Here is a 50,747-nt window from a genome sequence, read left to right on the forward strand (position 1 = left end):
GCGGAATCTGGGAAGAGCTGTTCAGTGACCACCTCCTGGGTTGCCGGTCGGTCTGCGGAATCTCGTCATCCCCTCCGGCGGTCCGGCCGACTGCACCGGGTTCTCTTCTCCGCCGGAGGGGATGGTCAATCTTGCTTCCGGTGCAGGTCACCTGCCCGGCCAACCAGACTTTCATCTCCAACGACAGCGACTGTATACCACGCCTCCGAGAATGTCTACATCCGTCGATGCAGATTTCTTCCTGCCCAGACCGGCCTCTTTCTCAGAGTCCGGTCGGCGACTCCCCGCATGTCACCACGGCACTACTCCTGCGTCATCGAAGAATCCGCCGGTCGGTCCGTCGTCGGGCAGGGTCGCGAGGCGCACCGCGATCGCCGCGCCCTGCGCCGGTGTGCGGACGCCTCGAAATCCGTTGAGGTCGGTTGCCGTGAAGCCGGGGCAGGCTGCGTTGATCAGGATGTTGGTGTCGCGGAGTTCCTTGACGTATTGGACGGTGACGGCGTTGAGGAAGGTCTTCGACGCCGAGTAGGCCGCGGAGATCGGACCGGTATCGGCACCGGGAGTGGTCTGCCGGGTGAGGGAGCCGACCGTGCTGGACATGTTCACGATTCGCGGGGATGCCGAGCGCCGCAGCAGCGGCAGCACCGCGTTGGTGACGCGGATGACGCCGATCACGTTGGTTTCCACGGCGTCCCGCACCGTCGATGGGGAGACGGCGGAGGGCGTCTGCGGCATGCCCCCGGTTATGGCCGCGTTGTTGACGAGCACATCGAGGCGTCCGATACGGTCCGCGATCAGGTCGGCGGCGGCGGCCACGCTCGCGTCGTCGGTCACGTCGAGCGGTACGCCGAACGCGTCGGCGCCGCCCGCCCGCAGCTTCGCCACGGCGGCTTCGCGGCGCTGTTCATCCCGGGCACCGACGCCGACACTCCAACCGAGGGCGCCCAAGCCGGCCGCGATCTCGTACCCGATGCCCTTGTTCGCGCCGGTCACCAACGCGATCGTCTGTTCACTACTCATACGGTCGATCCTGTTCCGAGCCTCGACGGAGCGTCCAACACCGAGTGGGTGGCAAGCGATACCGCTCGGGTATCGACGCTGGTGGGCGACGGATACCATGGGCGTCGTGGAGACGCGGGAGCTGCGATACTTTGTCGTCGTCGCTGAGGAGTTGCACTTCGGGCGGGCGGCGCAGCGGCTCGGGATCGCGCAGCCCCCGCTGTCCCGGGCGATCGGGCAGCTCGAACGACGGCTCGGGGTGGTACTGCTGCGACGAACCAGTCGCGCCGTCACCTTGACCGAGGCCGGGTCGGTGCTGCTCGGGGAGGCCCGAGCGGCGCTGGACGCGGTCGAGGCCGCCGAGCGACGCACCCGGCGCGCCGCCCTCGCCGCGACCGGCCGGGCGGGCGTTGTCTTGGCCACGAAGGCAGGAGCTTCCGTCGAACTGCTGGCCAAGCTCCTCGACGCCTACGCCGCCGAGCCCGGCGCGGTCACCATCGATGTGCTCCTGTGCGGGATCGGTGAGCAGGAGCGACTGCTCCGGGACGGCCGGGCCGACGTGGCTCTTTTGCACCGGCCGTTCGACGCGACGGCCGGGTTCGACACCGAGGATCTGTACACCGAGGAGCAGGTCGCGCTCCTGCCGGCCGGGCATCCCCTCGCCGATCGGTCCCACGTGCGGATGGCGGAGGTCGCCGCGCTGCCGGGCCTGCCGATGCCGCGCTGGCCCCGGCGAGACGGCACCTATCCCGACGGCCCCGGCCCACTGGCTCGCGACCATACCCAGCTGCTCCAGTTGATCGCCCTCGGACGGGCTTCGGCGATCCTGCCCGAGTCCGTGCGGGCCCATCTGCGCGGCGACCACGCCGCCGTGCCGGTATTGGACGCCCCGGCCGTCACGACAGTGATCGCGTGGCCACCGCACAGCCGATCGAAGGCCGTTGCCGATCTCGTTCGGACTGCTACCCGCCTCTAGCCGATTCCGCACGATCTGCGCATGCGGACCAAGCCGAAACGAATCAGTCGAGCGCGGCCGCCACCACGTTGGCGACTGGGCAGTTGCCCTCGCTACGGCCGCACGCGGCGAAGTCACAGAGGCGACACAGCCAAGGTTGCGGACGGTGGTCGGTGCGGGTGGAGCGCTCCTCGGCTCTGGCGAGGGTCACTGTGGTCAACATCGTGTCCAGCGCTGCCGCAAGATTGTCGATCTCGTTCGAGGACAACGCGGACAGTGTGCTCGCCAGCGACTGCTCGCGCGTTTGAAGTATCCGTTCGGCCGTGCGCCGGCCATGTTGGGTCAGGACAACGGAAACGGCCCGTCCGTCCTGTGCGCCGACGCGCTCGATGAGGCCTTCGGTGGCGAGGCGGTCGACGAGGCGGACGGTGCCGGAGTGGGTCAGGCCGAGTACGGAGCTCAGCTGCGTGACCGATCCGCCGTCGAGGAACTCGTGCATCGCGGCGAGGGCGGCCGGGGCCGACGGGCCGAGCATCGCGATCGCTTCGACGGCGGTGTTCATCCGGTCGGCGACTACGAGGCTCAAGGCACCCAGGACGTTGGCCGCGTGCTGGCGGCTTGACTTGGTTTGCGGCATAGCCCTAGTTTATATGTATGAGTCATACATATAAAGCGCGGGAGCGCGCGACGGCGGAACCTGTGAAAGCACGGATGAAGAGCGCGGCGAATCTCGACTTGATCACAGGGATCCAGCATCTCCAGACGGCGATTCACGCCGGTGGCGTCGACCCGCTCGTACTCGAGCTGGTCCATCTGCGGGCCAGCCAGATCAACGGCTGCAGCCCGTGTGTGTTCGCCGGCGTCCAGGAGGCGAAGAAGCATGGCGAGACCGAGGAGCGGCTGCACAGCGTGGTCACCTGGCGGGAGACCCCGTTCTTCACCGAGGAGGAGCGGGCAGCGCTCGCGCTGGCCGAGGCCGCTACCCGGATCCAGGACGGCTCGCCGGGCGTGACCGATGAGATCTGGGACGCTGCTGCCACCCACTTCGACGAGAAGCAGATCTTCGCGATCATCCTGAATATCGCACTCACCAATTTCTTCAACCGGATCAACCACACGATCCGGGAGCAGGCCGGCAAGACCTGGTGAAAGCGGGCGGGCGTTATCCGTCCCGGAGGCCGCGGTGATCGACGGGGGCGAAGGATGTGATCGGTCAGCTACATCGCCAGCTCGACGTCGCCGTGCTGCTCACCCTCGGTAGTCCCCTCGGGCTGGACGCGGTCCACGGCAAACTCCTGGTCCGAGGACCGCACCGGCCGGAGCGTGTCGGCGACTGGCTGAGTGCCTGGTCCGCGGTGGACCCGATCACCATCGGCTGCCCGCTGCGCCATATTTGGAAAGGGCAGTTGCGGGAGATTCCCGTCGACAATCCCAAGGAGCGGGCACACAGCATCGCCGAATACCTCGCCCATCCCGCTGTCGCGCAAGCCATCCACAACGGCGTTGCCCCGACGACGGGACCATGACGGAGAGTCCTGCCGCAGGATCACCACGACCAGATGTGCCGGATCGAAATGTGGTCGCCGCCGGACTGTCGGGATAGCCAACCCGCCGCGCGGGCGGTCAACGGGCCTGCGGATTCCTGTTGAGGGCGACCACGCCGAGGGTGGCGGCGACCAGCCCGACCGCCAGGGCCAGGAAGCCACCGACGATCCCGTATCCGGTGCCGGGACCGCCTTTGGCCGCGGCCACGACCAGCCCGCCGATCACCAGGCCGGTCACTCCCGCGGCCAGCGCGGTCATCGCGGCGCGACGTCCGGTGTGGTGGATGAGGACGCGGACGCCGGTGACGACCCCGGCAAGTCCCACCGCGACACCCACCAGGGACCAGAAACGCCCGGCGGTCAACCCTGAGGCGCTCGACTGGGCAAGGACTTCCGAGGCTGCGAGTACATGAGAAACGGACATGACATGCTCCTTCTCCAACGAATGGGACGAGGCCCATCCTCTCCGCCGCACCCGCTTCCGGTCGTCCCGCGCACGCAGGCACTTCACGCTGCCGCCGAGGGGGTAGGGAACCAGAGGAAGTACTGCCTGCGCAGTAGACGGTGATCATTCCCGTGCACGACGTCCCAACGCGGACATGGGGTTAGGGTGCACCCATGGAACGGCTTCGGGACTGGGCGATCGCCGCGGGCATCGCGGTGTTCCAGCTGTTGTCGGGGTTGTCCGGGCCCGCGGTCGGGTGGGTACTACTGGTCGCAGGCGGGCTGTCATCGGCCGCGAGCCGCCGAGCACCGGTCGTGGTACTGGCGGTGACGGGGCTGAGCGCGTTGGCGTACCAGGCGCTCGGGGTGGACGTGCCCGCGGTCGCATTCTTGTTCGCCGTGTACGCGGCGTTTCGTGCGGGGCACCGGGTGGCGGCCGTGGCGGGGTCGGTGATCATGGTGCTCGTCATGCCCTTCGCGTTGCTGATCTCGCCGCGCGGACTGCTCATGGGCGAGGCGTTCGCGCAGACCCGGGGCGTGCTGCAACTGGCGTGGCTGGTCGCCGCGGGCGCGGCGGGTGAAGCGCTGCGGCAGGCCGAGCGGCGGGCAGAGGAGGCCGAGCGCACCCGCGAGGAGACCGCACGGCGGCGGGCCGACGAGGAACGGCTGCACATCGCTCGCGAGTTGCACGACTCGCTGACCCACCAGATTTCGGTGATCAAGGTGCAGGCCGAGGTGGCCGTGCACCTGGCCCGCAAGCGCGGCGAGCACGTGCCGGAGGCGCTGCTGGCGATCCTGGCGGCCGGTCGCGAGGCATCCCGGGAACTCAGGGCCACCCTGGAGGCCCTGCGCGACGACCGCGCACCGTTGCACGGGCTCGATCATGTGCCGGAGCTGGTGGAAAGGGTCCGCGCGACCGGCTTGGACGCGACGTTGACGGTCGAAGGGCAGCGCGCGGCCCTGCCTGCGGCCGTGGACCGGACCGCCTACCGGATCGTCCAGGAGTCGCTGACCAACATCACCCGGCACGCCGCCGCCGACACCGCGTCGGTTCATATCGAACACCGCCCCGACGCCCTCGTGATTCGGGTGGACGACGACGGCCGGGCCACACCGGACACCATGCCGGTGCCGGGTGTGGGGCTGCTCGGAATGGGAGAGCGGGTCACCGCCCTGGGCGGCCGGTTACACACGGCGCCCCGCGGCGGGGGCGGTTTCGCCGTCTGTGCCGAGCTGCCCGTGGAGCGGGCGCCTTGATCCGCGTCCTGCTGGTCGACGACCAGCCGCTGATCCGCAGCGGTTTCCGTGCGCTGCTCGACGTGGAGGACGATATCGAAGTGGTGGCCGAGGCCACCGACGGCGCGCGGGGCGTCGAGCTGGCCCGCGAACACCTGCCCGACATCGCACTGATGGACATCCAAATGCCTGTCGTGGACGGCATCGAGGCGACCCGGCGCATCGCCGCCGACCCGGCCCTGAGCGGGGTGCACGTGGTGATACTGACCAACTACGGCCTGGACGAGCACATCTTCGACGCCCTGCGCGCCGGTGCGGCCGGGTTCCTGGTCAAGGACATCCATCCGGAGGACTTCCTGCACGCCGTCCGGGTCGCGGCCCGGGGTGACGCACTGCTCGCGCCGTCGATCACGCGCAAACTGATCAACCGGTATGTCAGCCGGCCACTGGACTCCGGTGAGGCTCCCGGTCTGGCCGGGCTGACCAACCGCGAGCGGGAGGTCGTCACGCTTGTTGGCCGGGGCCTGTCGAACGACGAGATCGCCGAGCACTTGGTGATCAGCCCGCTGACCGCCAAGACCCACGTCAACCGGGCCATGACCAAGCTCCACGCCCGCGACCGCGCTCAACTGGTCGTCCTGGCTTACGAATCCGGCTTGGTGACCCCGCGCCGAGCCTGACCTCCACCCCGCCTAGCTGGGCCGTCCGCTGAGGACTCGAAGCCGCTCGGGGCCGCATCCGGCCCGGCGTCGCGACCGCGGGCGTTCGATTCACCCGGCCGTCCATGGCTGCAGTTTCTCCGGATTCCGGATCGCCCAGATGCGGGTGATCCGGCCGTCGGCGATGTCGAAAGCGTAGACCGTGACAATGGCGTCGTCGAGCCGTGCCACCAGGCCGGGCTGGCCGTTCACCGTGCGCTCCAGCAGGGTCACCGCAGGGCCGTGGGTGGCGATTTCCATCCAGGCGCGGGCGATCTGCTCGCTGCCGTGGATCGGGTCGAGGAAGGCCAATGCCAGGCCGCCGCCGTCGGCCGTCGCGGTCGCCTGTGGATCGAGCAGCCCGATCAGGGCCTCGATGTCCCCTGTCTCCCATGCTCGTTTGAAATCCCGGACCACCTCGGCGCGTTCGGTGCTCGACGGACCCCGCGTGGTGTCGATGCGGCGCCGGGCGCTGGAGGCGAGCTGGCGACAGGCCGCGGGAGTGCGCCCGACGATCTCGGCGACCTCGGCGAAGGAGTAGCGGAAGACGTCGTGCAGAACGAACGCCACGCGCTCGGCCGGAGTCATTGAATCCAGCACGACGAGAAAGGCCATGCTGATCGACTCGTCGAGGGTGACCCGGTCGGCGGGATCGACCGAGTCGGGACCATCGAGCCATTCGGACCGGCCGGGTACCGGCTCCGGAATCCATTCGCCCACATAGCGTTCCCGCCTGGCGCGCGCCGAGCCGAGTAGATCGAGGCAGATCCGGCTGGCAACCGTCGTCAACCACGCGCCGGGCGCCTCCACCTTCCCGCGTTGCGCCTCCGACAGCGCGTACCAGCGCGCGTAGGTCTCCTGCACCACATCCTCGGCCTCGGCCAGGGAGCCGAGCAGACGGTAGGCGAGGTTGATCAGCTGTCGGCGTTCACTGATCACCGCGCGCAGGTGCGGGTCGGTCATGGTGGTCTCCTTCGGTATGTGCGTCCTCACCGAAACCGACGAATCAGCGAACCGATTTGTGAGGCGGCCTGACATTCCGGACGGCTGCGTCGTCGGAAGGTTGTGACACCTTCAGCAGAGCAGGAGCTCCGTAAATGACCAGGATCGGCATCATCCTCGGCAGTACTCGACCCAACCGCAACGGCTCGCAGGTCGCCCGGTGGGTCCTGGAAACGGCATCGCAGCGTGGCGACGCCGAGTTCGAACTGATCGATCTGCGCGACCATCCGCTACCGCATCTGGACGAGCCGGTGGCGCCGATGTTCGGCCCGTCGAGCAACGCCCATACCCGCGCCTGGGCCGAGCGGATCGCCCCGTTCGACGGCTTCGTGGTGGTGACCCCGGAGTACAACGGCGGGGTCCCCGGAGTGCTGAAGAACGCCTTGGACCACCTGTTCGCGGAGTGGACCGACAAGGCGGTCGGATTCGTCTCCTACGGCGCGGGCGGCGGCGCCCGCGCGGTGGTGCAGTTGCGGACGGTCTGCGGCACGCTGGGCATGGCCGACGTGGGCTATCAGGTCACCATCTCGGTGCTCACCGATTTCGAGAACTACACCACCTTCACACCGCGCGAGCACCATGCCGCCGCCCTCGACAAGACGCTGGATCAGCTCATCGCCTGGAGCACCGCATTGGCGCCGCTGCGGACCGGCACCGAAACCACTCTCATGAATTCCTGAGGAGCCGATTATGACCGCAATCGACGACTTTCAGTCAGCTGACCGCCCCGAGGCGGATGAAGTCGAGCTTCGCCGAACAATCGACAAGGTGGTCGCAGGACTGCGAGTCAAGGATCTCGAGGTCCTGAAGCAGCTGTACACGCCCGACGTCGTGTCCTTCGATGTCGAGCCGCCACTCCAGCATGCCGGGATAGCGGCGAAACTCGAGAACTGGGCGAAGGTGTTCCTGTTCTTCGAGAATGTGACCTATGAGGTCCGCGACCTGACGTTCACCGTGGGCGGGGATGTGGCATTCGGGCACGCCTTCGCCCGGCTCAGCGGCACGCTGAAGAACGGAGCGGCAACCAGCGGTATGTGGGTCCGGGTCACGTACGGCATGCGGAAGATCGACAACACCTGGCTGATCGCTCACGACCAGGTCTCGGTACCACTCGACATCTCCAGCGGCAAAGGCGTGGTCGACCTCGAGCCCTGACGGTCGCAGAAACGTTGTCGAGAACCTGACGCATCGCTCGAGACGTTGCGGTGCCGATATCCGGTCGCATCGAAGGCCCGGGGCCGCCCACCACAGCGGCCCCGGGCCTCGCCCGACGTCTTGCTTCTTCTGGTCGGCCCCGCAGTCGGCGGTGTCGATCCTCGAGTCTGCGCGCTGCGACCAGTGGCGTCGGCCGAACCGGCGGCCTCCACGGAGAGCCCGCGTGGTGGTTGCCGGATCGGACGGCAGGGTGACGGCGGTGATCGGATGACGTGGCCCCAGGTGATGTGCGGAGCGGACAGGCCGTCGAACGAGTGGCGCAACCTATTCGATCGCTTTGGAGACGATGTCGTCGGCGAGGGGAGCGACCGCCGCGATGATCTCGGCCGTAATAGCTGGTGGCGTGCCAGCCGCTTGGAGGGACTGCGTCAGATGTTCGGCGACGCGGTCGAAGTGGTGCCGGGTTATGCCTCGACCTTGGTGGACCTGCTTCATCCGCGGCCCGGTGTATGGCGTCGGTCCGCCCAGGGCGGCGGCGAAGAACTCGACCTGGCGGCCCTTCACTCGCGGCATGTTGACGCCGGTGAAGAATGGCGCCAGATCATCGTCGGCCAGGATGCGGGCGTAGAGGTCTTCTACGACGATTTCGAGGGCGGCATGGCCCCCGGCCCGGGCGTACAGGGTGCGGTCGTAGGGCGTGGCCGACGTTGTATCCACGGTGGGCTCCTCGGATTGCTGGCGATCAGATGTGCTTTCGGAGACGGCGACTCGGCATGTCGGCAATGACGACGGATTCGGAGCTGACGAACGGTGGGGGCCGGTCGGGGTGACATCTCGCTGAATCCGCTGAGAACTAGAAGATTCCGTAACACCTTCGGCTCTGACGTCGCCGCTCACGCCAACCTCCGTACTCGCTCGGCACCACGGGGTCGCACACCAGGGCGCCGCCCTGCTCGCTTCGCCGTGCTCGGTGGCGCCAAGCTATGTTAATGTATATTCCTTATTCTAGTCGAGGGTTACAGATACTGATCTCCCGGTTTGACACTCCATCGAGAGTCGTTGAAAGTGCAGTTAGAGCTGCATAATGTACATGGTTTGGCACGGCGCTCACATGTGGTGTGCGGTTCATGTAAGTTATCGACTGTAATTTTATAATGCCCGTGCTGCGAGCGACGAAATCACGATGCCTGACAGCAGGGTGATACCCGCTGCTGGTCGGGCGCGCCGGGGCCGCAGCGTAGGGTGCCGCGCCTTTCGGATTCCGATGTCCGGGATGTCGGGTCCGTGGCCGAGGCCGCGTCGGTGGGCAAGGCGCATCGAAGCGCGAAGTCCTCCACGCTCGGCACCCGTGGCTTGGCCACGGCGGCGCGAGGACTCGGACGGCGGTGTGGCGAACTGAACCGGCTCCGGGGCGGTGGTGACGGAGTTGCGGTCGCCGCGTGGACTGCGGAGGACCATAACGCCCCGGCATCGGGGCCGCGCGATCGGCCGTCCGCGTGGTGCTCGCTCGGTAGGCTCGCCCGTGATATCGGCAGACGATATCGGGAGGCGAGCGCCGATGGCGGGAACGGATCGCTGGTCGTGGCCGCGTGTCCTCGGTGCCGACGGCCCGGCGGCAGCGATCTGTATCCGGTTGGCGGTGGGGCTGGTGTTCCTCAGTGAAGGGATCCAGAAGTTCCTCTATCCGGACAAATTGGGCCCCGGCCGGTTCGAAAAGATCGGTATCCCGGCGGCGACCTTCTTCGCGAACCTCGACGGCGTCATCGAGATCACCTGCGGCCTCCTGATCGTCATCGGACTGCTGACCCGCTTTGCCGCGCTGCCGTTACTGGTCGATATCGTCCTGGCGATCGTGCTGACCAAGTTGCGTGAGCTGCGCCCGGGCGGGTTCCAAGGAGTAGAAGGCATCTGGGGGATGGCCCACGACGCGCGCACAGATGTCGCGATGCTGCTCGGGCTGATCTACCTGCTGTGGGCCGGGCCCGGCCGCTGGTCACTGGACGCCCTGCTCACACGGCCGGAACCACCAGGACGGGACGCCGACGATCCGACCGGTGACTCCGAGGCTCGTCCACCCCACGCCGATCACTGCATTGCGGCCCGCAACGCTTCGCGCGCGAGGATCGCGCGGGCAAAGTTACTCGCCAGGTCCCGCGACCTTGCCTCAACGAAGCAAGGTGATCATGACAGGCTCTCGATCATGCCGATTTCCACCAGTTCGTTCGACCATATTCGCTTGACAGTGACCGACATCGAGAAATCCCGGGCCTTCTATGACGCCGTCTTCGGATGGCCGATCGCGTGGGAGTGTCCTGCGGACGCGGACGAAGCCACCCGTGCGCGATTCGGGTTCCTCTTCGGCGGTGTGATCTACCAGATGGGTGATGCACTGCTCGGGCTTCGCCCTGTCGCCAGCGACGAGTTCGACGAAGATCGAGTAGGACTCGACCACCTCGCCTTCGCCCTCGCCACTCGGTCGGATCTCGATTCGGCGGCTGCCTTGCTCGACGAACTCGGCATCGCGCACGAAGGGGTGAAAGATCTCGGTGCCATGTACATCCTGGAATTCCGCGACCCGGACAACATCGCGCTGGAGTTGGTCGTACGCAAGCAGTGATCGCCCCTTTCCCGGAAAGCCTCGGCCTGCGCACGCGCGGTGGCACATACGGCGGATGGAAGCCGTCCTGGTCTGAGCCGTCTCAACAGGTGGCGGGGACCGTGTCGCCCGCGAGCCTGAACTCGAACCGGATCGCGCCCGGACTCTGCGCGGGCAGAACGATGGCCGCGCCGCGCCCGGGTGTCCAGGTCCGGGGAACCAGGATGTAGTGGTCACCGATGCGGCTCAGTGGCGCCAGACCGTCGTAGCGGAACCGGTAGGCGGATCCGGAGGCGGGATCGGTGCCGCAGGACGCCATGCGGACATCTGACCCGGAAAGGTGAAGCTCCTTTTCGCTGTAGATGACGACCTGCGAACTGGTGGGCAGTTGCGCGGCCCATTCCCGCGCCCTGGTCTGACCGACCGCGACCGAGTAATCGGTGGCGATCCAGAACAAGTTGATGCCGACCATGAGGAACAGGATCACCCACTCGGCGACCGCTGCCGCCTGTGACGGCGGTGGCGCTGTCGCGGGGAGGCTTTCACGCAGACGCTGACGACGCAGCACGACCAGCAGCCAGAAGATCAGCACTCCAGCGATGATCGACAGCGGTGCCACGCACAAGCCCTTGTTGAGCGGTGTGACGACATATATCCGGGAGACCCCGTTGAGGAGGACTGCCCCGGCGATCACCGCGAGCACGGAGGTCGCCCACCGCCCGGGGCGACGGGCACGGACCGACTCCGGAAGCGCGACGTATCCCCACAGCACCGCCATACCGATGAGACCGACGAGTGTCAACGGCACGAACAGCGCGTCGACGGTGCGCATCAGGTACTCGCGGATGCTCGGATTAAGCGTCGTCGAGTCGACACCGAAGTAGTTGAAGTACCAGTAGACATGCGCCCAGCCGAAGTAGAACAGCACAGCGGTCAGCAGCGTTGTCGGCGCGACCAGCTGCCCGATCGATCTTGCGACGTGAGCGAACCCGTCGAACGCCGAAGCCGCCGCGGGTGTGTGCGCCTGCTCATCTGGTGGTTGTGACATGTGGCTTGCTCGTCGCCGTCTCGGTGGGCGTTCGGGTCCGGGTGGTCGAGTCGGTTCCGGTGGGGGAGACGGTCCCGGTGGAAGAATCGGTCTGCGATGTCGTCTTCGGTTGGAATCCTTCTGTGTCGCAGGGCAATTTCTGCGAGGGCAGTGTCCCGGTGAGAAGCGTCAGTGTCGATCCGGACGTCAGGATCAGCGACCCGTTCGCCGACTGCTCGACCGGGGTCGAATCCTGCTTCGCGCCGAGGAATCCGGAGTATTGGCAAACGCTGCGCCCGGTGTCGGCCTGGTCCTGCGCAATGGCAACGCTCGCGCAGCCGCCGCAGGCGGCGGCTATGCGCTGCACCGCCAAGTCCTCGACCGCGACGATCGGTGCGCCCTGAAGTTCGGTGAATGCCGGAATCCGGAAGGGCGCCCCCGCCGCCTTACCGGCATCGGTTTTCCCTGGACGTACCGGCACTTCGTCGCCCCGCGGTCCAGCGGTTCCGGACGGCGACTGGGTCGCCGTCGCGGTACCCGCTTCCTGGTCGGGTATCGACGTGGCGCACGCCGCCACCGCGACCGCCACCGCACCTACGACCATCATTCGCCGAGCGAACATTTTCCCTCCCGCATTCCGGAGTGCGATCACGTCGAGCGTTTGGTCGATGCGCATCCAGCGCGTGTCGCACCACTGATCATCGCTCAAATAATCAGCGGCAGCGGTGATTTCTCCACAACCTTTCGCCCTCGGCCACCGCCAGTTCCGGAGCCGACTCCGGCCGCATAGTCCTCAACACCTCCGAATCCGACGAACACACAGGGTATTTCGGTGAAGAAACATGAGCCGGGTCAGGGATTGCGTGCTGTGGCGACGATCGTCGGCACGGCCAGTGCGAGGATGCCGCAGCCGATGGCCAGCGTGGGGTAATCGGCAGCGGCGACGACCAGTCCCGATGTCATGCCACCGGTGGCGCCGGCGATGGCGATGGTGACGTCGAGGATGCCTTGCGTTCTGGCGCGGGTCGCCAGCGGCACGGCGTCGGTGATGATCGCGGTGCCCGCGACGAGGCCGAAGTTCCAGCCGATCCCGAGCAGCGTGAGTGCGGCCGTCAACAGGGTGACGGAGTCGTTGGGGGCACAGGCGGCGACTGCTCCGGCGCCGAGCAGAGTCGGCCCTGAGGCCGCTGCGATGGTGAAGTGGCCGAAGCGATCTACGAGCCAGCCCGTCAGCGGCGACCCTGCTGAAATGGGATGATGCGAACGGTCCCTACCGCGCCGCGGTGTGTCCACCCAACGAGATCCTCGACCGCGCGCTCGCAACACTCGCCGCGGACGCCGCCGACCTGCTCACCGGTTCCGACGCCGATTTCCTGACCACTTGCGACTCCACCCCGTGCAACCGCTACCTGATCCGCCACGGCCGCCGTCACTGGTGCTCCACGCGCTGCGGCGACCGCGCTCGCGCAGCCCGCGCCTACGCCCGCGCCAAAGCGAACTGAGCGTGCCGCCGATCCCCCGTGGGCCGGGCAGTGTGGCCTCCCGTTTCCGGAGATCAGTCGCGAGACAACCGATCTCATCAAGAGTCAAGCGGGTTCGCATTCTGAAAGCGCTGTGCTCGTGCTGATTCGCCGGTAGCATCCTGGCTTGGAGGGGCGACTCCGAAGAGACCGTGTCCGGGGAGGAACGTGGATCTTATGACGACCAGCGAATTGATACCCACTCCGCGTCGCACGCTGCTGCGTATGGCAGTAGGCGTCGGAATAGCCGCTGCTGCCGGATGTCTGATCATCGAGAACGCTGCGCCTGCTTCGGCCACACAGCGCCTTTGGAAGAGATGTGCGCGTTGCAGTGGTCTCTGGTTCTCGGGCAACAATACCCGCGGCGGCTGCCCAGCCGGCGACATCTTCGACGGCGGCCACCACGACGATGGAACGGGCGACTTCATCTTGAAGGAAGACCCTGATGGTGGCCAGGGTCAGTCCGAATGGAGGTGGTGTCGGCAGTGCCAAGGGCTCTGGTTCGAAGGGAATTTCGGCTTTCGCGGAATATGCCCTTCGCCTCAGTTCAGCCAACAACCCGGGCACGTGGCTTTCGGATCCGGCAACTACCGACTGGAAGACGTGACCAATCGGGACGGGGTAGGGGGATCACCCAAGTGGCGCTGGTGCCGTAAGTGTTCGGGTTTGTTCTACGACGGCTATACCCCGGCAGCCTCGGGTGTTTGCCCGGCCGACCGTCAGCACCACGACATCATAGGGAGCGGTAATTACATTCTCCGCGCGGCGGAATCAACACGTCTACCGTCACCACCCTACTGATCTATCAGGCGAACGCATGCGACGATGATGCTTTCCCGCACGGCGGAATCGTCGGCGTCGAACAGGCCGAGGCAACGAGCGGACAACCCCGCGTAGGAGTCGCAGAGCGGTAACCCCCTTCGGCCAGAACAGTTCGCACCTCGGCATGCGCGTGCGTTCGGCATCCATGAGCGCCCCATAGGGTGGTAGCCGACGGTCCGGTCCGTCGAGAGGAGTTGCCGATGGATGCCGAACACTTCCTGCCGTTCCGCAAGAGCGCGGTGATCTCTTTGTGCGCCGACGAGCTTCCCGAGGCGGAACGCGAATCGTTCGCCGAGTTCGCGCGGCTGCTGGCGGCGGTGGTGCATCAGGAGTTCCAGCTGCGTGGTGAGACGGTGCTCGACGCCTATCACCTGGTCGACCCCGCGGAGGATGAACGGGCCATCCGTGCCGCTACTGCCGAGGACCGGGCGGCGGCGCGGGCGCGGGTAGAAGCCGAGCTGGTCGCGCTGGCCGAGGCGGCGGATTTCACGCGCATCGATGCCGCTGAGATCGAGCGCGCGTTCGCCGAGCACTCTCTGGTGAAAGTGCGGTTGGAACTCGACGAGGGGGACATCGATACCGCGATGTTCTTCCGGCGCGGGGTGTCGCAGCGCACCGAACAAGTCCGATGGCTGTTCGGGTTACGGCGGCGCAGCGTCGAATTCACCAGCTACGGCAAGGTTCTCGTGTACATCGCGTTCGCCGAGCGTCCGGAGGCGGTCGCGGATCGCCCCAACGGCGGTGTGCTGCTGAAGCTGTTCGGGAACGTCCCGAGAAACGACCTCGAGATGCTGTATCCGATCGTACGGGTCCGGATGCGACCACTGGACAAGCTGCTGATCGGCGTGCCCGCGGTGGTCTCCGGGATTATCGTGGTCGTCACCAAGCTGGTGGCTTCGCTGGGGCCGCTGGTTCTCTTGCTGGCGTTCTGGCTCGGGCTGCGCGAGGAATCCGTACGGTTGGATCAGGCCACGCTGCTCACCCTGGGCGCCGGTGTGGCGGCCTTCGTCGGTTACCTGGTGCGCCAGTTCTCCAAGTTCAAGAACCGCAAGATCAAGTTGATGAAGACGCTGTCGGAACACCTCTACTTCCGCAATCTCGACAACGACGCGGGAGTGTTCCACCATCTGCTCGGCGCTGCGGAGGAATCGGAGGTGAAGGAAGCCGTCCTGGCCTACCACTTCCTGCGTACCGCCGACCGGCCGCTCACCGCAGCCGACCTCGATCAGCGGGTGGAGGAGTGGTTCCGTCGGCGGTGGGAGGCAACCTTCGACTTCCGGATCAGCGACGGGATCAGCAGGCTTCGGAAGTGGGAACTGCTCGTCGAGGACGAGCACGGCGCACTGGAAGCGGTGCCGCTGCCCGAGGCGAAACGTCGGCTGGATCGATACTGGGACAACCTATTTCGAATTCAGCCCGAAACAGTCGACACCGCGGCTACGCAGCGAGTCGGGGCCACCGCCGGCTGAGACGTTGCCCACGAATCGACTTGTCAGCAGGGAAGTGCGCTCGATCGGCGGCCCGGCGCCACGGGCTGGGCGAGCGCGGAAGCGCTGCGCGTCGAATCAGCCGAGCGTCGCGTGCGCGGCCCGGCATCCATCGGTGATTTCGTCAGAACTTGCCGGTGTGGTGTTCGATTCGGTGCCCGAGTCGGGCGGCGAATTCGGTGACGAAGTCCTCGGTCAGGGGCGGCCAACCCCAGAAATCGAAGGCGAGGGCGCCCAGGGCGAAGCCGTCTGTCCATTGCCAGGTGGTGATGGGGCTCGGTGTGGTGCAGGAGGTGCAGACTGCCGAGCCGGTGCCTGTTCGTTTCCAGGTGTCGATCGCGTCCGAGAACGGTTGCCATACGGCGGGATCGGCTTCCCACTGTTGCGGGTAGTCGATGATCACGGTGGTGGCCTGGCAGCGTGGGCATACCGCGGCGGCCGGTTCGATGGCGCCCTGGCCGGGATAGTGGTCGTGGCGGCCTACGATGACAGCAACGGGGCCGGGGATCCAGTCGGCGCCCCATTCCTGGGTGATCTGCGGCCAGTCGGGGCCTGGCAGATAGCCTTCGTCGGCGTGGAGGCTGTACATCGCGTCACGCGAAGTCTCCCGGAGCAGCCATCGCCGCGACACCATCCAGTCCACCATGCGCTCGGCCAGCGTGCTCGCGTCGGCCGAAGTCACATCGAGGTCGACGATACGTTCGAAGTAATCACCCACACCCGCATCCTGCCACCGAGGAGCAATAGCCGTACCCGGGTCGGCCGGGCGCCGAATGGCCCGCCTCTGGTCGGCATGCCGTACCCGGTCTCCGGGTGAGTTCGGGGGTGTCGGACTTGCCGATCTCGTGAATGCGGGTGGAAAAGGTGCGGGCCCCGTCGGCGGGCGTCGTGACGCCCGAGACGTGGCGGGGGAACGGATCATCCCCAGGTACCGTTGGGCGGTGAACCCAGCTGATACGCGAAGCCTCAAAGACGGCGATCTCGAGACTCGCGGAGCAAATCTCCGGCGGCTGCTCGTGCGGGCCGCTGACGGGGACACATCCGCCAAGGAAGCACTGCGCGCGCTCGTCCGCGACTATCCCGACTACCACCGGTCGCTGTACAGCCGGGCGTTGAACCAGGCGGCGGTCTTCGGCGACGACACCCTGAAGGCCCCCCTGCTCGCGTCACTCACCGACACTCGGTACAACTGCCAGGCATGGGCGGCGATGGGCTGCGCGGCGCTCGGCTTCCGCGATGCGGTTCCCGGCTTGATCGCGATGTTGGACCATTCGCAGGAGATGGCTCGTGAGCAAGCGGTGATCGCTCTGGGCACCCTCGGCGACGAATCGGTCGTCCCGGCGCTCACGCCCGTGCTGCGGGACCCGATCGGAGGAATGCGCGAACGTGCCGCCGAGGCCCTCGGCATGATCGGCGGTGATGCGGCATTGGCCGCACTGTGGGACGAATTCGAGAACCGGCGGTACTTCCGCATCGGCTATATCGCCAGCGCGCTGGCCAAGTTCGCCCCGGACGTCATCCCGAGGCTGTGCGCGGCGGCCGGCAGTGACGACCCGGACCAGCGATATTGGGCGGCTGTCGCGCTCGGTTCGACCGGCGATGATCGTGCGGTGCCGACGCTGGAACGGCTGATGGCCCACGACCGGGGCTTCACAGTCTTCGATGGCATGGTGAGCGTCGCCGCGAAGAAGGGCCTTCGCACGCTACGACGAATCCAAGCCGCGATCGCAGCCCGCGAATCCTGAAAGGCCACCGGACCGATCGCCGCCAACCCGACGGGCGATCGGGTCCGAGAACGCACGACCGGCGATCGGTGGGTGGGCCACCGATCGCCGGTCTTACTCATGGATTTGTCATCGCGAGAGCGATTTGCGCAGATCGGTGATGGTGGCGCGGCGTTCGTAGGCGATCCAGGCGAAGATCGCGGCAAGCACCAGTGGGAAGATCCCCATCAAGGGCTTGTCGGCGATGAAGGCCTGCGTGCCGGCGGCGAGCACCGTGAGAACGGACAGACCCGCGGCAGCCAGGGCACTGAGCCGTGGCACCATCAGGCCGATGCCACCGGCGACCTCCGCAACTCCGATGAAGATGAGCAGCCCGAGGGGGATGGTGAGATTCTCGGGGGCGTTCTCCGTCAGGGTGTTCGGAATAACAAGCTTCGGCCCGCCGGAAGCGATGATGAAGAACAGGCCGAGCAGGATCTGCAGGGTCCACAGGACGCGGTTGCGGACCTTGCCGGGACGACCGGTGACGTCGTTGGAGAACTCGGCGGTGGGGTTGGCGGTGGTCATTTCTGGTCCTTCTGGTCGGTCGCGCCGGGTTGGTAGCGCGTTCAACGGATAGGACGGAGCACCGACCGAGAATTCATCGCTGTCGGCGAAGATTTCCCGAACCACCGCCCCGACCGGCCGGCACCGCCCGGTCGGGGCGTTTGTGTATCTGTCGACCAACCGCTCATCGAGGAGGGCCGGGACCTGTCCTCGATGAGCGGTGTCCCTATCGTCTGCTGCCGGCCTGACGGCCCGGCCTCACTTCAGGTGCCGGGTGAAGAACCGATTCGCGTCGTCTCCTTCGAACGCCGGAACGCCGGTGTGCCCGCCCATGTTGGCGTGCAGCGTCTTCTCCTTGGAGCCGAACGCGTCGAACAGGTCCAGCGCCATCTGCCGGTCGTTTCCTTCGTCGTCCCATTGCAGCAGGACTTGCAGCGGAATAGTGACCTGCCGGGCTTCCTCGAACATGCTGCGGGGCACGTAACTCCCGGCGAACAGAAGGGCGGCCGAGATGCGCGGCTCGACCACCGCCAGCCGGACGCCGATGGAGATCACCCCTCCCGAGTACCCGACCGGCCCGCCGATCTCGGGCAGTGAAAGCAGGACGTCCAGGGCGGCCCGCCATTCCGGGACCGCCTTTTCGACCAGCGGGAGGACGAGCCGGTCGACTATCTCGTCGTCGACCGGCTCGCCGGCCGTCACCGCCCGGCGCAGGTCGGCGCGGGCCTGTTCGGCGGCGGCCGAACGGGGCCGGTCACCGCTGCCGGGGAGCTCGATGGTGGCCGCGGCGAAGCCCTCCGCCACGGAGTGCCGGGCCCGGCCCACCAGTCGGGGGTACATCTGGCGGAGTCCGCCGGGATGGCCGATCAGGATCAGCGGGGCCGGTGCGGAGGCGGATCCGGGCGTCCACAGGATGCCGGGGATCTCGCCGAGGGTGAATTCGCGTTCGAGGACGCCGTCGTCGAAGCGCTGTTCGGAAGTGAATTGCATGGTCGTGCCTTTCGGGAGTGCTCTCGAGCGGCGCTCCCGGACGACCTATCGCCCGACCGTGACCCCAGAGGGGAGCACCCATGTAGATACTGCGTTCACGGGTACCACCTCCTCGTTCTCTGGCACGGCTTCCGGAAAGGTAGCAGTGGTTCGCCGAGTGCCGCTAGCGAATTCCCGGTGTCGCCGGGTGGGGGCCGACGCAGCCGAGGATGAAACAACCCGCCGGCCAATTCGCGAACGGCGCGGACATGGGCTTGCCCAAGCAGGACAGCGGGTTGCATCCCGGGTAGGCCATCGGGCCGACACCGAGTGCGGCGAGAGTCGCGTCCGGGTTCGAGATCATCGGATCGGACAGCTGGACATCCGATTGCTGTTCGTACGGTGCCGCGGCGGGTATGCGGGGTTCCAGGAAGGCGGCGCCGACCGCACGCAGGACATCGTGCGGGAAGCTCAACGCGCTCCCCGGAACCGTGACACCGGTCCAACTGACCATCAGTCCAAGGCTCGGCACGATGAAATTGTCTTGGCGCATCATCCCCGACATCTGCATCGCATCCGGCGGCAGACCGGGAAAGTAGTTCGCGCAGTCCGGCCCGTTCACCACGAACAGGAAGCCGTAGCACGGGTTCGTCGGCGTGGGACGGCCGGCCTGCGCGAGATAATCCGCCGAAATGATCTGGTGACCACCCCACCGGCCGCGATTGGTGAGCAGCAGACCCAGCTTGGCGAAATCGTCTGGCGGCAGCAGCAGATGCGCGTAACCGTAGGTGTTTCCACTGCGGTCGCGCCCCCAGAAGTAGTCGGTCGGCGGAATACCCAACGGATCGAACAGCTTTCGCTGCGTGTAGGCTTGGAAGTCCTCGTCGACCGCACGCTGGATGACGTACACGAGCAGATCGACAGCGCGCTGGCTGTAGCGCCATTCAATGCCTTGCTGTTGATCGATCGGCATCGCCAGCGCCTGCGCGACCACATTCGGGTCGATCTGCGCCAATCCGGTGATGCCCTCGGAGGCCACCGCCACCCGCATGCCGCTGGCTTCGATGAGAAGATTCCGCACGGTGATCGCGCGATGTGCGGCATCACCGAGTTCGGGCGGCAGATAGGCGCCGATCGGGTCGTCGAGCCGCAGCCGCTGCTCGTCCACCGCGATCCCGGCCACCATCGAAACCACGCTCTTGGTGCTGCTCCAGAGATTCCACGGCAGACCAGCGGCCCGCGCGTGGTTCGGGCCGGTCGCGATCAGGCAATTGTTCCGGAAGATCTGCAGCGTCGTGCGCGTCGAATCCGCCGCGAGCGCCACCGCCCGCCGCAGCGCCGCCGAATCGAGTCCGACCTCCTCGGGCGTGGCCGTTTCGGGTACTCGTCCACTGCTGACCGCGCAATGCTTCAGCCCGTCCGGCTCGGCATGCGCCAGCACAGGTGCGCCAATCCCGAGCATCGACGTGGCCACCGTAATGGCAGCCACCGCAATGCTTCTCATACCTCGACCCACGCCGGCCTCCGCTCTCGACGAACTCCACCTGGCTCATCGCACCCACCTCACACCCGGTTACGTCCTCGGGTGCCCCTACTTGTAGGGGGCGGACCTGCACCGTCATCGCAGCTGCCTGCTCAGCGCGACGTGGAGGTCCGTTGCGATAGCGGCTTCGAAACCGTGACGGCACGCTCAGCGCGTTCGCGGTCGTGAGCGAAGACCGCGACCGGAACGGCGCGCGACCGCGCAGTACTGTGAATCGTTCACCTGCGGCGACGGGTGTCCGGCTGGACGAGAGAACTGACTACACATGAGCGACGAGCAACAAATCCTCACCCCCGGGGACACCTGCTGGCAGATCGCGCGGGCCGATCGGCTGGCGTGCATTGTCGATGCGGCGGACTATTTCCGCCATGCAAAGTCCGCGATGTTGCAGGCCCGCAAGCGCATCGTGCTGATCGGCTGGGACTTCGATACCCGGATCAAGTTCGAACCGGGGGAGAAGACCCTCGAAGGGCCCGATCGGCTGGGTAAATTCCTGTCCTGGCTGCCGAAACAGCGACCAGATCTCGACATCTACCTGCTGAAATGGAATGTCGGTGCGTTCGCGGCGATCAGCCGCGGGATGACACCGATCTTCGTCGTCAATTGGATAACCGATCGGCGGTTGCACCTGGAAATGGATGGCGCGCACCCGATCGGTTCGGCACACCATCAGAAGATCGTGGTGATCGACGACACGCTCGCATTCTGCGGTGGTATCGACATGACCGTCGATCGCTGGGACACCAGCGACCATCGGGACGACAACCACTACCGAACCGAGCCCAACGGCCGCCGGTACGGGCCATGGCACGACGCGACCACCGCCGTCGACGGCGATGCGGCGAAGGCGATCGGCGAATTGGCCCGCGCCCGGTGGAAGGCGGCGACGGGACAGCAATTGGCCGCGGTCGACGAGATCGCCGGTGACACGCCGTGGCCGGAGGGGCTGGAGCCGACGATGCGGTCGGTGGATGTGGGTATCGCGCGGACCTTCCCCGAGCTCGCCGACCGCGCCGAAGTGCGGGAGGTCGAGGCGTTGTATCTGGCGGCGATCGCGGGCGCCAGGCGGTCGCTGTACATCGAGAGTCAGTACCTGGCCTCGCGCACTCTCGCCGAGGCGATGGCCGCTCGGCTGCGTGAGCCGAACGGTCCGGAGATCGTGCTGGTGCTGCCGCGGCACGCCGACGGCTGGCTCGAGCAACAGGCGATGGATGGGGCGCGTCGCCGCTTACTGCAGCTGTTGTGGAAGGCCGATACCGGGAACCGGTTCGGCGTGTACTACCCCGTCACCGAGGCCGGTGCGCCGATCTACGTCCACGCCAAGGTCTTGGTGATGGACGATCGGCTGCTGCGGGTGGGATCGTCGAACCTCAACAACCGTTCGATGGGCTTCGACACCGAATGCGATCTGGCCGTCGAGGTCAGCCCCGCCACCGTGGACGGTGACCGGCTGCGGGAAACCATCCTCGGTATCCGCCGCCAGCTGATCTGCGAACATCTCGATGCCGAACCCGCGAAGTTCGACGCCACACTCGCCGAGACGTCGTCTCTTCTGCGCACCGTCGAGAGGTTGCGCGGCAACGGCCGGACCTTGGTGCGGTTCGAGCCGGGGACCGTCGAGGACGAGGACAGCCCGCTCGCGGAGAACGAACTGATGGATCCCGAACGCACGCCACCGAGCCTGCGGGACAACCCGTTGCTGATCCGGAGTATCCGCAGACTGAAGACAGCGGTGGCGGTGCGCTGAGCTACGTGGCGGACGCATGGGGTCGAGTTCCGTTCGTCGACCCTTCTTTCCCGCCGTTCTCCGGCGGGGTACCGGAAAGGGAGGCGAGCAGCTGCGTGAGTGCGTGGCGATCGTCGGCACATAGCCGGTCGGTGTAGGGGGCCAGAGCCGCGCGGATCTCTTCTTGCAGCCGTTCGGCGAGTTCGCTGCCCGTCGGAGTGATGAACACATCGACCACCCGGCGATCCTCCGGCGATTTGCCTCGTGCCACGAGACCTCGGCGCTCGGCCCGCTCGACGAGACCGGACATCGTGGACTTGTCCAGCCCCAGGAATTCCGCCAGATCGGTCATCCGCGGTCGGCGGTCGCGCAGAAAGCCTAGTAGCCGCAACTGCGTGAGGGACAGGTCGTGCTCCGAACCGATGCGGGTGAGCACGGCCATCACCCGGAAGGACGTCCGAACGAGGGCATCCTCGAGCGCATCGTCAGGTCTCATGCCGTGATCGTACTTGACATAGTTTGTATTACCAACCAAACTCGAATTAGTTGGTAATACAAACAAACTGAGGAGTTGTCATGCACGCCGCCGTTGTCACCAGCTTCGACGCTCCACCCCGGTACAGCGCGTACCCCGCCCCGGTCGCCGAGGGGGAGAACGAGATGGTCGTGGACGTTCTCGCGGCCGGTTTGCACCATCTGGTCAGGGCTCGGGCGAACGGCACGCACTACAGCAGCACCGGTAGGCTCCCGTTCGTTCCCGGTGTCGACGGCGTCGTGCGCGACCGGCACGGAAACCTCAGGTACGCGGTGCTGGACGACAGCGACCTGGGCATGTTCGCCGAACAGACGGTGATCGATCCCCGTCGCAGCGTGGTACTACCGGGCGACGTCGATCCGGTGCACATCGCCGCCGCGATGAACCCGGCGATGTCGTCGTGGGTCGCCCTGCGCCGCCGCATCGCGTTCCAAGAGGGGCGGCGCGTCCTCGTCCTGGGTGCCACGGGTAGCGCTGGACGCATGGCGGTGCAGATAGCGAAGCAATTCGGTGCCACATACGTGATCGCCGCCGGACGCGATGCTTCCCGGCTCGCCGCGCTGCACGACCTCGGCGCGGACGAGACGGTGACGTTCGAGCAGACCGACCGCGCCGCCGACGTCGACGTCGTCCTCGACTACGTGTGGGGAGAACCTTCCGCCCGTGCGATGACCGCGATGATCACCGCACGCCGCGACCGCTCCGCCCCGCTGGACTGGATCCAGATCGGATCCATCGCCGGTCAGACGATTCCCCTCCACTCCGCGCTGCTGCGGGCATCCCGGCTACAGATCTGCGGCAGCGGTATCGGCTCGGTCTCCTCCCGCGACATCCTCGCGGAGCTTCCGGAACTCGCCGCCGCGGTGCACACCGGCGCGATCGACGTGCAGGCACGTCGCGTGCCCCTCGCTCAGATCACCGAGACGTGGAGCGCGGAGACGGAGGACCGCATCGTCTACGTTCCCTGATACGAGGCCGGTCAGTATCCACCGGCGCGCGGGTTCTGGCCGGGCTCGCATGGCGGCGTAGTCGGGCATAGAGGTGTAACCGGCCGGTATCCAACGCCGACACGGTGCTGCCTCGGGGAAGTCGGTCCCGAGGCAGCACGCGGTCTCCGCTGTCAGCGCTTTCAACCAACCACATGCCCCAGTGGACAGCGATTGCCGCAAGGGATGCATGGTCGGCTCCGTATCCGGGTTGCTACTGGCGCAGATTGCGGTCGAACAGGGCCAGTAGTTCGCGGTAGTGCCGTTCGGCGGCTTCGAGGTCGTGGGCGGAGGTGTCGGCCTGGGTGTAGCCGTGTTGGGCCCCTTCGTAGACCTCGGTGCGGTAGCGGACGCCAGCGTCGGCGAGTGCCTTGTCGAACCGGCCGATGTGTTCGGGAGTCATGTGGTGATCCTCGCCGGCGTGGGCGAAATACAGCTCCGCGGTGATGTTTCCGACGACAAGGTGCGGACTGTCCGAGGTATCGGTGACGAGCGGGCCGCCATGGAATCCGGCCACCGCCGCAACCCGATCGGGGAACATGGCAGCGACCAGCACCGCCAGCCGCGCCCCCATGCAGTAGCCGGTGACGCCGACCTTCCCCTCGGAGACATGCGGCGAGGCTGCCAGCCACTCGAGGTAAGCGCCGGCATCGGAACGCAGAAGCTCCGGTGTCAACTCGCGGATCATCGGAAAGACCTGCTGGAAGATCTCCGGCCGCTCCGCCGGATCGATGAAGTCCGGCAACTCGATTACCGGTGCCCGCCCGTGCCGGTAATAGGCGTTCGGAAGCAGGACGGTGTAGCCGTGGGCGGCAATACGATCGGCCAGCGTCCGCAGGCTGGGCCGCAGTCCGAAACCGTCCTGAATCACCAGTACTCCCGGATGGGCGGCACCATCGTCGGGGTAAGCGAGATATGCGTCGGCGACACCGTCGGGTGTCGGCACCTCGACCGGCGTACCATGCGTTGCAGTCATCGTTGAATCCTTCCGTCGTGGTTGATGTCTTGTGATCAACACGACGAAGGCGGAGCCCGCGCAATACCGCAGAAGCCTCGATCGACAAGCCGGCCGACACCGGCCCGCGCGGCGTTCAGAACAGCGCCGGGTAGCCAATCCGTGTGTGGCGCATCGCCGTCCCGGTAGTCATCGCCTCACACCGTATCACCTTCGGCGCCTGATCCCTCGCCCGCACTTTTCTCGATTCGCCGCGGTTTGACCATGCGCCGGATGCCGGCGGCCGGAGCATCGTCACCAGCTCGTTTCCGCCGCAGCGCGTCGAGATCGACGACATTACCCTCAGGGCCGGCGCTGCCCGGATCATTCACGGGAGCGGGGTGCCGTGCCGCGCCCGGGTCGACCGGCCACCAGCCTGTCTCCCGCTGCAGTTCCGATCGCAGTACGGGCTTGGTCGGTGCGGGATCATAGACGGAGCCACCTTCCGAGCGCCAAGTCTTCTGGAGACGCTCGCCTGCCTCTTCCGCCACGCGCCGTGGGCGACGCGGTAGCCGGGTGACGTTCGATGTGCCGTCTCCGGAGGTCTCCACAGCCCTGCTTCCTTCTTCCGACTTCCCGCGCAACAGCTCCAGCTCGTCGAACCTCTTCCCGCCGGGCCCTGTCGAGAATTCCCGTCCCGGCACCTCCCGCTCCGACATCGAACTAGCAGCCGACGAGTGCCGCTGCACCCGTCGGCGCCATGACCGCTGGTAGGCCGAGCTGATGTTTCCACTTATCGCTGATTGCGTCGCTCACGTCCATATTCTCCCTCAGTAGGAAACCACTGGGGGTTCTCGGGCACGACGGGTGGCCCTGGCCTGCGGAAAGGGAGGAGTACAGGCTCCCTCAGGGGCCGTGCGGTTCAGCTTCGGATGCCGAGGGTGCCGGTCCAGGTGGCCGTGTCGAGACCGGCACGCGCGGCCAGGCCGAACATGGCGGTGAGGTCGTTGTCGGTGCGTGGTCGAGGATCGTCCTCGGGGTAGTGCTGTTCCTTCAACCGCACCATCGTCTCGGCGAAGGAACGAAGCACGGTCTCGGTGACAGCGCCACGCTCGGCGTCGTCGAGCAGTTGATCACACAGCTCCGGCATACCGTTGTCGGTGTTGTCGAACTCCAGCCGTTCGGCGATCTCGCCGACGGCGCCGTCCCGTGTCGTCAGAGCCGAGATGCCACAGTCGAGCCCGTCGTCGGCCAGATCGTCGGGGTAGGGGGCCCGGTTCCAGGCCCCCTCGTCGAACCAGTAGATACAGCCGACCATGTAGTCATCGATCAGGTCCTGCAGGTAGCGCCGAGGTAACCATTCCGGTGCTCCGGCCAGCAGGTCGATGGCGGGCTCGTACCCCTTGACCCGGCTCGATTCGTCCTCTCCGACGAGCACGGCACGGCCGTCGCCGAACCACTTCAGCACCCACCAGGTACAGCCGCAGTCGTCCCAGTGCAGGCCGTCATCGTCGATCCAGTATCCAGAACGATGCTGCTGCGGCTCGCGCTCTTCGTCGCGATCGTAGGTAGCGACCGCTACGGCCGCCCACCGCGCCCACAGCAGCCGCGCATCCGGCAGATCCTCAGGACGCCCTGGCCTGTGTAGCTTCGCCAATCTCGCTCTCCTGCTTCGTGTTCGATGTCAGCTTCGACGCCGGGATGCGGCACATCACGACGATCGGCGTCTACGCTTCACGGCCGGAGTGCTCATCGGGAAGCTCCCCGACGGTACCGCAAGGGGGCTCTGCCCGACCTGCTTCGGACATCGGCTGCCGGCCCGCGTGCGTCCTCAGGTCGGGCTGATCGGCAGTCCGGGGCAGAGTTCGATGTAGGGCTGGTTCGGTATGCGCACCCGGTCACTCCAAATCCGAAAGCTCATATTGGAAGTGAGCTTGGCGCACAGCTTCTCGGGATCGCCTTCGTAGGCAGGCCATACTCGCACCGTCGTGTCCCAACTTCCGGAGGCGACCAGCGTCCCGTCCGGGCTGAACGCCACGCTGTCTATGTCGCTGGTATGGCCGATCATCGGATTGCCGAGCAGTTGTCCGGACTCGGTGTCCCAGAACCGCACCGTCCTGTCGCGGCTACCGGAGACGATTCGCTTACCGTCTGGGCTGAAGGCCACGCTCTTCACGATGTCGTTGTGGCCGATCGTCGGTTGGCCGAGCGGTTGTGCGGACTCGATATCCCACGACCGCACCATCCCGTCGTGGCCACCGGTGGCGAACCGCTTCCCGTCGGGACTGAATGCCATGCTGCCCACAGGGGCGCTGCCGCTGCCCGGCAGTTCTTCGAGCTTGCGCCCGGACTCGACATCCCATAACCGCACCGTTCCGCCCCAGTCGATCGCGACTCGCGTACCGTCCGAGCTGAAGACCGCATCCGCCGCGCCGACTCCGTCTCCGATCGGCAGTTCCCGGATCCTTCTGCCGGACTCGGCATCCCAGAACAGCAACTTCTTGTCGGAACCGGAGATGAGGCGTTTACCGTCCGGAGTAAAAACCGCGTTCGGCACGGCGTTATCGATGCCGGTGAGCGGCTCCCCGATCGGCCGCCCCGCGTCGACATCCCACAATCGCATCGTCTTGTCGAAACTGACAGAGACGATTTTCCTGCCGTCGGGACTGAAGACCACGCGGTTGACGGCACCGGGATGGCCGATCAGCGGCTCTCCGAGCGATTGCCCGGATTCGACATCCCACAGCCGCACTGTCCCGTCGGAGCTGCCCGAGGCGATACGTCTACCATCCGGACTGAAGGCCACACTCTTCACCATGTCGCTGTGGCCGGTCATCGGCTGCCCGATCAGATACCACGCCCCGACGTCCCATATCCGGACCGTTTTATCGAGGCTGCCGGAAACGATTCGCCTGCCATCCGGGCTGAACGCGATATTCATGACGCCTTCGGTGTGGCCGAGCAGAGGCTCCCCGATCAATCGCCCTGTGCCGACATCCCACAAACGCAAGATCCCGCCGTAGTCACCGGTTACAACCCACCGCCCATCAGGACTGAACGCCAGACTCGACACATAGTCGGCATGACCGCTCAGCGGTCGCCCGATCGATCGGCCGAACTCGACATCCCACAAGCGCGCCGTCCCATCGGAGCCCCCAGAAACGACGCGACGCCCATCCGGACTGAATGCCACGCTCTGCACGGTGTCGGTGTGGCCGGTCATCGGCTGCCCGATCGGCCGGCCGGACTCGGCGTCCCACAACCGCACGGTCCTGTCGAGACTGCCGGAGACGACCCGACGCCCGTCGGGGCTGAATGTCACGCTGGCTACCGCGTTGGTGTGGCCGGTCATCGGCTGCCCGATCGGCCGGCCGGACTCGGCGTCCCACAACCGCACGGCGCCGTCCTGATCGCCGGTGACGACTCGCCGCCCGTCCGGGCTGACAGCCACATCGCCCAATATGCCGATATCGACATTCAGCGGCTGCCCGGCCGGTTGTCCGGATTCGACATCCCACAATCGCATCGGCCCGCCCAACTGGCCGGTGACGGCCCGGCGTCCGTCGGGGCTGAGCCGTTTGAATTGAACCCCGAAGGGACGTGCGGGGATCTGCCGCGGCTCCCCGACCAGTTCACCGGAATGGGCATCCCACGACCGCAATCGTGAATCGAGATCGCCGGTGACCACCCGGCGCCCGTCAGGGCTGAACACCACATCCCAGACTTCCGACCCGGTGTCGACGATTTTGGCTGTCTGTCGCCGCTCATAGAGCGCACCGACGATAGCGCCCGCGGTCTCGGGGCTCGGTGCCAGGGCGTGTGCCGCGAGAATTTGTTGAACAGCTCGAATATCGCCACCGGACCGGCTCTGCTCGAACATGGCCTGCGCTTCCGCGATCAACTGTCGCCCGACCGCCTCGCGGGCGCGCGCCTCGGCCCGGGTGCTCGCGGCCTCCGCCCGTTTACCCTGGGTATCGGCTTGCCAGAACCCCGCTCCGGCCAATCCCGCCACCACGATGGCGACGACCAGCAACGCCGCCAGCGCTCGAGCCCGGCGCCGCAATGCCGTGAGGCGATCTTGTTGCCGACGGCGGGACGCGAGGAGGAATTCACGGGCGGGCTGGAGGCGTCGCCGATAATCCGTTTTGGCCGAAAGCGTTTCGGCTTCGGCGAGCCGGGTCCCTTCCAGCAGCCACGACTGGTCACGACCGTGGCGATTCCAGCCTTCGACGGCACGTTCGAGGCGGTCGGCGGCCTTGAGGTCATCGGCGTGCGCACGGAGCCATCCGGCCAACGAATCCCACTGCCGCAGCAGACTTTCCAGCGCAACCTCGACGACCACCTCGCCGTCGCGGCGGTCCTTGACCAGCAATCGTTTGTCCACGAACCCGTCGATCAGCTCGTGCGCCTCCTCGGGGAGTTCGTCCCAGCGAGCGATGCGACGCATCGGCTGATCGTTGTCGGGATCTATGGTCGCCAACGCGGGGATGAACGCCGAGCGCAACACCTCCAACTGCCGCTGTCGTATCCGCGGGTCGGTGGACAGCAGCGATTCGACCTCGGTGTGGACGACCCGGTCGATACCGCCCATCGCGTTGTAATTCTCGACAGTCAGCGTTCCGCTCGCGGCATAGTCGTCGTAGAGTCGCGACAGCGTCAGTGCCAGCAGCGGCAGAGTGTCGGCGCCGTGATCGCCGTCGGCCAGGAGCCGATCCACCAAGTCCGGTTCGATGCGCAGTGCCGCACTGTCGTCGGCACGAGCCGCCGGCCCGGTGATGACCTCCTTGAACTGGGTCCGCGGCAACGGCTCGAGCGCGTCGAAGACGAATCGCGGCACCGTCTTCATCTGCACGGCATTCTGTAGCTGCTCATAGCGATCGGTACGGATGGTGACCGCCGCCTTCATCGACACGTACGGTGTGCCCACCTCGTCCGGTACGGCGAGCAGCGTGCCCAGCAGCTTCAGGAATTGCTCGCCCTGCGCCCCGGCGTCGGCGACGAACAGCTCTTCGGCTTGATCGATGGGTAGCAACAACGTCGGCAGGGGTGTATCGACGTCGTCGGACGGCCACCTGTCTCGCGCGGCGTGCTGCATCTGGACGAGCCACTCACGTGCGCGATCGACGTCGGGCAATGCGGATTTGATCTCCCCGAGTGTCGGAGTGGTCAACCCGAGGCGAGTTCGGGTGGCGTAGATGACCGCGGCCAGGCCGTGAGCACCGGTGAGCGCTCGACGTTCCGGCCGCATGATGTCCAGTACGAGAAAGTGCCGATCCTCCCGAGCCAGCCGCGGCAACAATCCCGCGCGCAGAAACGACGATTTACCCGTCCCCGACGCTCCCAGGACCACGAACATCGACTCGGCGCCGATCGACCGCATCCGCCGCAGATGTTCCAGACCCGCCATGACCTGCACCTCGCGTCCGAAATACACGGCGGCGTCCACGGCATCGAAGGGTCGCCAGCCCCGGTACGGCGACCGGTCCGGCTCGCCGGCGGGCGGCCACGGAAAGCTTTCGGCACCGATCCCTGCGTCGCCCAGGCCGTCCAACAATCTGCGCAAACCTTCGGTGCGCATTCGCACCGGCTCGAGTTGCCCATCGACCAGGATCTCGGTGACCGGACCGTCGCCGAACAGGTCGCACCGTTGCCATTCCCGGGTCGGATCCGTATCGGTGAACGGTTCCAGCCGGGCGCAGTAGATCCGCTTGCCGAGATTCACCGCCGTCAGGTACTCGGCAACGCATTCGGTCGAGGTGTGCCAATCCCGCGAGGTCAAGCAGATCACCGCTTCGCAGCGTGCCAATCCCCCGCGGAGGGCATCTCGCCAACGGACACCCTGAGCGATCCCGGATCGCTCGTCGAGATCCAAAAAGATGTTGCCCGCCAACGCGGGCCGTTGCTCGACCAGCCATCGCAACAGCGCGATAGCCTGCACACTGTTCCGACTCGAATGACTCAGGAACAGCCGCGTCATCACGCCCCCTTGATGGAGAGACCATCTCGCGCTCGTCAACGCTACCGCACGCCGAATCGGAGCACCTTCCGCGCCGAAAGCGCCGATGTCACGCAATCGGCTCCCCGGCACGGGGTTTCGTCGTCGATTGATAATATTCGAGCCGCTGTCGGGCCACCGGATCGGCGGCGGGAAGGGGGCGTTGATGGAGGTGGAGGACGTCCACTACTCATACGGCAGACGGTCGGTGCTGCGTGGCATCGACATCGTGTTGCCTGCGGGGACGCTGGTGGGCATCGTCGGTGAGAACGGGGCGGGTAAGTCGACGCTGTTGAAGGTTTTGTCCGGAGGGTTGCGACCGGACCGGGGGAGGGTCCGGCACCGTGGGCGGTTCGGATACTGCCCTCAGCAGGTAATCCTGAACGACGCCTTCACGGTGCGTCAGCACCTGAACTTCTTCGCCGCGGCCTATGCGATCCCGGACCTGCGACGCGCCGAGGAGACCATGGAGATCTTGCGTTTCTCCGAGTATGCCGGTGAGCGGGTCGGGACGCTCAGCGGCGGCACGCGGCAAAAGCTCAATTTGACGCTGGCGGTGATGCATGATCCGCAGGTCTTGCTACTGGATGAGCCGTATCAGGGTTTCGACTGGGAGACGTATCTGCGTTTCTGGGATCTGGTCGCGGAGTTCCGTGACACCGGGCGGTCGGTTCTGGTTGTCTCGCATCTGGCTCACGACACCGACAAGCTGGATAAGGTGTGGCGGTTGCGCGACGGCGTCTTACGAGGCGGACAGGAGCAGGCCGGATGAATGATGGTGTGCGGCTGTTCGTGATCGCCACGCGCTATGCTCTCATCGAGCACGCTCGCAACCGGTTCGCCATGCTGTTGGTGGCCGTCTTCCTCCCCATATTGATCACCGTGGTCCGCGTGGCCGTCACGGACATCGAGGTGCCGTTCCGGCTTCGAGACACCGGTCTGGTTCTGCGCGCCAACGGTAACGAACTCGCTCAGGTCAGCGGCGCCCTGATGGCGGTCTCGCTGATCATAGGATTCATGATGTTCGCGGCCACTTTCAGCAGCGGCGCATTCGACCGGCGTCTCTCGATGGCCGGGTACCCCCGAGTCGCTCTGGGTTCGGCGAAGATCGCCTGCCTGGTGGTGGCCTCGGTGGTGGTTTGCGTGTACGCCACCGCGGTCATTTGCTGCTACTGGTCGCCGCGGCAGCCTGTCCTGCTCGCTGCGGCGCTTTTCGGCTCGGCGATGACTTACGGGGCGTTGGGCGTGGCCCTCGGCGCGCTGCTGCGCCGCGAGGTGGAGGGGATGTTCGCCATCGCGATGATCAGCTGTTTCGATATGGCCGTACAGAACCCCATCGCCAGTGCTGGGGCCGACAGTGATTTCGTGCGCTGGCTGCCCTCCTATGGGGCAATGCAGGCTTCGACCACGGCCGGTTTCTCCGACGCCACGCCGATGACGGGTTTCGCCGTGCAACTGGCCTGGTTCATCGCCAGCGCACTCGTCGGACTGGTCGCTTTCCATCGGCGCACCCGCTCGTCTCTTCGACCTACGATGTGGATGCGCATCCCGGCCCGATGGGGTCCGGACAACCTGCGAAGCACTGAGGAGGCGTCCCGCACGACCACACGGTGAAGGCGCGGGACATGACTCCGTTCGGCCGACTGCGGGGCTTACGAGGCGGTAGGAGCCGGTTCGGCGGCCGGGAGGTAGACCTCACGGCGCAAGCGTTCGAGATCCGGCGCCGCGGTAGCGGAGGTGTGCGTGTACCGATCGCTCTCACGCCCCCAGAGCCCCACGCTCGTGATGTTCACATACATCTCCGCGTAGTCCTTCCCCTGACCCGATAGGCCGGGAAGAACGCGCAGGAGCGCGGGAACGTAGTGGATCACCGCCTCGAGCTGAGCGCGCTGATCCGCTACTCGGCGCCGCACCTGGTCCACGGCTTCGTCGCGAGTGCAGCCGGTTTCGTGACGGACCGCCCGCACCAGGTTGTAGGGAACTCGGTCCGCCTCGTCTTGATCCAGTCCCACCAGGTCGTTCTCCACGAAGGTGACCCAGAAGGCGAGTTCCTCGAGACGGCGGATCACCGGGTGTTCGCGCAGCGTCGGCGGTAGTTCCCGGTCGTGGTACACCTCCATGCAGGCGATGGCGGTTTCGATCCCACTGGTCGACATCCGCATCGGCAGGTAGTCGGCCGTGGAAGGGATGTAGCCACTGATGCGATGGTGCGCTTCGCGTTCGGCGGCTTCGAACCACTCCTCGATGCCGTCGAGGAACCGCTTCTGCCAGCGGATGGTCCGGCCCTCGCGCAGGCGCGGCCATATGCTCGCCCACGCCGTCGCAATCGCGCCGGGCCGCCACGGTTTCTCCGGGTCCTGGCGCAGCGTTGCCACCATGCCACGTCGCAACGCGGTCACGGCTTCCGGGTCCCTCAGCTGCGGATCCTCGAAAAGGTCATCCCAGGCGAGGACCAGCACGGCCATCGCGTAGGCGGTCTGTTCACGGACCGCATTCGCTGCTGGGGCCAATGTGTGCGCAGGGATCTGGATCGCCCCTGTCCACCGGTGGTAGTCCGCCTCGGCGGAGGAGACGGCAAGGCCGGTGTCCACCAGCCAGTTCCGCAACCATCGCGCGAGTTGCGGCGCAAGCCCATTGCCATGAGTTCGAGGTGGCTGCGCCGACCGCCGGGGGACCGAGGGACCAGAAGCTCGCCGGTCGAGGATGGACCGGGCGTAGGCGATGATCGCGCGGCGAGCGCGCGGGTCGACGGGCAGAGTGGCGAGCTGACCGGCGGCCCGGTCCATGAACTCGTCGGCCACCGCCCGCGCTTCGTCCACGGCGCCGCAGGCGATGACGAGCTCGCGGGCACGCGCGGCTTGCTCGAGCGTCATTCTGCTCTGCAACAGGCGAGCAAGGCTTCGGTCGCGGGCGGCCGCGCGGATCACGGGCAGTGTGTAAATGCCCGCGGACAGGTCCGCGTTGACGGGCTTGCCCATTTCTTCGGCGGTGGAGGTCAGATCGAGGATGTCGTCATACAGCTGATAGGCCAGCCCGAAGTACCGGCCGAACTGGGCCGACGCCTCCTGCTGATCGTCGGGCCGGTCGGCCTGCATCGCGCCCACCAGGCATGCCAGCGAGAGCACCGCCGCCGTCTTGCCGTCGATCGCGTCCAGGTAGGACTGCTCGCTGCGGGAAGCCACGTGGAGGTCGGCGGCCTCGATCACCATGCCCGCGCACATCTGCTCACCGGCGATTGCCCCCGAGAGGACCTCGCGCCGACCGAGTTCGGCCAGCATGCGCACACTTGTGAGCATCACGGAGTCGCCACCCAGCACAGCCATATGCGAACCCCACACCACATTGGCACTGGGACGGCCTCGACGCTCGTATGAGTGATCGATGACGTCGTCGTGGTAGAGCGAGCCCAGATGCAGCAACTCGACGGCAGCGGCGCCGCGTACCACCCGGTCGTCGGCCGGGGCCGCGGGATCGGTGAGCAGGTAGTACGACAACAGGGTCAATGTGGGGCGGACCAGGCGGCGAGAGGTGTCCGGCCCTTCGTCTGTGAGTGCGGCCAGTTCAGGCCTACCCTCCAGCCGAACGGGTCCGAGAACGTCACGGACACGGTCCAGGTCCGCGTCCAGATGGGGGAAGACAGCCGAATCGATTTCACGTGGCACGCGGGCACTCCTGACTGGTTGCATCGGTCATCCAGAACACCGCCGATCAATGGCAATTCGACACCAGTCGACGCCGAAGATGTTGGGATCGGCCGAAATTGATGCCTGCTCCGCACTTGCGGTGCGGATCGGCCGGGCATCGGCAGTGTGCGCCGCGCATCGAACGTGGCGGCCCACGTGTGTTGGGCCTTCGCGTCGGAGAGGCTTGCGCGGGTTCACGAGTGTCGGTGTGCTGACGCACCATCGACTGCCTGAGTGCGCACAATCGCCTCGATGCCGCCGGCGCCGCGCCGCTTGATGGCCGGAGCTCACCGGCACCTGCCCGAATCCACTGGATCGAAGACTCCGTCGACGGCGAATCGGCTTGCCGCGGTACGGGTCTGATCAGCGGGGATGCAGGGTGATCCGGGCGTTGTCGGCGGGGCTGAGGCCGGTGTGATAGCGACGTGGGGGTTCGACGGGACCGGTGGCCGCACCGATGCGACGATGCTCGAGGATGGTGCGGAAGAGGATGCGCGCTTCCGCCAAGGCGAATTGGGCGCCCAGACAGCGATGCGCGCCGGCGCCGAAGGTCAGCCAGGTGCGGCCGTTCGGTGGCTCGTCGAGGAAGCGTTCAGGGCGGAAGACCATCGGGTCCGAATAATGCCGTGGTGATTCGTGAATGAGGAGAATCGGGACTATGACGATGGCCCCCTTGGGGACGTGGACGCCGTTGACCACGGTGTCGCGCAGCGCGCGCCGCCCGGTGAACGGAGACACCGGGCGGATTCGCATCGTTTCGGCCACCACGGCGTCGAGGTATGTGTCGAGCCGGGCGCAGTCGCCTGCGTCGACCGCCGCGTCGAGCTCGGCCATGGCTGCCGGGTGGGCGGCCAGCATGGCGGCGATCCAGCCGAGCGTGATCGCGGTGGTCTCGTAGGCGCCCAGCAGGATGCCACGCATATTGCGGGCCAATGCGGCGTCGTCGTGCTGATCCAGTTCGGTGCCGACATACCGCGACAGCACATCTTTCCGGCCGTTCCCGTCACCGGGCGTGGACCGGCGCGCGGCGATTTCCTCGATGATGAGGGCGTCGACCTCGGACTGGCGGCGGCTGAGCGGCGGGTAGGGCAGCGTGTAGCCACCGACCAGCGGAGTGAGCAAGGTGACGGCGAGAAAACCGCGACTTTCTATTTCCCCGAACCACCGGCTCACCGCCTGTTTCAGCCGGTCCTTGCGGGGCGGAGCCACGTCGCCGAAGACGACGCCGAGCAGCACGCCGATGGCCAAGTCGTAGCCGACCTTCAGAAATTCGAACGGTTCACCAACGGGCCAGGTCGGCAGTTCGCGCTGGACCACCTCCACCATGAGATCCTCGTAGGACCGGAGTGCCTTGCTCTGGAACGGCGGCGCGAACAGTTGACGTTCGCGGCGATGGTCGTCACCGTCGAGGAAGATCAACGTCTGCTTGCCGAACATCATGTCGTGGCTGGAGAAGCGGCTCAGCACCTGCCCGACCGAGAAGTCGTCGTGGTTGGCGAACAGTCCTCGCACATCGTCCATGTCGTACGTGACCAGCATGGTCGGAAATCCCGGCGGCGAGACGACGAACCGTTCACCGAATTCCAGCAAGGGGGATCGGTGCGTACCGGGGCGCATCAGTCCACCGATCTGCGCGATGTGGCGGGTGCGTAGCCGAGGGAGTTCACGCAGAGATATCGGGGCATGCGACATGTAGCCATCCTCGACCCGTTGCTCGGCGACTCGCAAACATGAAATCCCCGCAGTGGCAATAGATGCCGCTGCCTGCGCGCGGTGGCCCCTTCCTTACGCTGCGAAGCCCAGACCGAGCGCGACCGCGACCGGAATCAGGTAGAGCATCGGAAACGCCACGGTCTTGTACGAGCGGGCCCGCAGCACGGTGATCACCGCGCCTGCGAAGTACAGGATCAGGCCGATGGCCGCTGCGACTCCGATCGCGGGAACGAAGAGGCCGGCGATCAGCCCGAGCGCTCCAGCGGCCTTGGCCGATCCCAGTGGCGTCCACCACGATTGCGGCACGCCGTATTCCACCAGCGGGTCCACGACGAACGCGGCCCGGCGCAGCAGCGAGACCGCCGAGAAGCCGACCCAGGCGGCAGCGACGATGGTGACGACGATGTATGCAGTGTTCATGGGAATCTTCTCGGTTTCTCTTCGATAAGTCCTGGTCCGGATGGGTTCGCCGCAATGACGACGCAGCGCGCCGGGGTGTGACATCCGGAAAACCGAACCCGGTTCGGTGGTCCGCGGCGGTTGACTCTGACATCGTGTGAGGCTGCAGACTCACTCGCGTGACCGACCCCTCGAAGCTGATGTCCATCGGCCGCTTTTCCTCGTTGAGCAGGATCAGCGTGCGGATGCTGCGGCACTACGACTCGAGCGGTGTGCTGACTCCCGCCGTGGTCGATGCCAGCGGATATCGCAGGTATTCGCCGGAGCAGCTGGGTGATGCCGCCCGGATTCGGCAGCTGCGTGACGTCGGGTTCGGCGTGTCCGCCATCGGAGCCCTGCTCGCCGTGTTCGGCACTCCCGCGTATGCCGATGCGCTGCGATTGCAGCGCCGGGCACTCGTGGACGAGGCCGCCTCGGCCAGGCATCGGCTGGCCCTCATCGAGCGCATGCTCGACCGGAACGAACTGGAGAACACCTTGTCCGACATCGAGGTTGAATTGATCGACATCCCCGCGCAGACGCTGGTGACGCTGCGGGGGACGGTGGAAAACTACGCCGCCGAGGGGGACCTGTGGGAGCGATTCATGCCCGAGCTCCAGCGGCAGAACATCGCGATCACGGGTGCGGGCGGCTGTATCGAACACGACGGGGAATTCCGGGAAGCCGATGTCGACGAATCGGTTTTCGTGGAGACCGCCGCAGGTGTCGAAGCCACAGACCCGCTCGTGGCGCTGCACTTCCCGGGTCGCCGCGCGGTGTGCGCGACCGTGACCGGACCGTTCGCCGAGATGATCCCGCAAGCACACGATCGAATCGCGGCCTTCATCGATGACAAGGGTCTGCGGATCGCTCGTACCGACGACGACGTCTCGACCCACCATTTCAACGTCTATCGCAACGACTGCAGCCAGGTGCCGGAGTCGGAGGCGATGATCTCGGTGACCGTCCCGGTCCTGTGAGCACATCCTCGCCTCATCGCCGTTGGTCGACTGTCGCGGCACGGGTGGCTCGGCGGGTGTGACAGTGGCGGTGACCGGCGGTGTCCGCGGACTGCTCGACGCGGTGGCGGGAAAGCACGGCTGATCCGCCGGTCGCTCCGGAGTCGCTGGACGGCTGGATACATATATCGAGCAACCGGGAACAAACCGGTTTGCTGGATACATATATTCTCCGTACGGGTGGCGACGACGAGCGGAGTGTCAGTGACGGAGCCGGATTCTGCACTGCTGGTGCGGGCGCTGCAGGCCGATGCTTCGCACACCCCCGAGTCGGTCCGCGCGGTGACCGCCCGGTTGATCCGGGACGGTGCGCTCACCGCGGGTGCGCGCTTGCCGACTATTCGCGAGGTTGCCCGGCGCTGCGGGCTGAGTACGCGCACGGTTGTCGCCGCGTGGAGCGCGCTGCGCGAGGAAGGCCTGATCACCACCAATCGACGTGGTGGCACGGTGGTAGTCGCGCTCGAGGAGGTCCCGGCGGGCCGTGCGCTCGCGGCCCGCGACCTGCTGACCGGAAGTCCGGACTACGCATTGCAACCCGATCTGGCACCCGCCATGCTGGCCGGATTGCACACCGATCAGCTCAACCGACCCGGGCGTGACTACATCACCGATCGGCTGCGCGAAGCCGTCGTCGACGGCTGGCCGTTCGCGGCCGAGGCCTTCGCCGCGGCGGGCGGCGGTTCGGAGGGTTTGTTCCTCGCGGTGGACGCCGCCGCACCCGCGGGTTCCCTTGTCGCCGTGGAGGAGCCGGTGATGCCGGGCTTCCTCGACACCCTGGCGGAGGTCGGGTACGAGGTGCTCGGTATCGAATCCGACGAACAGGGGGCGCTGCCCGACGCGCTGGCGGCAGTGCTGCGGCGGCAGCCGTCGGCGGTGGTGCTCCAGCCGGAGGGCGGGTACGCGATGGGTGGCGCGCTGTCGCAGGACCGCGCCACGGAGTTGGCCGCCGTGCTCGCCGCGGCGGAGCAGGTGCCCTGGATCGTCGAGGACGACGCGGTGGGGCCGCTGGCCCTGGCGCAGGCGCCCTCGCTCGGCCGCTGGTTCCCGCGCCGCAGCGTGCGGGTGCGCAGCTATTGCAAGGCCTACGGCATGGACATTCGGACCTGTGTTATCGGCGGCAGCGCCGAATTGGTCGACCGGGCCATTCGTGCCCGGGTCCACGGCATCGCCGCCAACAGCCGGATCTTGCAGAACGCCTTGGCGCACCTCATCATCGACCCGGCGACCGCCGCACTGATCGATACCGCCCGCGATCGCTATACCGCCCGTCGGGAAGGGCTGCTCGCGGCGTTGCGCGAGCGCGGCGTCACCGCGTGTTCCGGTGTGAACAGCCTGGTGGTGTGGGTGGAGGTCGCCGATGAACAGGCGGCGCTGCTCGAGCTGGCCCGGCACGGGATCGTCGTCGGATCGGGGGCGAAATCGTATGTGGCACCGCCGCGTCCGGGCGTGATGCGCGTCGCGGTGCCGCAGCTACCCGATGCGACCGCCGGGCTCGCCGAACTCGCCGGCCTGCTCGCCGAGGCCGCGGGTGCCACGCATCGGGAGTTCCTGGACTAGCGGACGGGCCGCGGATGCAGCCGCGGGGGCTATCCCGGTGCTGACGCGGTGCAGGCATTCCGCGTATCGGGGATGGCCGACCGCGAGAGGAATGTGGAACAGCACTTCGGTGGCGGCGGCGAGGCCCCGGTCCTCGCGCAGCTGTTCGACGATCTGCTCGGCGGTTCCGATCCGGATGCGGTTGTCCGTGAGGAATCGTCGCCGGTCGGCGGCGCTCGGCAGCTCCGGGTAGTAGGCCGGGCTCAGTCGGATGTCGGTGTCGAGCAGGTCGAGCGCGTCACGTTCGCTGTCACCGGGCAGCACCGTGACAGTCGACCCGACGCGCGGTGTGCCGCGGCAAGAGGACAGATAGGCGTCGACGAGCTCGGCGACATCGCCACCGGCGCGCGCCTGGGAGTTGCCGTGCGGAAGGAGTCCGTCGCCCGCCGCGCCCGCGCGCCGCGCGGTGTCGATGTTGCCGGTGGACTGCCAGATCCGGGAACGCAGGGTGCCCGGTGGCGGATACAGGGCGATGTCGTCGGTGACGCGGCCGTAGGCCAATAGACGCCGCAGCGCGGCCATCCGGTCGGCGTACAGCGCCTCCCGGTCGGTGTCGGGAACACCGAATCCGATATAGCTGGAGGCGGAGTGGCCGAATCCGAGGCCCTTGCCGACACCGAGTTCGAGCCGTCCGCCGCTGAGCGCGTCGGTGACCACCGCGTCCTCCGCCAGACGCACCGGATGTTCGAACGGCAGTGCCACCACGCCGGTGCCGAGCCGGATCGTTGTGGTGTGCTGGGCGACCGCGGCGACGAACGGGAAGACGGCGGGCAGTGCGGCGTGATGGGCCTCGAAATGCCGGGTCGCGAACCAGAGGGCGCCGAAGCCGAGTTGTTCGGCACGCGTGCCGATGTCGATGGTCTGCCGGTAGACCTCGGCGACCGGCGGACCGCTGCGCAACTGCACGAACAACGACGGCGCGCTGATCGCCGCTGACGACGACGAAGTGATCACAGCCGGTAATGCCCTCTCAGGGTGGTGGTGTCGTATTCGGTGCGGAAGATGCCGCGCCTACGCAGCAGCGGGACGACATGATCGACGAAATCGGCCAGCCCGCTGGGCAATTCGTCGATCATCACATTGAATCCGTCGACGGCGCCCGCCGAGAACCAGTCCGCGATGAATCCGGCCACCTGCTCCGGGCCGCCGACCACCTTGGCGTGCACACTGCCCGAGGCCAGCAGGCGCGCCGCGCCACGCGTGTCCGCGCCACTGGAGCGCACGTACTCGAGCAGTACCGCGCGCTGTCCGCGTGACCCCCCGTCGGTGTTCTCGTCGGGAATCCTCTCCCACGGGAACGGCGCGTTCAGGTCGAGATCGGCGGGGTCGAGGCCGAGCCGTTCGGCGAGGTTGACCAGTTGGACCTCGTCGGGAATGAGGTCGATGAGCTCGCGTTCGCGTCGCCGGGCCGCGGCTTCGGAATCGGCGAGCACGACGATCAGTCCCGGCAACAGCTTCACACTGTCGGGAGCGCGCCCGGCGTCGGCGGCCCGACGCCGGAGCTCGATGCGGCGCTGCGCCGCCGACCCGGGATCGACGTGTGCGGAGTAGACGGCGTCCGCTGTCCTCGCACCCAGTTCCACGCCGTGGGTGGAGGCGCCCGCCTGGATCAGCACCGGCCTACCGTGGGTCAGCGGCGGTGCCTTCAACGGCCCGGCCACCCGGAAGAACTTGCCGTCGTGGTCGATCGACCGGACCGCCGCCGGGTCGAGGTAGCGGCCGGTCGCCTTGTCACCGACGATCGCGTCGGCGGGCGCCGAATCCCACAGCGCGGTCACCACGTCGAGGAATTCGGCGGCGCGGGCGTACCGTTCGGACTTCGGCGGGGCCTGGCTCAGGGAATAGTTGCGGGCCGCGGCGTCGCCGCCGGTGACGACGTAGTTCCAGCCCACCCGGCCACCGGACACCGCCGACAGCGCGGCGAACGAGCGCGCCAGATTGTAGGGGTCGTTGTAGGAGGTCGTGGCGGTGACGATCAGGCCGATGTGGCTGGTATGCGCGGCCAGCACGGATTGGGCGATGAACGGGTCGAGCAGCCGGCTGGGCGCGGTCCAGTCCTTGGCCTGGATGTCCGGTGAGTCGGCCAGGAACACGGCATCGAGCAGTCCGCGTTCGGCGGTGCGCGCCACGTCGAGGTAGTGCTCGATCCCGACGAAGTGCGCCGCGGGTTGTTCGGCGCGCCGCCACGGGCTGCCGAGGGCGCCGCCGGGTATCAGGTTGGCGTTGAGGATGACATGTCGTGGCTGGGCGGTCATGGCGGATCTCCGGGGATCAGGGTGAGGGGATGGGGGTCGGGCGCGGGGGAGTCGCCGCGGACGAGGGGTCGTGCCGGGTCGGCGGTCCACTGCGAGAGCGAGCCGGGATACAGGGCGATCTCGATGCCGAGTGTGGTGAGGACGAAGACCTGGAGGGCCGCGGCCATCCCGCTGCCGCAGTGGGTGGCGGCGGGCTTCGCGGGGCCGAGGCCGAGGCGGCGATAGCGCGTACGCAGGGTGTGTTCGTCGCGGAGCAGTCCGTACTCGTCGAAGTCGTCGAAGACCGGCGCGTTGACGGCATCGGGGATGTGACCGGCGAACGCGCCCTCGCCGCGATAGTGGCTGTGGGGGCGGGCATCGAGGAGGATGCCGCGTGCGGGCAGCGTCGCCACGGCGGCGGTGCCGACCACGGGAAGTCCGCCGGGCCGCGCGGACACGGTTCCCGCCGTGACGGTTTCGGTGCCCGAGACGATGGGGCCGCCTGCCGCGCGCCACGCCCGCAGCCCACCGTCGAGGAGCCGGACGTCGGTCAGTCCCGCCCAGCGCAGGACCCACCAGGCGCGGGCGGCGGGTACCGAGCGGGAGTCGTCGTAGACCACCACGGTGCTGTCGGCACGGATGCCCCAGCTCCGCAGCGCGGTGGTGAGTGGTCCGGCTTCCGGCAGCGGGCGGGCGCCGGAGCACGCGGTGGCGGTACCCGCCAGGTCGGCGTCGACGTCGACGAACCGCGCTCCGGGCAGGTGCCCGCGCCGGAATGCGTTGGGGTCGGGCCCGCCTGCGCCGACCCGGACGTCGAGCAGCACCAGCTGTTCGGGTGGGTCGTCACGCAAGTTGCTCGCGGAGATGAGGTGGGCGGCACGGGCCCCGGACATCGCGATCCTTTCGACGCTCGGACTATGCGCGGTGCCGAGGATATGTATCCCGAGGCGGTGGAAACATAATTCGGGTCTGCGTGACTTTTTGTGTTCACAGTATCGCGGTGCGGCTCATATGTTTTCACCGCCGAGGTCGCCCGACCCGGCACATATCAGCGAGAGGGCTGCTATGGGAGACGTCCTGACGAGCCGAGTCGTCGACGCCGAATGGTTGCGGACCCGTCTCTCGGACCCCGGCGTCATCGTCATCGAGGTGACCAACACGCCGGGTGCCGAGTCGGACCGGAGCACTATCGAGGGCGCGCGCACCGTTTACTGGAAAGATCTGCTCTGGCACCACTCGCGCCGGGAATTCCCCGCGGCACCGGTCCTGGTCGATCGTCTGCACGCACTCGGTGCCGATGCCGAGTCGACGGTGGTCTTCGCGGGCGAGCCGACGCAATTCGCCGCGTACGCCATCTGGGTGGCCGCGGCGGTGGGGATCGGTGGTGACCTGCGCTATCTGGACGGCGGATTGCCCGCGTGGCGCGCCACCGAAGCCGCGAACGGCACCGCGTCGAACGCCTCCGCTGCCGCACCGATCGAACGCGCCGCCGATGCGGCCGAGCCCACCGGCGATGCGCAGGCCTCCGCGTCGCCGGAGCCGCTGCCCCGGGTGGCGCCGCGCCACGACGAAATCGTCGTCGGCCGGGACGAGGTCCGCGCGGCCCTCGGATCGTCCGTCGCCATCCTGGATCTGCGCTCACCGGAGGAGTATTCGGGTCTGCGGGTGTCCCCGCTCACCGAGCCGATAGATCACGGTGCCGAACGGGCGGGACGGATTCCGGGCGCGCGGAGCCTGCCCGCGCAGGATCTGCTCGACGAGCGCGGACTGCTGCGACCGGTATCCGAACTTCGGGAGCGGGTGGCCGAGCTCGGCATCGACGGTGCCGAGCAGATCATCGCCTACTGCCGGCTCTCACATCGCGCCGCGCTGGGCTGGCTGGTGTTCACCGACCTGCTCGACGATCACCGGGTCCGCGTCTACGACGGATCCTGGACCGAATGGGGCAGCTTGGTCGGCGCGCCCATCGAGGACTGATCCGCGATGAATCCACACCGGCGCAAAGTGTTCGGCCGCATCGCGGGCGTGGTCCTGTCCGCGGTGGCGATGATGTGGGCCGCGGTCACCCTGGCGTTCCTGGCCGTGCACATCGCCCCCGGCGATCCGGTCACCGCGATCATGGGGGAGTCCAGCGATCCTGGACTGCGCGCGCGGATCGAACAGGATTGGGGTCTGGACCGCCCGCTGCTCGTGCAGTACGGGCACCACCTCGGACGGCTGCTGCACGGCGATCTCGGCTACTCATACGTGCGCGGCGAACCCGTGACCGGCATCGTGTTCGGCGAACAATTGGGCAGCAGCGCCCAGCTCGCCGGATTCGCCCTGCTCCTCGCGGTCGTCCTCGCGCCGCTGCTGGCCGTGCTCACCGCGGGCAGGCGCGATGTACTCAGCCGGTCGATCACCACCGCCGAGATCGTGGTGGCCTCCGCGCCGCCCTTCTGGACCGGGCTGCTGTTGATCTGGATCTTCGCCTTCACGCTGAAGGTGCTGCCGGTGACCGTGGGCAACGAATTCCAGCGTCTGATACTCCCGGCCGTCACCCTGGCGCTGCCCATCGCCGCGGTGCTGGCCCAGGTCATGCGGGAGGGGATCGAGCGCGCGCTCGAGCAGCCGTTCGCGCTGACCGCCCGATCGCGTGGCATCGGCGCCACCCGCCTGCGCCTGCGACACGGACTGCGGCACTCGCTGATCCCGGCCGCGACCCTGGCCGGCTGGGCCGTGAGCGGATTGCTCACCGGGACCGTCGTCGTCGAGGAGGTCTTCGGCCGCTCCGGCGTGGGACGGGCGACAGTCGAGGCCGTCGGCTATTCCGATGTTCCCGTGGTGCTCGGTGTCGCGCTGCTGTCGGCCGCCGTCTATCTGATCGTCACGGTCGTCGTCGACATCGCCTATCTCTGGATCGATCCGCGCCTGCAGGAGGCCTCCGCATGACGACAGCCATTCTGCGGCAACGCTTCGCCCTCCCGGTGTCCCACCGTCCCGTCGCCGTCTTGATCGCAGGCGCGGTGCTGATTCTCGCGGGGCTCGCCGCCCTCGTGCCCACCCTGCTCGCCTCCGGCGACCCGCTGCAAACCGATTTGGTCGCCGCGCATCGGCCGCCGTCGCTGTCGCATCCGTTCGGCACCGATCAACTGGGCCGTGACGTGTTCACCCGTGTCGTGCACGGCGCCCGGTTGTCGCTGTTCATCGGGGTGTCGGCGACGGCACTCGCGGGGGTGATCGGCGTGAGTGCCGGGCTGGCGGCAGGAATCGGTGGCCGAGTCGCGGACGCCATCGCCTCGCGCGCCTTCGATCTGCTCGGCGCGTTCCCCGAGGTGTTGCTGGCCCTGGTGCTCATCACCTTCACCGGCACCGGAACGGGCAATCTCGTTCTGGCCCTCGGCCTCGCCGCGGCGCCGAGATTCGCCAGGGTGATGCGGGCGGAAACCCGGGCGGTGCGCGCCGCCGACCATGTCGCGCAGGCGCGACTGCTGACCCGGTCACGCGCGCGGATCGTCGTTCGCCACATCCTGCCGAACGCGTTGCGGTCGCTGCCGGTTGTGGTCACCCTCGGCCTCGGGACCAGCATTCTCGGCGCCGCCGCCTTGAGTTTCCTCGGCTTCGGCCCGCAACCTCCGGACCCGGAGTGGGGTTCCATGCTCGCCGAGGCGCACGGCGACCTGCGTATCGCGTGGTGGTCGGTCGCCTTCCCCGGTGCCGCCGTCACGGTCGTGGTCCTGGCCACCACGGTGCTCGGCCGGCACGTCGGCCACCGCTTCGAACGAAGGGCACAGCCATGACGCTCACCGCCGCCGCCGTACCGAGCGCGGACACCGTGACCGACACCGTGCTGAGTGTGCGGAACCTGCGCGTGGGTTTCCCCGGGAACGCGGGCGATGTCGTCGAAGGCGTCGGCTTCGACCTGTGGCGCGGCGAGATCCTCGCCATCGTCGGCGAATCGGGTTCGGGCAAATCGGTGACCACACGCAGCCTCGTCGGTCTCGCGGGGGCAGGCGCCCGGGTGCGTGCCGACCGGTTCGAGTTGTTCGGCACCCCGGCCCTCGGACTGAGCGAACGGCAGTGGCGTGGGATCCGGGGCGCCCGGATAGGACTGGTGTTCCAGGACGCGCTCGTCGCGCTCGATCCGCTGCGCACCATCGCCGACGAGATGGCGGAAGCGTTGCGCGCGACACCGCGCTCCGGCCGCGCGGCCCGCATCGACGAGCTGCTGATCTCGGTGGGGATCGCCGATCCCGAGGTGCGCAAGCGGCAACGGCCGTTCCAGCTGTCGGGCGGTCAGCGCCAGCGCGCGCTGATCGCCTCCGCCCTCGCGGGTGACCCGGACATCCTCATCGCCGACGAACCGACCACGGCGCTCGATGTGACGGTTCAGGCGCAGGTGCTCGACCTGCTGGTCCGGCAGGTCGCGGGCGGGCGATCGATGATCCTGGTGAGCCACGATCTGGCGGTGGTGGCCTCGGTGGCCGATCGCATCCTGGTGATGAAAGCGGGGCGCGTCGTCGAGCAGGGGCCCGCAGAGCAGGTCATCGGTGATCCGCGGCACGCGTACACCAGGGCATTGATCGCCGCGGTGCCGCGGGGCCGGGCGGGCGCACCGCCGTCACGTTCGGGCGCACCGATCTTCACCGCGAGCGCGCTGACCAAGGCGTATCGGGTGCGGGGCCGTGCGGTGCCCGCGGTCGCCGATATCGGCTTCGAGGTCAGGGCCGGTGAGGTGCTCGGCGTGGTCGGTGAATCCGGTTCGGGTAAGTCGACGGTGGCGAAGATGATCACCGGGCTGATCGAGCCGGACGGCGGCGAGATGCGTTTCGCCGGAGCGCCGTTGACGCCGCGCACTCGCCGTCCCGGCCGGATCGGGCTGGTCGCGCAGGATTCGACCGGATCCTTCGATCCCCGCTACCGGGTGGGCGAGATCATCGGCGAGAGCGTCGCCCTGCGGGTCGGCCGGCGCGAGCGGCGCGCCGAGGTGATGGGTCTGCTCGACGCGGTGCGCCTGCCGGCCGACAGCATCGATCGTCACCCCCGCGAACTGTCGGGCGGACAGCGTCAGCGCGTCAATATCGCCAGGGCGCTGGGCAGCAGGCCGGAATTGGTGGTCTGCGACGAGCCGGTGTCGGCACTCGACATCTCGGTACAGGCCCAGATCCTCGAACTGATCGCCGAACTCGCGCGCGAGCGCGGGGTCGGCGTCATCTTCATCTCCCACGATCTCGCCGTCGTCCGGCAGATCTGTCACCGCCTGCTCGTCCTGCACGGCGGCGTGATCGTCGAAACAGGTTCGTCCGACGATGTTTTCACGGCGCCGACCTCCCCGTACACCCGTTCCCTGCTCGATTCCGTGCCGCGCCTGGCGGTACCGGACCCCACGGAAAGACCCTCGCGTGCGTAATCGCCTCACTCGACTGTTCACCGCACTGGCCGTCGGCATCGTCCTGTCCGCGGGCGCCTGCGCCTCGGACCCCGAACCCGGCAGCGGCCGGGGCGGACCCACCTCACCGGCACAGCCGGGCGGCACCTTCACCATCGCCTTGCCGTCCTATCCGACACGCGGCCTCAATCCCCATGTCGGCGCGGCTTTCGACGCCTCCCAGGTGCTGCGCAACAGCTATGACAGTCTCATCGCCGAAGACCGCGACGAAAAGTTCCACCCGTGGCTCGCCTCCGAGTGGACCGTTTCCCCCGACGGCACGGTGTACGAATTCACGCTGCGCCGGGACGTGACATTCCACAACGGAGAGAAGTTCGACGCCGCCGCGGTCAAGGCGAACATCGATGTGCTGAGAAATCCGGACACCCCGTCCTGGACGGTGCTCGGTCTCCTGCAGTACTCGAGCGTCAGCGCGGTCGACGTGCTCGATCCCTACAAGGTGCGGATCACGCTGAGCACACCCCGCGCGGACTTCCTGTCCACCCTCGCCGGACTCAGCGGCGCCATCGTGGCTCCCAGCACGCTGAACGTCGGCAAGGAGACCCTCACCAGCGGAATCGGGCTGGTGGGTTCGGGTCCGTTCATCCTGGACAAGGCGGTCCAGGGGCAAGAACTGCGCTTCCACCGGAATCCCGACTACCGGTGGGGTCCCGCCACCGCCGCGCATCAGGGTGCCGCGTACGTGGACGATCTCGTCGTCGAGTACATCCCCGAGGCCTCCACCCGCGCGGGCCTGCTGCGCAGCGGCGAGGTCGACGCGATCGGCACGGTCAAGGCCACCGACATCTCCCTGTTCGACGGGATCGACGGATTCCAGTACGAACAGATCGGCTCGTCGGCCGCGCCCACGGTGATCATGCTCAATCTCACCAACGGCCCGACCACGGACGTGCGGGTGCGGCGCGCCATCGCCGGTGGCGTCGACATCGCCGCGGTGGTGGACAGTCTGACCAGGGGTTCCCAGCAGCGCGCCTGGAGTCTCATCTCTCCGGACAGCGCCTATTACGACGCCAAGTACGAGACGAAGGGCAAACCCGATGTCGCCGCCGCCCGGGCCCTGCTCGATCAGGCGGGGTGGACCGGCAAGGACGCCGACGGCTACCGCACCGACGCGGCGGGACAGCGCCTGACCATCCGTCTGCTCGCCACCACGCCGACCTATCCGGAAGACGATTTCCTGAAGGCCTGGCAGGCCGAGCTGCGCCAGAACCTCGGGATCCGGGTCGACCTGCAGTTCGTCGAGAACGCCCAGGTCTACGATCTGCTGGCCCGCAACCAGTACGAGGCGTTCCCACGTCAGGTCGGCGGACTCGACCTGTCGCTGCAATTCAACCGCGCCTACGGCTCCACCACACCCGATCTGAAGTACGGGCAGATCGACGGCATCACCCTCGGTTCGATCGTCGCGGGCGCCAAACTCGCCGACCCGCAGGTGGACCGGTGGCTCATCGAAGCGACGAAGGCGACCGACCCGCAACAGCGCAAGCAGCTGTTCGACACCATCACCGCGCACCTGCTCGACAACGCCGTGGCGATCCCGCTCTACACCGACCGCAACAGTGTCGCGGCGAGTTCCGCGATCCACAACGTGACCGCACTGTTCGACCCGCCCCGCAACACCGTCAATGCCTGGGCATACGACATCGCCGTCCGCTGACCAGTCTGCCGCCAACCCCTCGTTCCAGGAAGGCTCGATCATGACCGCCGCAACCCAAACCCTGACCTTCGATCGCAATATCCCGCGAGGCATCGTGCACCGGGAATCGATCGCCGAGGTCTTCCTCACCGACGCGCAGCCGATACCCGACGGTGCGGTGTTCGCCGCTCAATTACCCCGCAACCACTCGTATTTCAGTGACCATCGGGGTACCGCGACCACGTACGATCCGCTCCTGCTCATCGAGGTGTTCCGGCAGGTCGCGATCTATTACGCGCACACCTTCCTCGGGGTGGCGCGCGCGGAGAAGTTCATCTTCGGTTCGGCGGATTTCACCATCGCCGACCCCGACACCCTGCGGATCGGCAACTGCCCGGGGCACTGCGTCATCGAGGCGCGGGTGATCGGCGAGAAGCGCCGTGACGATCAGATCATCGGCCTGTCGCTCGAGATGGTCGCCGAGATCGAGGGCAGGGAAGCCGCACGGGAGGTGATGGTCTACCAGTGGATGCCCGCCGCGGTGTGGAACCGGATCAGGGTGCGCGGGCGCGAAGCGCTGGGTTTGCCCGCCCAGCACGTGATTCCGGGGCAAGTGCCGGTCGCGCGAATGCGGCCGGGTTCGGTCGGCAGGCACAACCCGCGCAATGCGATCCTGGCGAATCCGGTGCTGTCGGGCAGGCACGAGCTGACGGCGCTGACCATCATCGACACCGACCATCCCTCCCTGTTCGATCATGCCCTCGATCATGTTCCCGGCATGTTGCAGTTCGAAGCGGCCCGGCAGGTCGCGATGGCAGCCGCGAACGCCGTCCTCGGCTTGGACACCAGCCGCATGGTGATGCAGCGGCTCGGGATCGAGTTCACCAAGTTCGGTGAATTCGAGCGTGAGACCATCGCCAGGGCCACCGTCGCTGCGCTTCCCGGTGCGGGTGGCGGCGTGCGGGCGCAGGTGGACCTGTCCCAGGGCGCGGATGTGATCGCCGTCGGCGAGGTGGAACTGCGCTTCCGACCGGCCGACGTCGGGACGATGGTCCAGTGACCGCCGTGAAGACGGCGGGGCCGTTCGTCTGGTTCGATTTCGGCGGGGTGCTCTCACCGCCGCTCGACGACCTCTTCGAGCGCTACGAGGAGGTCGCGGGCATCGCGCCCGACCTGCTGAAGTTCGCCATCGCCGAGGTGGGCGCCGAATACGGGCTCGCGCCGCTGGCGCCGATCGAACTGGCGCTGCTCGACGAACGCGAGTGGGTCGGCAAGCTGCACGCCGTGCTCAGGGCCAAACAACCCGAGATCGACCTCTCGCGCAGCGAACCCGATTTCGGCAGGCAGTGGTTCGCCGGACACCGGGCCAACAGCGCGGTTCGCGACTTCGCGATCGAGCTGGCCGAGGGCGGTACCCGGGTCGGGGTGCTCAGCAACAATGTCGTCGAGTGGGAGCCCTACTGGCGCGCCATGATCGATCTGGACGGGGTCTTGAGCGCCCTGATCGATTCGTGCAAGGTCGGGGTCCGCAAACCCGATCCGGAGATCTTCGCCCTGGCCGCCGAGCAGGCGGGCGTCGCCTCCGGCCAGTGCCTGCTGATCGATGACCTCGCCGAGAACTGCGCCGCGGCAAGGCAATCCGGATGGCAGGCAGTGCAGTTCCGGGATGCCGGGCAGGCGATCGCCGAGGTGCGCGAGGCGCTGGAACGATGGCCGGGCTGAGCGCCGTCTCACCAGGTGCCGGCAAGGTAGCCGTCCGGACGGACCAACGCACGGGTCCACGCCTGGTCCGGGGTCACCTTGCCGGTCACCGTGATCGCGCCGACGGGGGCGTGCGGTACCGGGACGTGCTCGTCGGGCCGGATCGCCACGAATCGGCCCGCCCGCAGCAGTTCGGTGAGGGTCCGCACACCGCCGTCCGCCTCGGTGACCACCAGATCGTGCTGGAATCCGGACTGGAACTGGCCGCTGATGAGCTGGGCGACGGCGTCGTGGACCGCCGGGATCGCGAGCATTGCCAGCATCGCCGCACGCAGCTCGGGCTCGCGGGGGTTCATCATCCGCGATTGCAGCACGGTGTTGGCGACCACCGCGGCGGCGACGGCGACCCGTTCACGCGAGTACTCGTCGAGGACGGCGGGCCGCTCGTGTCCGGTGATCACTCGGGCCAGCCGCCAGCCCAGTGCGAACGCGTCCTGCATGCCGATGTTGAGGCCCTGGCCGCCGAGGGGATAGTGGCTGTGCGCAGCGTCGCCTGCCAGCAGCAGCCGTCCGTCCCGCAGGCGGGTGCGGTAGCGGCCGTGGTCGCTGAACCGGGTGAGGTGGCTGATCCCGCTCAGCGCGGGCGGTGCGCCGAGCACATATTCCAGGCGTTGCCGGTACTCTCGCGCGTCGGGCTCGGGTCGGTGGTCGAGGGCGCCGCTGAAATCCATGGCGATGATGCGCGCCGGTCCGTGGGGATTCGGATTGTGCAGGGTCCATCCGGACGGCGTCGGACGCCAGCCCGGCGGAATCCCGCCGTCCGGGGCCGTTACCGCCAGTCCGGCAATGGCGTTCA

The 50,747-nt window shown here is 67.3% G+C and carries 48 protein-coding genes and 1 pseudogene; 25 read left to right on the forward strand and 24 right to left on the reverse strand.

Going from position 1 to position 50,747, the window contains the following annotated elements; all coding sequences use genetic code 11:
- Nucleotides 1–291: 291 nt before the first annotated feature.
- The gene (locus tag ON29_RS30660; protein ID WP_040871679.1) at nt 292–1,020 is read right to left on the reverse strand and encodes an SDR family NAD(P)-dependent oxidoreductase; all 729 of its coding nucleotides are present in this window, start codon (nt 1,018–1,020) and stop codon (nt 292–294) included.
- Nucleotides 1,021–1,117: 97 nt separating this feature from the next.
- Here ON29_RS30660 and ON29_RS30665 point away from each other — a divergent pair, with 97 nt between their 5' ends.
- Nucleotides 1,118–1,975: a LysR family transcriptional regulator gene (locus tag ON29_RS30665; RefSeq protein ID WP_373283946.1), complete on the forward strand. Its 858-nt coding sequence runs from the start codon at nt 1,118–1,120 to the stop codon at nt 1,973–1,975.
- Between the two features lie 43 nt (nt 1,976–2,018).
- Here ON29_RS30665 and ON29_RS34150 read toward each other — a convergent pair whose 3' ends face one another.
- Nucleotides 2,019–2,591, reverse strand: a complete 573-nt coding sequence (locus ON29_RS34150) for a MarR family winged helix-turn-helix transcriptional regulator (protein WP_157172951.1) — start codon at nt 2,589–2,591, stop codon at nt 2,019–2,021.
- Nucleotides 2,592–2,608: 17 nt separating this feature from the next.
- Between ON29_RS34150 and ON29_RS30675 the strand changes: the two genes are divergently transcribed.
- Together ON29_RS30675 and ON29_RS30680 are read left to right on the forward strand one after the other, a co-directional pair.
- Nucleotides 2,609–3,103, forward strand: a complete 495-nt coding sequence (locus tag ON29_RS30675) for a carboxymuconolactone decarboxylase family protein (RefSeq protein ID WP_245549264.1) — start codon at nt 2,609–2,611, stop codon at nt 3,101–3,103.
- A 56-nt stretch (nt 3,104–3,159) separates the two neighbouring features.
- A complete protein-coding gene (locus ON29_RS30680; protein ID WP_040871682.1) occupies nt 3,160–3,480 on the forward strand; it encodes a hypothetical protein in 321 nt (106 codons plus the stop codon).
- A gap of 97 nt (nt 3,481–3,577) precedes the next feature.
- Here the strand turns inward: ON29_RS30680 and ON29_RS30685 are convergent, their stop codons facing one another.
- On the reverse strand, nt 3,578–3,922 hold the full coding sequence (locus tag ON29_RS30685) for a DUF6223 family protein (RefSeq protein WP_040871683.1): 345 nt from the start codon (nt 3,920–3,922) through the stop codon (nt 3,578–3,580).
- 194 nt (nt 3,923–4,116) lie between these two features.
- Here ON29_RS30685 and ON29_RS30690 point away from each other — a divergent pair, with 194 nt between their 5' ends.
- Together ON29_RS30690 and ON29_RS30695 are read left to right on the forward strand one after the other, a co-directional pair.
- Nucleotides 4,117–5,199 (forward strand): sensor histidine kinase, encoded by a 1,083-nt coding sequence (locus ON29_RS30690; protein WP_040871685.1) that lies wholly within the window; start codon nt 4,117–4,119, stop codon nt 5,197–5,199.
- Entirely contained in the window at nt 5,196–5,858 is a 663-nt protein-coding gene (locus ON29_RS30695; RefSeq protein WP_040871686.1) for a response regulator, read from the forward strand. The genes ON29_RS30690 and ON29_RS30695 overlap by 4 nt, the downstream gene beginning before the upstream one ends.
- A gap of 90 nt (nt 5,859–5,948) precedes the next feature.
- On the opposite strand, the gene sigJ is transcribed toward ON29_RS30695, so the two are convergent.
- Nucleotides 5,949–6,839, reverse strand: a complete 891-nt coding sequence (gene sigJ / locus ON29_RS30700) for an RNA polymerase sigma factor SigJ (RefSeq protein ID WP_040871688.1) — start codon at nt 6,837–6,839, stop codon at nt 5,949–5,951.
- Nucleotides 6,840–6,973: 134 nt separating this feature from the next.
- Between sigJ and ON29_RS30705 the strand changes: the two genes are divergently transcribed.
- Nucleotides 6,974–7,558: an NADPH-dependent FMN reductase gene (locus ON29_RS30705; RefSeq protein ID WP_040871689.1), complete on the forward strand. Its 585-nt coding sequence runs from the start codon at nt 6,974–6,976 to the stop codon at nt 7,556–7,558.
- A gap of 88 nt (nt 7,559–7,646) precedes the next feature.
- Nucleotides 7,647–8,033, forward strand: coding sequence for a YybH family protein (locus tag ON29_RS30710; protein WP_245549266.1), 387 nt, complete (start codon nt 7,647–7,649; stop codon nt 8,031–8,033).
- 324 nt (nt 8,034–8,357) lie between these two features.
- Here ON29_RS30710 and ON29_RS30715 read toward each other — a convergent pair whose 3' ends face one another.
- Nucleotides 8,358–8,750, reverse strand: coding sequence for a group I truncated hemoglobin (locus tag ON29_RS30715; protein WP_040871692.1), 393 nt, complete (start codon nt 8,748–8,750; stop codon nt 8,358–8,360).
- An 841-nt stretch (nt 8,751–9,591) separates the two neighbouring features.
- Between ON29_RS30715 and ON29_RS30720 the strand changes: the two are divergent.
- A pseudogene (locus ON29_RS30720) lies at nt 9,592–10,050 on the forward strand (DoxX family protein); the annotation flags it as partial.
- A gap of 183 nt (nt 10,051–10,233) precedes the next feature.
- Nucleotides 10,234–10,650: a VOC family protein gene (locus tag ON29_RS30725; RefSeq protein WP_040871727.1), complete on the forward strand. Its 417-nt coding sequence runs from the start codon at nt 10,234–10,236 to the stop codon at nt 10,648–10,650.
- 82 nt (nt 10,651–10,732) lie between these two features.
- Here ON29_RS30725 and ON29_RS30730 read toward each other — a convergent pair whose 3' ends face one another.
- From ON29_RS30730 to ON29_RS35170, 3 genes are all read right to left on the reverse strand, one after another.
- A complete protein-coding gene (locus tag ON29_RS30730) occupies nt 10,733–11,677 on the reverse strand; it encodes a hypothetical protein (RefSeq protein WP_051175784.1) in 945 nt (314 codons plus the stop codon).
- Complete coding sequence (locus ON29_RS30735) at nt 11,658–12,263, reverse strand: hypothetical protein (protein WP_157172952.1); 606 nt, start codon at nt 12,261–12,263, stop codon at nt 11,658–11,660. The genes ON29_RS30730 and ON29_RS30735 overlap by 20 nt, the downstream gene beginning before the upstream one ends.
- Before the next feature lie 245 nt (nt 12,264–12,508).
- Nucleotides 12,509–12,982: an MFS transporter gene (locus tag ON29_RS35170; RefSeq protein WP_083864172.1), complete on the reverse strand. Its 474-nt coding sequence runs from the start codon at nt 12,980–12,982 to the stop codon at nt 12,509–12,511.
- On the opposite strand from ON29_RS35170, the gene ON29_RS30745 reads away from it, so the two are divergent.
- Both ON29_RS30745 and ON29_RS30750 read left to right on the forward strand, forming a co-directional pair.
- Nucleotides 12,940–13,158, forward strand: a complete 219-nt coding sequence (locus tag ON29_RS30745; RefSeq protein WP_217999356.1) for a CGNR zinc finger domain-containing protein — start codon at nt 12,940–12,942, stop codon at nt 13,156–13,158. The genes ON29_RS35170 and ON29_RS30745 overlap by 43 nt on opposite strands.
- 1,040 nt (nt 13,159–14,198) lie before the next feature.
- Nucleotides 14,199–15,467: a TMEM143 family protein gene (locus ON29_RS30750; RefSeq protein ID WP_051175785.1), complete on the forward strand. Its 1,269-nt coding sequence runs from the start codon at nt 14,199–14,201 to the stop codon at nt 15,465–15,467.
- A gap of 142 nt (nt 15,468–15,609) precedes the next feature.
- Here the strand turns inward: ON29_RS30750 and ON29_RS30755 are convergent, their stop codons facing one another.
- Nucleotides 15,610–16,203, reverse strand: coding sequence for a hypothetical protein (locus ON29_RS30755; RefSeq protein ID WP_040871697.1), 594 nt, complete (start codon nt 16,201–16,203; stop codon nt 15,610–15,612).
- A 223-nt stretch (nt 16,204–16,426) separates the two neighbouring features.
- Here ON29_RS30755 and ON29_RS34155 point away from each other — a divergent pair, with 223 nt between their 5' ends.
- On the forward strand, nt 16,427–17,230 hold the full coding sequence (locus tag ON29_RS34155) for a HEAT repeat domain-containing protein (RefSeq protein ID WP_169332617.1): 804 nt from the start codon (nt 16,427–16,429) through the stop codon (nt 17,228–17,230).
- Nucleotides 17,231–17,338: 108 nt separating this feature from the next.
- On the opposite strand, the gene ON29_RS30765 is transcribed toward ON29_RS34155, so the two are convergent.
- The 3 genes from ON29_RS30765 to ON29_RS30775 form a co-directional block, all read right to left on the reverse strand.
- Nucleotides 17,339–17,776, reverse strand: a complete 438-nt coding sequence (locus tag ON29_RS30765) for a DoxX family protein (protein WP_040871698.1) — start codon at nt 17,774–17,776, stop codon at nt 17,339–17,341.
- Between the two features lie 237 nt (nt 17,777–18,013).
- Nucleotides 18,014–18,745, reverse strand: a complete 732-nt coding sequence (locus tag ON29_RS30770) for an alpha/beta hydrolase family protein (RefSeq protein WP_040871700.1) — start codon at nt 18,743–18,745, stop codon at nt 18,014–18,016.
- A gap of 163 nt (nt 18,746–18,908) precedes the next feature.
- Complete coding sequence (locus tag ON29_RS30775; RefSeq protein ID WP_245549270.1) at nt 18,909–20,213, reverse strand: serine hydrolase domain-containing protein; 1,305 nt, start codon at nt 20,211–20,213, stop codon at nt 18,909–18,911.
- A gap of 319 nt (nt 20,214–20,532) precedes the next feature.
- On the opposite strand from ON29_RS30775, the gene ON29_RS30780 reads away from it, so the two are divergent.
- The gene (locus tag ON29_RS30780; protein ID WP_040871702.1) at nt 20,533–22,014 is read left to right on the forward strand and encodes a phospholipase D-like domain-containing protein; all 1,482 of its coding nucleotides are present in this window, start codon (nt 20,533–20,535) and stop codon (nt 22,012–22,014) included.
- Nucleotide 22,015: 1 nt separating this feature from the next.
- On the opposite strand, the gene ON29_RS30785 is transcribed toward ON29_RS30780, so the two are convergent.
- Complete coding sequence (locus tag ON29_RS30785; RefSeq protein WP_083864174.1) at nt 22,016–22,489, reverse strand: MarR family winged helix-turn-helix transcriptional regulator; 474 nt, start codon at nt 22,487–22,489, stop codon at nt 22,016–22,018.
- An 80-nt stretch (nt 22,490–22,569) separates the two neighbouring features.
- On the opposite strand from ON29_RS30785, the gene ON29_RS30790 reads away from it, so the two are divergent.
- Nucleotides 22,570–23,496, forward strand: a complete 927-nt coding sequence (locus ON29_RS30790) for a quinone oxidoreductase family protein (protein ID WP_040871703.1) — start codon at nt 22,570–22,572, stop codon at nt 23,494–23,496.
- A gap of 232 nt (nt 23,497–23,728) precedes the next feature.
- On the opposite strand, the gene ON29_RS30795 is transcribed toward ON29_RS30790, so the two are convergent.
- From ON29_RS30795 to ON29_RS30810, 4 genes are all read right to left on the reverse strand, one after another.
- Nucleotides 23,729–24,490 (reverse strand): dienelactone hydrolase family protein, encoded by a 762-nt coding sequence (locus tag ON29_RS30795; protein WP_040871704.1) that lies wholly within the window; start codon nt 24,488–24,490, stop codon nt 23,729–23,731.
- Between the two features lie 176 nt (nt 24,491–24,666).
- The gene (locus ON29_RS36530; protein WP_169332618.1) at nt 24,667–25,167 is read right to left on the reverse strand and encodes a hypothetical protein; all 501 of its coding nucleotides are present in this window, start codon (nt 25,165–25,167) and stop codon (nt 24,667–24,669) included.
- 203 nt (nt 25,168–25,370) lie between these two features.
- Nucleotides 25,371–26,105, reverse strand: a complete 735-nt coding sequence (locus ON29_RS34160) for a hypothetical protein (protein ID WP_051175787.1) — start codon at nt 26,103–26,105, stop codon at nt 25,371–25,373.
- Nucleotides 26,106–26,279: 174 nt separating this feature from the next.
- On the reverse strand, nt 26,280–30,425 hold the full coding sequence (locus ON29_RS30810; protein ID WP_040871707.1) for an nSTAND1 domain-containing NTPase: 4,146 nt from the start codon (nt 30,423–30,425) through the stop codon (nt 26,280–26,282).
- Nucleotides 30,426–30,609: 184 nt separating this feature from the next.
- On the opposite strand from ON29_RS30810, the gene ON29_RS30815 reads away from it, so the two are divergent.
- Nucleotides 30,610–31,215: an ABC transporter ATP-binding protein gene (locus ON29_RS30815; protein ID WP_040871737.1), complete on the forward strand. Its 606-nt coding sequence runs from the start codon at nt 30,610–30,612 to the stop codon at nt 31,213–31,215.
- Nucleotides 31,212–32,057, forward strand: coding sequence for an ABC transporter permease (locus ON29_RS30820; protein WP_040871709.1), 846 nt, complete (start codon nt 31,212–31,214; stop codon nt 32,055–32,057). Before ON29_RS30815 ends, ON29_RS30820 begins: the two co-directional genes overlap by 4 nt.
- Before the next feature lie 38 nt (nt 32,058–32,095).
- Here the strand turns inward: ON29_RS30820 and ON29_RS30825 are convergent, their stop codons facing one another.
- The 3 genes from ON29_RS30825 to ON29_RS30835 form a co-directional block, all read right to left on the reverse strand.
- Entirely contained in the window at nt 32,096–34,105 is a 2,010-nt protein-coding gene (locus tag ON29_RS30825) for a polyprenyl synthetase family protein (protein WP_040871710.1), read from the reverse strand.
- A 384-nt stretch (nt 34,106–34,489) separates the two neighbouring features.
- Nucleotides 34,490–35,818 carry a cytochrome P450 gene (locus ON29_RS30830; protein ID WP_040871711.1) on the reverse strand — a complete coding sequence of 443 codons (1,329 nt, stop codon included), beginning with the start codon at nt 35,816–35,818 and terminating at the stop codon, nt 34,490–34,492.
- A 93-nt stretch (nt 35,819–35,911) separates the two neighbouring features.
- Entirely contained in the window at nt 35,912–36,259 is a 348-nt protein-coding gene (locus tag ON29_RS30835) for a DoxX family protein (protein ID WP_040871712.1), read from the reverse strand.
- Nucleotides 36,260–36,417: 158 nt separating this feature from the next.
- Here ON29_RS30835 and ON29_RS30840 point away from each other — a divergent pair, with 158 nt between their 5' ends.
- Both ON29_RS30840 and ON29_RS30845 read left to right on the forward strand, forming a co-directional pair.
- The gene (locus ON29_RS30840; protein WP_040871714.1) at nt 36,418–37,257 is read left to right on the forward strand and encodes a MerR family transcriptional regulator; all 840 of its coding nucleotides are present in this window, start codon (nt 36,418–36,420) and stop codon (nt 37,255–37,257) included.
- A 243-nt stretch (nt 37,258–37,500) separates the two neighbouring features.
- Entirely contained in the window at nt 37,501–38,853 is a 1,353-nt protein-coding gene (locus tag ON29_RS30845; protein WP_051175789.1) for an aminotransferase class I/II-fold pyridoxal phosphate-dependent enzyme, read from the forward strand.
- Here the strand turns inward: ON29_RS30845 and ON29_RS34165 are convergent.
- Genes ON29_RS34165 through ON29_RS30860 form a run of 3 tightly spaced genes read right to left on the reverse strand, consistent with a single transcriptional unit; the run spans nt 38,767 to nt 42,019 of the window.
- Nucleotides 38,767–39,846 (reverse strand): LLM class flavin-dependent oxidoreductase, encoded by a 1,080-nt coding sequence (locus ON29_RS34165; RefSeq protein ID WP_051175790.1) that lies wholly within the window; start codon nt 39,844–39,846, stop codon nt 38,767–38,769. The two genes, ON29_RS30845 and ON29_RS34165, sit on opposite strands and share 87 nt — an antisense overlap.
- Nucleotides 39,843–41,147, reverse strand: a complete 1,305-nt coding sequence (locus ON29_RS30855) for an NtaA/DmoA family FMN-dependent monooxygenase (protein ID WP_040871715.1) — start codon at nt 41,145–41,147, stop codon at nt 39,843–39,845. The genes ON29_RS34165 and ON29_RS30855 overlap by 4 nt, the downstream gene beginning before the upstream one ends.
- Nucleotides 41,144–42,019, reverse strand: a complete 876-nt coding sequence (locus ON29_RS30860; RefSeq protein ID WP_051175791.1) for a sulfurtransferase — start codon at nt 42,017–42,019, stop codon at nt 41,144–41,146. The genes ON29_RS30855 and ON29_RS30860 overlap by 4 nt, the downstream gene beginning before the upstream one ends.
- A 172-nt stretch (nt 42,020–42,191) precedes the next feature.
- On the opposite strand from ON29_RS30860, the gene ON29_RS30865 reads away from it, so the two are divergent.
- From ON29_RS30865 to ON29_RS30895, 7 genes are read left to right on the forward strand one after another with little or no spacing between them, the layout of a single operon-like run.
- Nucleotides 42,192–43,103: a sulfurtransferase gene (locus ON29_RS30865; protein WP_040871716.1), complete on the forward strand. Its 912-nt coding sequence runs from the start codon at nt 42,192–42,194 to the stop codon at nt 43,101–43,103.
- 6 nt (nt 43,104–43,109) lie between these two features.
- On the forward strand, nt 43,110–44,057 hold the full coding sequence (locus ON29_RS30870) for an ABC transporter permease (RefSeq protein ID WP_051175792.1): 948 nt from the start codon (nt 43,110–43,112) through the stop codon (nt 44,055–44,057).
- Nucleotides 44,054–44,905: an ABC transporter permease gene (locus ON29_RS30875; RefSeq protein ID WP_040871717.1), complete on the forward strand. Its 852-nt coding sequence runs from the start codon at nt 44,054–44,056 to the stop codon at nt 44,903–44,905. The genes ON29_RS30870 and ON29_RS30875 overlap by 4 nt, the downstream gene beginning before the upstream one ends.
- Nucleotides 44,902–46,515 (forward strand): ATP-binding cassette domain-containing protein, encoded by a 1,614-nt coding sequence (locus tag ON29_RS30880; protein WP_040871719.1) that lies wholly within the window; start codon nt 44,902–44,904, stop codon nt 46,513–46,515. The genes ON29_RS30875 and ON29_RS30880 overlap by 4 nt, the downstream gene beginning before the upstream one ends.
- Nucleotides 46,508–48,211 carry an ABC transporter substrate-binding protein gene (locus tag ON29_RS30885; RefSeq protein ID WP_040871720.1) on the forward strand — a complete coding sequence of 568 codons (1,704 nt, stop codon included), beginning with the start codon at nt 46,508–46,510 and terminating at the stop codon, nt 48,209–48,211. The genes ON29_RS30880 and ON29_RS30885 overlap by 8 nt, the downstream gene beginning before the upstream one ends.
- Before the next feature lie 40 nt (nt 48,212–48,251).
- Nucleotides 48,252–49,250, forward strand: coding sequence for an AfsA-related hotdog domain-containing protein (locus ON29_RS30890; RefSeq protein WP_051175793.1), 999 nt, complete (start codon nt 48,252–48,254; stop codon nt 49,248–49,250).
- On the forward strand, nt 49,247–49,912 hold the full coding sequence (locus tag ON29_RS30895) for an HAD family hydrolase (protein ID WP_040871721.1): 666 nt from the start codon (nt 49,247–49,249) through the stop codon (nt 49,910–49,912). The genes ON29_RS30890 and ON29_RS30895 overlap by 4 nt, the downstream gene beginning before the upstream one ends.
- Before the next feature lie 8 nt (nt 49,913–49,920).
- On the opposite strand, the gene ON29_RS30900 is transcribed toward ON29_RS30895, so the two are convergent.
- Nucleotides 49,921–50,747, reverse strand: an 827-nt coding sequence (locus ON29_RS30900; RefSeq protein ID WP_174371887.1) for an FAD-dependent monooxygenase, incomplete at its 5' end; no start/stop codon positions are given.

The organism is Nocardia exalbida NBRC 100660 (genome assembly GCF_000308575.1).
Lineage (GTDB): Bacteria > Actinomycetota > Actinomycetes > Mycobacteriales > Mycobacteriaceae > Nocardia > Nocardia exalbida.

Coding starts and splice junctions, on each gene's coding strand:
- ON29_RS30660 (WP_040871679.1), bottom strand. CDS start 1,020: ATGAGTAGTGAACAGACGATCGCGTTGGTGACCGGCGCGAACAAGGGC.
- ON29_RS30665 (WP_373283946.1), top strand. CDS start 1,118: ATGGGCGTCGTGGAGACGCGGGAGCTGCGATACTTTGTCGTCGTCGCT.
- ON29_RS34150 (WP_157172951.1), bottom strand. CDS start 2,591: ATGCCGCAAACCAAGTCAAGCCGCCAGCACGCGGCCAACGTCCTGGGT.
- ON29_RS30675 (WP_245549264.1), top strand. CDS start 2,609: ATGAGTCATACATATAAAGCGCGGGAGCGCGCGACGGCGGAACCTGTG.
- ON29_RS30685 (WP_040871683.1), bottom strand. CDS start 3,922: ATGTCCGTTTCTCATGTACTCGCAGCCTCGGAAGTCCTTGCCCAGTCG.
- ON29_RS30690 (WP_040871685.1), top strand. CDS start 4,117: ATGGAACGGCTTCGGGACTGGGCGATCGCCGCGGGCATCGCGGTGTTC.
- sigJ (WP_040871688.1), bottom strand. CDS start 6,839: ATGACCGACCCGCACCTGCGCGCGGTGATCAGTGAACGCCGACAGCTG.
- ON29_RS30705 (WP_040871689.1), top strand. CDS start 6,974: ATGACCAGGATCGGCATCATCCTCGGCAGTACTCGACCCAACCGCAAC.
- ON29_RS30725 (WP_040871727.1), top strand. CDS start 10,234: ATGCCGATTTCCACCAGTTCGTTCGACCATATTCGCTTGACAGTGACC.
- ON29_RS30730 (WP_051175784.1), bottom strand. CDS start 11,677: ATGTCACAACCACCAGATGAGCAGGCGCACACACCCGCGGCGGCTTCG.
- ON29_RS30735 (WP_157172952.1), bottom strand. CDS start 12,263: ATGATGGTCGTAGGTGCGGTGGCGGTCGCGGTGGCGGCGTGCGCCACG.
- ON29_RS30750 (WP_051175785.1), top strand. CDS start 14,199: ATGGATGCCGAACACTTCCTGCCGTTCCGCAAGAGCGCGGTGATCTCT.
- ON29_RS30765 (WP_040871698.1), bottom strand. CDS start 17,776: ATGACCACCGCCAACCCCACCGCCGAGTTCTCCAACGACGTCACCGGT.
- ON29_RS30770 (WP_040871700.1), bottom strand. CDS start 18,745: ATGCAATTCACTTCCGAACAGCGCTTCGACGACGGCGTCCTCGAACGC.
- ON29_RS30780 (WP_040871702.1), top strand. CDS start 20,533: ATGAGCGACGAGCAACAAATCCTCACCCCCGGGGACACCTGCTGGCAG.
- ON29_RS30785 (WP_083864174.1), bottom strand. CDS start 22,489: ATGAGACCTGACGATGCGCTCGAGGATGCCCTCGTTCGGACGTCCTTC.
- ON29_RS30790 (WP_040871703.1), top strand. CDS start 22,570: ATGCACGCCGCCGTTGTCACCAGCTTCGACGCTCCACCCCGGTACAGC.
- ON29_RS30795 (WP_040871704.1), bottom strand. CDS start 24,490: ATGACTGCAACGCATGGTACGCCGGTCGAGGTGCCGACACCCGACGGT.
- ON29_RS36530 (WP_169332618.1), bottom strand. CDS start 25,167: ATGTCGGAGCGGGAGGTGCCGGGACGGGAATTCTCGACAGGGCCCGGC.
- ON29_RS30810 (WP_040871707.1), bottom strand. CDS start 30,425: ATGACGCGGCTGTTCCTGAGTCATTCGAGTCGGAACAGTGTGCAGGCT.
- ON29_RS30815 (WP_040871737.1), top strand. CDS start 30,610: ATGGAGGTGGAGGACGTCCACTACTCATACGGCAGACGGTCGGTGCTG.
- ON29_RS30820 (WP_040871709.1), top strand. CDS start 31,212: ATGAATGATGGTGTGCGGCTGTTCGTGATCGCCACGCGCTATGCTCTC.
- ON29_RS30830 (WP_040871711.1), bottom strand. CDS start 35,818: ATGTCGCATGCCCCGATATCTCTGCGTGAACTCCCTCGGCTACGCACC.
- ON29_RS30835 (WP_040871712.1), bottom strand. CDS start 36,259: ATGAACACTGCATACATCGTCGTCACCATCGTCGCTGCCGCCTGGGTC.
- ON29_RS30855 (WP_040871715.1), bottom strand. CDS start 41,147: ATGACCGCCCAGCCACGACATGTCATCCTCAACGCCAACCTGATACCC.
- ON29_RS30860 (WP_051175791.1), bottom strand. CDS start 42,019: ATGTCCGGGGCCCGTGCCGCCCACCTCATCTCCGCGAGCAACTTGCGT.
- ON29_RS30865 (WP_040871716.1), top strand. CDS start 42,192: ATGGGAGACGTCCTGACGAGCCGAGTCGTCGACGCCGAATGGTTGCGG.
- ON29_RS30870 (WP_051175792.1), top strand. CDS start 43,110: ATGAATCCACACCGGCGCAAAGTGTTCGGCCGCATCGCGGGCGTGGTC.
- ON29_RS30875 (WP_040871717.1), top strand. CDS start 44,054: ATGACGACAGCCATTCTGCGGCAACGCTTCGCCCTCCCGGTGTCCCAC.
- ON29_RS30880 (WP_040871719.1), top strand. CDS start 44,902: ATGACGCTCACCGCCGCCGCCGTACCGAGCGCGGACACCGTGACCGAC.
- ON29_RS30890 (WP_051175793.1), top strand. CDS start 48,252: ATGACCGCCGCAACCCAAACCCTGACCTTCGATCGCAATATCCCGCGA.